Consider the following 56368-nt stretch of genomic DNA (forward strand, 5'->3'; position numbering starts at 1 on the left):
CGCTGCGGCCACTCACCTGCCACAGGCCGGTCAGCCCCGGCTTCACGAGCATCCGGCGCGCGTCGTCGATCTGGTACTGCGCCACCTCGGCAGGAAGCGGCGGCCGCGGGCCGACCAGTGACATGTCCCCCCGGAGCACGTTCACCAGCTGCGGCAGTTCGTCGATCGAGAACCGGCGCAGGTACTTGCCGACCTTCGTGATCCGCGGGTCGTCGCGGAGCTTGAACAGGATCCCGTTGCCCTCGTTCAGCGAGTGCAGCTCGGCCTTGCGTTCCTCGGCGTCGACCACCATCGTGCGGAACTTCAGCATCCGGAACTGCTCGCCGCCACGGCCGACCCGGGTCTGCTTGAACAGCACCGGTCCACGGCTGGTGAGCTTCACGACGACCGCCGTGGCCAGCAGCAACGGCGTCAGCGCCAGCAGCATCAGGCAGCCGACGATCCGGTCGAAGATGTTCTTCAGCACGTGCGGCCCGCCGCTCACCGACGGCCGCTCCAGGTGCAGCAGCGACAGCCCGGCGACCGGGCGGATCGAGATCCGCGGCCCGGCCACCTCGACGATGCCCGGCGAGACGATCAGGTCCACGCCGCGCTGTTCCAGCGCCCAGGAGAGCTTGCGCAGCGAATGCCCGCTGAGCTCCGGGTCGGCCGCCACCGCGACGACCTCGACGTCCCATTCGTCGACGGCCTTCAGGATGTCCATCTCGCCCCGGCCCAGCAGCTCCGGTTCCGGCTCCTCGAACGCGTCGCCGCGCGGCAGGCAGCTCGCCACCACGACGTACCCGTCGGTCTTCCGCTCCTCCAGGTGCCGGCGCAGCGTGGTCACCTGGTCGTTGCGGCCGACAACGAGTACCCGGCGCATGCAGCGGTTCAGGAACCGGCGCTTGGAGATCTGCCGGTGCAGCAGCCAGCGGGCGAACATCGCCGCCAGACAGGTCATCGGTACCGCGAGGACGACGAAGCCACGCGCAACCTGGCTCTTCGTCGCGTACGACGTCACGGCGACCACCGCGGTCAGCGCGACGGCCGCCCGGATGATCGAGCGGAACTCCTCCGGCCCGGTGCCGAAGTAGCGGGACTCGTAGCCCCGCTCCAGCGCCACACAGACCAGCCAGGCGACCGGCAACGCGGCCCCCAGCAGCACGTAGCCGAGGTTGATCTGGGCCCCGAACCGGACCACCAGTGCCAGCGACACCCCGAACAGCGCGGCCGCCAAGTCACCGGCGAGCGCTGCCCACCGGTACTTCGCGACCCAGCGCGGCTCGGTGAACCGCGCTGCGCGCGGCACGATCGCCGGTACTTCGTCCGGTACCACCCAGACCGGCCGACGACGCTCCCCCGACGGCGCCGGCCGTAAGTCAGCCGGATCGGCCAACCCCTCGGACATGACGAACTCAGTCACGCACAGTCACCCCCCACAGGTGAAAAAGCGAAACCCGCGACCAACCCACTCCCCGTCACGGACCTCGTCCAACGTCGCCCCCACAACGACGTGAACCAGAGAGTACTACGTGGCCGCAGCGGAAAACAGCACCCGCGGCGAGTGTTTACCCCCAAGCAACCCGACTCCCAGGTTCCGGAATACAAAGACCCCCGGGAACCCGTTTCCGGATTCCCAGGGGCCTCAAACGACTACTTCAAGTGATCAGTTGCCGGGTCGGGGCAAGGATCGCCAAGTGTCAGTCGGCGCTGCGTCAGCCGGCGATCAGCCCGTCGCCGCTGATCAGTTCGCGCATCTCCGCCAGCGAGCTGTCCGACGGGGGCAGGATCGCGTCGGAGTCGTGCAGCTCGTCGTCCGGCACCTTCTCGCCGGAACGGACGAAGTCCAGCAGGGCCGCGAACGCGGACTGGTACGCCGCCTCGTCGCCGGACGACACGGCCTTCTCCAGGTCGCCGTCGACCGCGTTGAGCGCGTCCAGCTTCTCGTCGGCCAGTCGCCACTGGCCTTCACCCATGATGCGAACGATCACCGAACATCTCCGTCCTGAGGTCGCGCCGGCTCCGAGACTGGTTGGGTGGCCGGCTGCTGCACTGGCTGGGCGGGCTGGGCGGCCTGCTGTCCCTCACCGGAGAGCTCCTTCGGCGCACTGCCGCCGGCCAGCTGGGCCTTCATCGCGGCCAGCTCGTTCTCCACGTCGGAGCCGGACGACATCCGGTCCAGCTCCAGGGTGATGTTGTCCTTGACCGTGCCGCTGGCGTCGTCGAGCGCGCCGGAGGCGAGCAGCTCGTCGATCGCGCCGGCCCGGGCCTGCATCTGCTGGGTCTTGTCCTCGGCCCGCTGGACCGCGAGACCGACGTCGCTCATCTCCTCGGAGATGCCGGAGAAGGCCTCGTTGATCCGGGTCTGCGCCTCGGCCGCGGTGTAGGTGGCCTTGATGGTCTCCTTGCGGGTCCGGAAGGACTCGACCTTGGCCTGCAGCCGCTGGGAGGCGAGCGTGAGCTTCTCTTCCTCACCCTGCAGCTGCGCGTGCTGGGTCTGCAGGTCGTCGATCTGGCCCTGCAACCCGGACTTGCGGGTCAGGGCCTCCCGGGCCAGGTCCTCGCGGCCCATCGAGAGCGCCTTCTGCGCCTGCTCCTGCAGCTTCGCCGACTGCGACTGCAGCTGGGACGCCTGCAGCTCCACCCGCTTGCGGCTGGTGGCCACGTCGGCGACGCCGCGGCGGACCTTCTGGAGCAGCTCGAGCTGCTTCTGATACGAGTAGTCAAGGGTTTCGCGAGGATCCTCGGCCTTGTCCAGGGCGGAGTTCGCCTTGGCCTTGAAGATCGTCGACATCCGCTTGAAGATGCTCATCGATATCCGTACCCCTTCTGTGCCGGACTGACGACCCGGCGTGCGTGTCATCCACCCTATGTCCCTATGGGTCACCAGACCATCAGGACCGGCCCGGATAAAGTAGTCGTGAGGTCCGGGGACCACCCCGAGTCGCGACCTGCCCTGCGAATGAGGTTCTGACCCCGTGTTCCGTCGTACCAAGTCTGAGACAGCTACCACCGTACCTGCCGAGCCCCAGGGCAAGCCGGGCGGCAAGGGCCGTCCCACGCCGAGCCGCAAGGAAGCAGAGGCGGCCCGCAAGCAGGCCTTCAAGAAGCCGCGCAACCGCAAGGAGGCCTCGGCGATCCGGCGGGACAAGATGCGCACCGAGCGGGCCAAGATGCAGGCGGCCATGCAGACCGGCGACGACCGGTACCTGCCGGCCGCCGACAAGGGCCCCGTCCGGCGCTTCGCCCGGGACTACGTGGACGCGCGCTACTCGGTGATGGAGTTCGCGCTGCCGATCCTGCTGGTGGTGTCGCTGGTCGGCGTGGTGTTCTCGCCGCAGTTCCCGTGGCTGGCCGGGATGGTCAACCTGCTGTTCCTGTTCATGATCCTGCTGATCGCGGCGGACTGGTTCCTGCTCACGCAGGGACTGAAGAAGCAGCTGCGGATCAAGTTCCCGAAGGAGTCCACCAAGGGCATCGGCTTCTACGCGGTCCGGCGGACCATGCAGATGCGCCGCTGGCGGCTGCCCAAGCCGATGGTGAAGCGCGGCGAGAAGCCGTCCTGAGCCCTGGCAAGTAGGGTTTCGCTATGGACTTCCGCTATCTGGGCAACAGTGGTCTCAAGGTCAGCGAGATCTCGTACGGCAACTGGCTGACGCACGGCTCGCAGGTGGAGAACGAGCAGGCGAAGGCCTGCGTCCGGGCGGCCCTGGAGGCCGGCATCACGACGTTCGACACCGCCGACACCTACGCCAACACCAAGGCCGAGTCGGTGCTCGGCGAGGCGCTGGCCGGCGAGCGCCGCGAATCGCTGGAGATCTTCACCAAGGTGTACTGGCCGACCGGTCCCGGCGGACCGAACGACACCGGCCTGTCCCGCAAGCACATCCACGAGTCGGTCAACGGTTCGCTGCGGCGGCTCGGCACCGACTACGTCGACCTCTACCAGGCGCACCGGTACGACACCGAGACGCCGCTCGAGGAGACGATGGAGGCCTTCGCCGACGTCGTCCGGCAGGGCAAGGCGCTCTACATCGGCGTCTCGGAGTGGACCGCGGAGCAGCTCCAGGAGGGCCACCGGCTGGCCCGCGAGCTGCGGATCCCGTTCGTCTCGAACCAGCCGCAGTACAGCATGCTCTGGCGGGTGATCGAGGGTGAGGTCGTCCCGGCGTCGGAGGAGCTGGGCATCAGCCAGGTGGTCTTCTCGCCGATCGCGCAGGGCGTGCTCACCGGCAAGTACCTGCCCGGTCAGCAGCCGCCGGAGGGTTCCCGGGCCACCGACGCGAACGGGTCGAACTTCATCAAGCGGTTCCTCACCGACGACGTGCTGACCCGGGTCCAGGAGCTCAAGCCGCTGGCCGCCGAGGTGGACCTGTCGCTGTCGCAGCTGGCGATCGCCTGGGTGCTGCAGAACCCGAACGTCGCCTCCGCGATCATCGGCGCCTCCCGGCCCGAGCAGGTCACCGAGAACGTCAAGGCTTCCGGCGTCAAGCTGGACGACGACCTGCTGAAGCGGATCGACGAGGTGCTCGGCCACATCGTCGAGAGCGACCCGGCGAAGACCGCGCAGAACTCCCCGCAGAAGCGGCCGAACTCGTGAGCTGGAGCTGGCGGTTCGAGACCGCTACCGGTGCGCTGGTCGACCCCGGTGAGGTCGGCGGCGCCGACTTCTCCGCCCAGGGCGACGCGGAGAGCTGGCTGGGCGAGGTCTGGCGGGACCTGGCCGACCGCGGGGTCGGGCAGGTCTACCTGCTGGAGGACGGCCGTGAGGTGTACGGCCCGATGAGCCTCTCCTCTGCAGAGTAAGCTTCGGTCGAACCACAACGCCTGCGTCACAGGGAAGCCGGTCCGAGTCCGGCGCTGACCCGCAACCGTAGGTCACCAGATTGGTGACGAGCCGGAACACTGGGACGCAGGCAGTCAGGCTCAACTACCCGCCGTGGCCCGCGGGTGGAGCCCCTACCCTGCCGGTGCAGGCGGGACCTCCTCCATCGGGCTGCGGCCCGACCGAGGAACGACAATGACTGCACCATTTCGAACTGGCCGGACCGTACGCCTGGTCCTCAGCCTGCTGGCGGGTCTCCTGCTGGCTGGGACCGTTGCCACCTCAGCCCGCGCGGAGGACGGCTACCGCTTCTGGGGCTACTACCAGTGGACGAACGGCCAGTGGGCGTTCTCCCAGAAGGGCTCCGACGCCTACGTCCCGCCGGACGGAGCCGTGGAGGGCTGGCGGTTCGCCCTCGGTGGCGCGAAGCCGCGCGTACCGCGGGCCGCCGGCGACTTCGCCGCGATCTGCGGCAAGACCCCCGCGGAGAACGGCAAGAAGCGGGTGGCGCTGGTCGTCGACCCCGGTACGCCGGAGGACGCTCTGACTGGTGAAAAGCCCAGTCCGGCCACCGGTACCTGTGTCGTGACCGCGACAGCCTCGACCGGCGCGCAGGTGCTCGCCGCGACCGGGCCGGTACGGATCGAGAAGGGCCTGACCTGTGGGATCGCCGGGTACCCGGCGAAGGGCTGCGGCGACCAGGTGAAGGACATCAAGGTCCCGGCCACCGACCCTCCCGTGACGCTGGAGATCAAGTCCGCGGTGGGTTCGGCCGCGCCCGCTCCGGCCGCCTCGGACAGCAGCGGTACGCCGTGGACGGGCATCATCATCGCGATCGTGGTGGTCGTACTCCTGGCCGGTGGCGGCCTGTTCCTGAACCGTCGGCGTACCGCAAGCAAGTAGATGCGTGCCGTCCACAACCTCACACTCCCCCGGGCACTCCACCCGGGGGCTTGGTGGTTGTGGGCGCTCTGCATGGCGGTCGCAGCCAGCAGGACGCGGAACCCGGTCCTGCTGGTCCTCATCCTCGCCGTGACCGGCTTTGTCGTTGCCGCGCGCCGGAGCGACGCACCGTGGGCGCACAGCTTCACGGCGTTCTTGAAGCTCGGTCTGCTGGTCATCGGGATCCGTGTGGTCCTGCAGGCATTGCTCTCGACCCGCTCGCAGGGCAACACAGTGCTGTTCACCCTGCCGCAGATCCCGTTACCTGACTGGGCCGCCGGCGTGAAGCTCGGCGGTCAGGTCACGGCAGAGGCCCTGGTGACCGCTCTGTACGACGGTGGCCAGCTGGCGGTGATGCTGTGCTGCGTTGGTGCGGCCAACGCGCTGGCGAGCCCGCGGCGGTTGCTGAAGTCGTTACCGGGGGCCCTGTACGAGATGGGCGTCGCCTGCGTCGTTGCGCTGACCTTCGCGCCACAGCTGGTCACGGACGGCCGCCGGATCCGTGCAGCCCGTCGTCTACGCGGCCGTACTCGCGCCGGCTTCCGTACGACGGCCATGCCGGTTCTCGAAGGTGCACTGGACAGGTCGGTGGAGCTGGCCGCTGCGATGGATTCCCGCGGGTACGGGCGTACTGCACAGGCTCCTCGTGGTCAGCGCCGGCTCACGGCGTTGTGCGTACTACTTGGCCTGCTGGGGATTCTGCTCGGTGTCTACGCGTTGCTGACCGACTCCATGGCGTTCCCGCTCGCAGCCGGCGCGCTGGCGGTCGGCGTAGTACTGGCAGTCGCTGCGATGGCCGTAGGACGCCAGCGGGTCAGCCGTACGCGCTACCGGCCCGACCCGTGGGCCCTGCCCGAGTGGCTCGTCGTAGCGGCCGGTGCGATCGCCGCCGGAGCCATGGTGACCGCAGCCGTCCGCGGCGTGAACGGTCTACTACTGGCGGGACCGTTGGTCGTCCCACCGGTCCCAGTACTGCCGGTCCTCGGCGTACTGGTCGGCCTGGTGCCCGCGCTGGCCGCCCCACCGCTCAAGAAGGGCGCCGCATGATCGAGTTCGACCAGGTGACGGTGACGTACGACGGTGCGCGCGAGCCTGCCCTGCGGGAGGTGAGCTTCACCGTGCCGGAGGGTGAGCTTGCGCTGGTCATCGGCCGGACCGGCTCCGGTAAGTCCACGTTGCTCCGGGCAATCAACGGGCTGGTGCCGCACTTCACCGGCGGTACGCTCGCCGGACGGGTGCTGGTGGCCGGGCGGGACACCCGGGAGTACCGGCCGCGGGACCTTGCGGACGTGGTCGGGATGGTCGGGCAGGACCCGATGGCCGGGTTCGTCACCGACACGGTCGAGGACGAGCTCGCGTACAGCATGGAGTCGCTCGGCGTGGCGCCGGACGTGATGCGGCGGCGCGTGGAGGAGACGCTCGACCTGCTCGGGCTGGCCGACGTACGTGACCGGGCGCTGACGTCGTTGTCGGGCGGCCAGCGGCAACGGACCGCGATCGGTGCGGCGCTGACGTCGCATCCTGCCGTACTCGTACTGGACGAGCCCACGTCGGCGCTCGACCCACAAGCGGCCGAGGAAGTGCTGGCGGCGCTGCAGCGGCTGGTGCACGATCTTGGCGTCACGGTGGTCATGGCTGAGCACCGGCTGGAGCGGGTGATCCAGTACGCAGACAGGGTGATCGAAGTACCGGGTGGGGCCGCCGCCGTGTCGACCGGGCTGCCTGCTGAACGGATGGTCACAGCACCCGTTGCACCACCTGTCGTAGAGCTAGGACGGCTCGCTGGCTGGTCACCACTTCCGCTTTCTGTACGGGACGCACGGCGCGCTGCAACAACCCTGCGCTCTCATCTCACCCCTCCTCCCTCGCGGCGTGCGAGACCACTAGGACCGGAGCTTGCCCACTGCAAGGACCTGGTAGTCAGCTACGGCACTGTCACCGCGCTGCGCGGTGTCTCCGTCAGCATCAAGGCCGGCGAGGTGGTCGCGCTGATGGGCCGCAACGGCGCAGGCAAGTCCACACTCCTCAACGCATTGGTAGGCATCGTGCCGGTGCGCGCTGGCAGCGCAGTCTCGGCCGGGACAGACCCGCGTCGAACCAAACCCAAGCAGCTCGTCAAGGCGGTCGGCCTGGTACCGCAGGAGCCCGCTGACCTGTTGTACGCCGCCACTGTCGCCGACGAGTGCGCCAGCGCGGACTCCGACTTCAAGGTGCCTGCCGGTAGCTGCAGGCGCTTGCTGGAGCGGCTCGCGCCGGACGTGGCATTGGACGTACACCCGCGTGATCTGTCCGAGGGACAACGGCTGTGCCTCGCGCTGGCCGTCGTACTGTGCGGTGCGCCGCCGTTGCTGCTGCTGGACGAGCCCACGCGTGGACTGGACTACGGCGCCAAGCGACGCCTGGTGGCGATCCTGCGCGAACTGGCGGCTGCCGGACACGCGGTGGTGCTGTCGACGCACGACGTGGAGATGGTGGCCGAGGTCGCCACCCGGGTACTCGTGCTCGCGGAGGGCGAACTGGTCAGCGACGGCCCGACGGCCGAGGTGATCGCCGGGTCGCCGGCGTTCGCACCCCAGGTCGCGAAGATCTTGGCACCGCTGCCGTTCCTGACGGTCGGACAAGTCGCCGAAGCTCTGGACCGAGCCTCATGAATCTGATCCGCCTGAAGCCTCGCAGCACCGTCGCGTTACTCGTCGCGTCACTCGTCGGCGTGCTCGCCTTCGCGTGGCCGCTGTTCTTCCAGACCTCGCAGGTCGGCGAGTCGGCGATCGGTCACACGACCGACGCCCCCTGGCTCTTCGTGTTGCTGCTCCCGCTGCTGGTGGCCGTCGTACTCGCGGAGCTCTCCGAGTCCGGCATCGACGCCAAGGTGATCTCGCTCGTCGGCATGCTCGCCGCGGTCGGCGCCGCGCTGCGGGCGTTGGGGCCCGGCACCGCGGGGCTCGAGCCCGGATTCTTCCTGCTGGTGCTGGCCGGGCGGGCGTTCGGCGCCGGGTTCGGGTTCGTCCTGGGGGCGGTGTCGCTGCTCGGCGGGGCGCTGATCAGCGGTGGGGTCGGGCCGTGGATGCCGTTCCAGATGTTCGCGTGCGCGTGGGTCGGGTGCCTGGCCGGGCTGCTGCCGCGGGTCGGCGGGCGGCTGGAGTTGCTGGTGCTGGCGGCGTACTCGCTGGTGTCCGGGGTGCTCTACGGGATCGTCATGAACCTCTGGTTCTGGCCGTACGCGACGTTCGGCAGCGACTTCTCGTTCGTGCCCGGTGATTCGCTGGCGGAGAACCTGCACCGGTACTTCCTGTTCGTGGTCGCGACCTCGCTCGGGTGGGACATTCCCCGTGGGATCCTCTGCGCGGTGCTGGTGCTGGTGCTCGGGCGGCCGATCCTGAACGCGTTCCGGCGGACCGCACGCAAGGCGGCGTTCGAAGCGCCGGTGGTCTTCGAACCTGGGAGGACAGATGCCTGACCGTACGTTGGTACTCGGCGGCGCGCGCTCCGGCAAGTCGATCGCGGCCGAGCGGCTGCTGGCCGGCGTACCGGACGTCCTGTACGTCGCCACCGGCGGCGACGACGCCGGCAACCCCGAGTGGGCCGGCCGCGTCGCCAAACACCGCGCCCGCCGCCCCGCAACCTGGGGCCTCGCCGAAACCGTCGACCTGGTCCCATTGCTGGAAGCCGACGGCCCACCGCTGCTGATCGACTGCCTGACCCTCTGGCTGTCCCGCACCATGGATGCCCTGAACGTCTGGGACGACCTCGCGCGCACCGACCTCGGCGCAGCGCATCCCACCCGCATCGAGCTCGTCGAGCAGCAGATCAGCCGCCTGGCCGACGCCTGGCGGTCCACCCCGCGCCGTGTAGTTGCCGTCAGCAACGACGTCGGCTCCGGCATCGTCCCCGCCGACCCCGGCACCCGGCTCTTCCGCGACCTGATGGGCCGCCTCAACACCACCATCTCGCTGTCCTCCACCCAAGCTCTCTGGACCATCGCCGGCCGAACCATCCCCCTCACATGAGTAGCTGGGGTGATGGCTTCCGGCTCTCGTTCGGGACTCTGACCGTGCTGCCTAGTGGTGTTCCCCGGCGGGTGGATCGGGTGGTTGGTGGGCGCGCGATGGTGCTGGCGCCTCTGGTCGGCGTCTTGGTCGGTGCGGTTGCGGCCGCCGTGGTTGCGCTGGCTCAGCTTCTGCGGCCGGAGGCCGACCTGCTGGCGGCTGTGCTCGGGGTGCTGGTGGTCGCGGGGTTGTCGGGTGGTTTGCACCTGGACGGGCTGGCGGATTTCGCGGATGCGCTCGGGTCCCGGCGGGATCGGGAGACGATGCTGCGGATCATGAAGCAGAGCGACATCGGGCCGTTCGGAGTGGTCGCGATCGTCGGCGTACTGCTGGTCGACGTCGCCGCGCTGACGGCTTGCCTGCAGGCCGGCTTCGGCTGGCAGGCAGTGCTGATCGCCACCGTCGCAAGCCGCCTCACCCTCCCCTGGTCCTGCCGTACGACAATCCCCGCCGCCCGCCCCGACGGCCTCGGCACCGTAGTAGCCACCACCGTCCGCCCGCTCACCGCCGATTTCGCAACAGCCCTCGTCCTCGCACCAGCCATCGGCCTCACGTGGCTGTCCCACCCCGCCCTCACCCAGCAGCACGCGACAACCTGGCTTCGCCTCTGCGGTGTCGCAGCCGCCGTGCTGACGGCCGTCGCAACCAGCTTCATCACCAGCCGTCAGGCGACCAAGAAGCTGGGGGGAACCACCGGCGACGTGCTCGGTGCAACCGTCGAACTCGCCTTCCCGGTTGCACTCCTGACCCTCGCCCTGACCGTGTGAGCGCTCACCTCCACCACCCCGTCCCCACGGTGGTCTACTGTCGCCGGTGGAACGATCAAGTGGGGTAGTGACGGTGAGGTTGCGGATGATGTTTGTGGCTCACGACGAGTGGACGGCCGGGTACGCCCCGCGATCCGTTATCTTTATGTAATGAACGCAACTCGCCCGGCGCCGGGCTCGCAGGCTTCGCTGCGCGAAGCCAACCGTGCGCGCGTTCTCGGCGTCGTCCGTCAGCACGGCCCGCTCACCCAGGTCGAGATCGCCGCCGCGTCCGGCCTCTCCGCGGCCACCGTGTCGAACATGGTGAAGGAGCTCGACCAGGCCGGCATGGTCGGTCTATCCCGGAGCATCCGCAACGGCCGCCGCGCGGTCCTGGTGTCCCTCGCCTCCGGCGGCGGCCTGCTCGCAGGCGTCGCGTTCGGCGAGCGCGACGTCCGGGTCGCGGTCGCCAACGGGTCCCGCGAGATCCTCGCCCAGCAACTGATGCCGCTGCAGGCCGACCACGTCGCCGACGAGGGCATGGAACGTGCCGCCCGGCTGCTCGCCGACCTGGCCGAGACGGTCAGCTCCGGCGTCGAGGACATCTCCGCGATCGGCTTCGGCCTGCCGATGCCGGTGGACGCGATCAGCGGCGAGGCCGGGTCGGACGCCGTACTGCCCGGCTGGCGCGGCGTCAACGTCACCGAGGCGATGTCGGCGTACCTGCGGGCCCCGGTCGCGCTCGACAACACCGCCAACCTGGCCGCCCTCGGCGAACTGCGGACCGGCGCGCTCCGCGGCGTCCGGAACGGCTGCTACCTGAAGTTCTCGTACGGCGTCGGCGCGGGGATCGTGATCGACGGCGAGGTGTTCCGCGGCTCGGCCGGTACGGCGGGCGAGATCGGCCACGTCACGATCGACGAGAACGGCCCGATCTGCCGCTGCGGCAACCGCGGCTGCCTGGACACGTTCGTCGGTTCGCGAGCGCTGATCAACAGCCTGGCCGCCTCGCACGGACCGCTGCGGCTGAAGGACATCGTCACCCGCGCCCTGGCCGGCGACACCGGCTGCCGCCGGGTGATCGAGGACGCCGGCCGCCGGGTCGGCGTTGCCGTGGCCGGGGTGGTGAACCTGCTGAACCCGGAGGCGATCGTGGTCGGCGGCCTGATGGCCGAGGCCGGTGAACTCATCCTCGGCCCGCTCCGCGAGGCGCTCGACCGGTGCGCGATCCCGAGTGCGGCCGCGACCGTCGAACTGCGCCCGGCCGAACTCGGCGACGAGGCCGACATCGTCGGCGCGATCCACCGTGCGTCGGTGCTGAGCCACACCAATATCTCCATTTCTTGAATTCAAGTCTTGACGACAAGACCGCGGAGGGCTTGACTTCGGGCAGGCCAATCGGGGCCTGCGTCGTCAAGGAGCCGCCATATGTCCGTCCGTGTTCCCCGTCTCGTCGGTCTCGGCCTCGTCGTGTCGGCTCTCGCCGTCTCGCTGGTGGCCTGTGGCTCGAACGACTCCGGCAGCGGCTCAGGCAGCGCGAAGAAGATCGCGCTGTTGCTGCCCGAGTCCAAGACCACCCGGTACGAGGCGCTCGACCGTCCGTTGTTCACCGAGGCGCTGAAGGCCGCCTGCGCGAAGTGCGAGCTGATCTACAGCAACGCCGACCAGGACGCGTCGAAGCAACAGCAGCAGGCCGAGGCCGCACTCACCCAGGGCGCGAACGTGCTCGTCCTGGACCCGGTCGACGGCAAGGCCGCCGCCGCGATCGCCGCCTCCGCGAAGGGGCAGAACGTACCGGTGGTCGCGTACGACCGGTTCATCGAGAACGCCGACTACTACGTGTCGTTCGAGAACGAGGCGGTCGGCAAGCTGCAGGCGCAGACGCTGGTCGACACGCTCAAGGCGGCCGGCAAGACGTCCGGCAACATCGCGATGATCAACGGCTCGCCCACCGACCCGAACGCCGCGGACTTCAAGAAGGGCGCGCACAGCGTGCTCGACTCCAGCGGCTTCAAGATCGCCGCCGAGTTCGACACCCCGGACTGGAGCCCGGACAAGGCGCAGGCCTGGATGGAAGGCCAGCTGAGCGCGATCAAGAACGGTCTGGTCGGGGTGTACGCCGCCAACGACGGCACCGCGGGTGGTGCGATCGCCGCGCTCAAGGGCGGTGGCGTCAAGCCGCTCCCGCCGGTCACCGGCCAGGACTCCGAACTCGCCGCGATTCAGCGGATCGTGTCCGGCGACCAGGCGATGACGATCTACAAGGCGGTCAAACCGCAGGCCGAGGCCGCCGCCAAGGGCGCGGTGGCGCTGGCGAACGGCGGCAAGCCGGAATCCACCACCGACAAGAACGGCGTCCCGTCGACGATCCTCGACCCGGTCGCGGTGACCAAGGCGAACATCAAGGACACCGTGGTCAAGGACAACATCTACAAGATCTCGGACATCTGTACTGCGGCGTTCGCCGCGGCCTGCGCCGCAGCCGGACTGTCGAACAACTGACCGCCCCGTGAGCTTGCCCCCGTAGTGAGGTGCGGGGGCAAGCTTGGGTCTACGTATCGGTTCAGGAGGCTGATCGCGTGACTGTTACCCCGGCTCCCCCCGACGTCGGCGCCGGTACGGTGCTGACGCTGCAGGGAATCTCCAAGCGGTTCGGCGCCGTCCAGGCCCTGAAGAACATCGAACTGGACGTCCGGGCCGGCGAAGTACTCGCCCTGGTCGGCGACAACGGCGCCGGCAAGTCCACGCTGGTGAAGACCATCGCCGGCGTCTACACCGCCGACGACGGGACAATGGTCTTCGACGGCCGCCCGGTCCGGGTCGGCAGCCCGGCCGAGGCGCAGCAGCTCGGCATCGCCACCGTGTTCCAGGACCTGGCGCTGTGCGACAACCTCGACGTGGTCGCGAACCTGTACCTCGGCCGCGAACTCGAGAAGGCCGGCGCCCTGGACGAGGTCGAGATGGAACGCCAGTCCTGGGAACTGCTCCGGCAGCTGTCGGCGAAGATCCCGTCGGTCCGGATCCCGGTCGCCAGCTTGTCCGGCGGCCAGCGGCAGACCGTCGCGATCGCCCGCAGCCTGCTCGGCAAGCCCAAGGTCGTGATGCTGGACGAACCGACCGCGGCCCTCGGCGTCGCTCAGACCGCCGAGGTCCTGAACCTGGTCGAGCGGCTGCGCGAACGCGGCCTGGCCGTGATCCTGATCAGCCACAACATGGCCGACGTGATGGCGGTCGCCGACCGGGTCGCGGTGCTGCGGCTCGGCCGGAACAACGGCGTCTTCGTGGTCAGCGAGACGCGGACCCAGGACATCATCGCCGCCATCACCGGCGCGGTCGACAACGCGGTCTCCGAGCGCGCCGCGCGGCGGAACCCAGAGGAGCCATCATGACCCTGCAGGACTCGGCCCAGGATTCGGCCCAGGATTCGGCGCAGCTGCCCGCGGATCTCCAGGACGAGCGGCTGATCGCGAGCCGCGGACTGAGCGGCGCGGTCGGGGCGTTCGGTGCGCGGTTGCGGTCCGGCGACCTCGGCTCGGTACCGGTGGTGATCGGGCTGATCATCATCTGGGCGGTGTTCCAGGTCGCGAACAGCTCGTTCCTGTCCAGCCGCAACCTGGTCAACCTGACGCTGCAGACCACGTCGGTCGGAGTGATTGCCCTCGGCATCGTCCTGGTGCTGCTGCTGGGCGAGATCGACCTGTCGGTCGGTTCGGTCAGCGGCTTCGCGGGCGCGGTCGTCGGCGTCACGTTCGTCAACAAGGGCTGGCCGGTCGTGCTGTCGTTACTGGTCGGCATCGCGCTGGGCATCGCGGTCGGCCTGTTCTACGGCCTGCTCTACACGCGGTTCGGCGTACCGAGCTTCGTGATCACACTGGCCGGGCTGCTCGGGTTCCTCGGACTGCAGTTGCTGGTGCTCGGCAAGGACGGCACGATCAACCTGCCGTACGACTCGCCGCTGGTCGGCTTCGCGACCCGCAGCTTCCTCTCCCCCGCGATCGCGTACGCCCTGGTCGCCCTCGTCGTCGTGGTCTACGCGCTGACCAGGCTGCAGGGCCGGAACGCCCGCGCCGCGGCCGGGCTGTCCGCCGCGCCGACGTCGTTCATCGCGGTGAAGGCGACCGGGCTCGCGGTCGTACTGCTGGTCCCGGTCCTCGTCCTGAATGGCGACCGCGGCGTCTCGTCGATGTTCCTGCTGTTCCTCGCGCTGGTCGTGGTCACGGATCTCGCGGTCCGCCGGACCCGCTGGGGCCGCTCGGTCTTCGCCGTCGGCGGCAACGTCGAGGCGGCCCGCCGCGCCGGTATCAACGTCCGGATGATCTACCTGTCGGTGTTCGCGGCCTGTACGACGTTCGCCGCGGTCGGTGGCATCCTCGCCGCGGCCCGGCTGGTCGCGGTCAGCCAGTCGAGCGGCGGTACGGACACCAACCTGAACGCGATCGCGTCCGCGGTGATCGGCGGTACCAGCCTGTTCGGCGGCCGCGGTTCGGCGTCCTCCGCACTGCTCGGCGCGCTGGTGATCACGTCGATCTCCAACGGGCTCGCCCTGCTCAGCCTGGACTCGAACGTGCGCTACATCGTCACCGCCGGCGTCCTGCTCGTCGCCGTCACGATCGACTCCCTCAGCCGCCGAAGCCGCCAGGCCCACGGGCGCGCGTAAAGAGCCCGCCGCGGATGCATCATGTCCGCTATGGCAGGAAGCAGGCGAGGCAGGACGGTCGGGACCGGCGCGGACCAGTCGGTGACGACGCTGGAGTTGTTCTTCGATCTGGTGTTCGTGTTCGCGTTGACCCAGATCACCGAGCTGATGGCGCACGACCTGACCTGGCACGGCGTCGTCCGCGGCCTGTTCCTGCTCGGTCTGCTGTGGTGGAGCTGGGCGGCGTACTCGTGGGTCTGCAACATCGCCAAGGCCGACGAGGGCGCCGTCCGCGCCGTCCTGCTGGGCGCGATGGCGGCGATGTTCGTGATCGCGCTCGCGGTCCCCGAGGCGTTCGACGACCTGCCCGGCGGGCTGTCCGGCCCGGTCGTGATCGCGATCGCGTACTTCGTCCTCCGCGCGATGCACCTGGCCCTGCTGTGGACGATCGCCCGCGGCGACCGGGTGCTGCGCCGTACGGTCGCGTACTACGCCGTCGGCAAGGTCGTCGCGACCGCGCTGCTGCTGGTCGCCTCGCAGTACCACGGGATCACGCAGACGCTGCTCTGGGCCGGTGCGCTGGCCGCGGACTACGTGTCGACGTATCTCGTCGACGCCCGCGGCTGGCGGTTCAACTCCCCCGCGCACTGGGCCGAGCGGCACGGGCTGGTCATCATCATCGCGCTCGGTGAGTCGATCGTGGAGATCGGCGTCGGCGTGACCGGCCTGCCGATCTCCTGGCCGATCCTGGTGGCGTCGCTGCTCGGTCTCGCGGTCTGCGCGGCGCTGTGGTGGCTGTACTTCGGTTCCGCCGTGCACTATGGCGAACGGGCGCTGACCGCCGAGCCGGCCGAGACCCGCCCCTGGCTGGCGCGGGACGCATACACCTACCTGCACGTCCCGATGGTCGCGGGCATCGTCCTGCTCGCCCTCGGCCTCAAGAAGGTCCTCGAGTACGTCGGGGACGACCTGAGCCGTCCGCTGCACGGCATCGGCCTGTTCGCGCTGTACGCCGGTACGGCCCTCTACCTCGCCGGACTCGTGGGCTTCAAACGCCGCACGATCCACCGCTGGACCCTACCCCGGCTGATCACGGCCGCCCTGCTACTGGTCGCCGTACCGCTAGTACACGCCCTGCCGGCGCTAGCACAACTCGTCGTACTCACCGCCCTCCTCACCGCCCTGGCCACCCTCGAAACCCGTGAGTCTTCTCAGCCACGGCAAGCCCACGACCCCGCGGCGAACTAGCGTCCTGACCGGGCTAGTTGCCTGAAGCATCTATTTCCATCAGGATCGAAAGGCTTGACAACGATGAAGTGGAAGATTCCGGGGAGCCGCCGGGCTCGGGCGCTCGGGGGCGGCGCGATAGTGACCACGGCCGCGCTGGTCGCGGGTGGTGTCGCCGTCGCGAACGGCGCCAATGCGGCCGAGACCTCGACCACCGCCGTGCCGTACAAGACGCAGCTGATCGAGATGCGGACCGCCGGGGCGAAGGGTTACTTCTACACCGCGAACCAGGCCGAGTTCGTGCGCGCGGAGAAGCTCGGGTTCAGGTTCACCGGCCAGGTGCCCGGGTACGTCGCGAACACCGCGATCCGCGGCACCGTGCCGGTGTACCGGCTGCGGCTCAAGCGGGCGTCGTCGTACCTGCTGTCGATCTCGACCGCCGAGCGGAACTCGCTGGTCGCGAACGGCCAGTGGGTGTACGAGGGCGTCGTCGGCCGGATCCCGCTCGCGCCGGCCGCGGACCGGACCAAGGTGTACCGGGTCTCGAAGAACGGCATCGGCTGGCGGGTGATGCGCAGCGCGCAGGCAGCCGCGTACGTGAAGGCCGGCTGGCACCTGGACGGCTTCATGGGCTACGTCTGGACGCACAAGTAGAGCAAGCATGAGAAAGCCCCCGTCGTCGTTGACGGGGGCCCTCTCCGCGGGTTACGCGGTGGCGGCGGTCAGGTCGACCTTCGGCTCCGCGAAGTGGCAGGCGGCCGTGTGGCCCGGCGTCGACTGCGGCTTGATCTCCAGCAGCGGTTCCTGGGTGGCGCAGATGTCCTCCGCCTTCCAGCAGCGGGTCCGGAACCGGCAGCCGCTCGGCGGGTCGATCGGCGACGGTACGTCCCCGACCAGCCGGATCCGCTCCTTCGGCGGGACGCCGCGGATCGTGCCGAGGTCCGGCGCCGCGGACAGCAGCGCCTGGGTGTACGGGTGCTGCGGCGCGTTGTAGATCTGGTCCCGGCTGCCCTGCTCGACGATCTTGCCGAGGTACATCACCGCGACCTCGTCACAGAAGTGCCGGACCACGCCGAGGTCGTGCGCGATGAACACGAACGCGATGCCGAGGTCCTTGCGCAGGTCCTCGAGCAGGTTCATCACCTGTGCCTGGATCGACACGTCGAGCGCCGACACCGGCTCGTCCGCGATGATCACCTCGGGCTCGACCGCGAGCGCCCGGGCGATCCCGATCCGCTGACGCTGGCCGCCGGAGAACTCGTTCGGGTACCGGTTGTGGTGCTCCGGGTTCAGGCCGACCCGCTCGAGCAGCTCCTGGACGCGGGCGAGCTCACCGCCCCGCTTCACCAGGTTGTGCACCCGCAGCGGCGTACTGATGATGTTGCTGACCGTCTGCCGCGGGTTCAGCGAGCTGTACGGGTCCTGGAACACGATCTGCAGCTGCCGGCGGAACGGGCGCAGGTCCCGCTCCTTCAGCTTCGCGATGTCCGTGCCCTTGAACCGGATCTCGCCGGACGTCGGGGTGAGCAGCCGGGTGATCATCCGGCCGGTGGTCGACTTGCCACAGCCGGACTCGCCGACCAGGCCCATGCTGGCGCCGGCCTTCAGGTCGAACGAGACGCCGTCGACGGCCTGCACGACCTTCTTGGTCCGGCCGAGGCCGGCCGCTTCCTTGATCGGGAAGTGCATCTTGAGGTCACGGACCTCGAGCAGAGATTCAGTCATGGTTCCTCAGTCCCCTCGTCAGCCCAGTCTCGGCGCGACCTCGGTCTCGTACACCGAGACCTTGTCGTGCAGGTGACAACGGGACGTGTGCGCACCGGCGCCGTCCACCGGCAGCAGTTCCGGCAGTTGCGTCGTACAGAGCTCGCCGTTCACGCGGTCCTTGTACGGACAGCGTGGGCTGAACGAGCAGCCGTCGGGCAGGCTCAGCAGGCTCGGCGGCAGGCCCTTGATCGGGCGCAGCCGCTCGTTCGCGGCGGAGACGGTCGGGATCGACTCGAGCAGACCCCAGGTGTACGGCATCCGCGGGTTCGCCAGCACGTCCTCGGCGGTGCCGTACTCGACGCAACGCCCGGCGTACATCACCAGGACGTCGTCGGCCATCTCGGCGACCACACCCAGGTCGTGGGTGATCAGCACGATCGCGGAGCCGAACTCCTTCTGCAGGTTGTTCAGCAGGTCCAGGATCTGCGCCTGAACGGTGACGTCGAGCGCGGTGGTCGGCTCGTCGGCGATCACCAGCTTCGGGTCGTTGATCAGGCTCATCGCGATCATCGCGCGCTGCCGCATACCGCCGGAGAACTCGTGCGGGTACTGCGCGAACCGGCGCGGCGGGTTCGGGATGCCGACCAGGTCGAGCATCTCCAGCGCACGCTTCTTCGCGGCGTCCTTGGACACCTTGTGGTGCACCCGGTACGCCTCGGTCAACTGGTTGCCGATCGTGTACAGCGGGTGCAGCGACGACTGCGGGTCCTGGAACACCATCGACACCGCGTCGCCGCGGATCTTCATCAGGTCGTTCTCGCTCAGGCCGACGATCTCGTCGCCGCCGAGCCGGATCGACCCGGTGATCCGGGTCCGCTTGCGGTCGTGCAGGCCCATCACGGCCATACTCGACACCGACTTGCCGGAACCGGACTCGCCGACGATCGCCAGCGTCCGGCCGAGCGGGACCGAGTAGCTCAGCCCGTTCACGGCGCTGACGAGGCCGTCCGCGGTCGGGAACTTGACGGCCAGGTCCTCGACCACCAGGTACGGGGTCTCGCCGCTGGGGTTGATCGAACCCTGGCGGCGCTCCCGGGTGGCGACCGACGGGCCCCGCTTGGCGGGCGCGGCGTCCTGCGGCGCGGCGGCGGCATCGCTCTCGGCCATGCTGTCCTTCCGGTCTTCGGTGCCTCGATCTTCGGGGGCAGGAGTGCTCATGCCAGCCTCACCCGCGGGTCGATCACGCTGTAGCCGATGTCCACCAGCAGGTTCATCACCACGATGAGCACGGAAGCAACCAGTACGGTGCCCATGATCACCGGCAGGTCGTAGTTGTTCAAGCTGTCCAGCACCAGCTGACCGAGGCCGGGCAGGTCGAAGATCCGCTCGGTGAAGATCGCGCCGCCGAGGCTGCCGGCGACGTCCAGGCCGAAGATCGTGACCACCGGGATCAAGCCGGAGCGGAGCGCGTGCTTGTAGGTGACCACCCGGTCGGACAGGCCCTTGGCCCGCGCGGTCCGGATGAAGTCCTCACTCAGTGTCTCGACCATGGAGCCACGGGCGTAGCGCGCATAGGAGACGCAGTTGTAGATGCCGAGCACCAGCCAGGGTGTCAGCAGGCCGGCGATCCATTTGCCGGGATTCTCCGAGGGTGGTGTCCACTCACCTCTGGGAAGGATCGGATACAGCACGGTCAGGTACAGCGCGACCATCAGCGCGACGATGTAGTAGGGCACCGAACTGATCACCAGCGTGCTGGTCATCAGTGCCCGGTCGCCCAGGGTCCCGCGTCTCTTGGCCGCCATCGATCCGACGAACACACCGATGGTGAGCACCAGGACCGCGTACCCGAGCACCAGTGACAACGTCACCGGGAACCGGGTCTTGATCATGTCGGTGACCGGCCGGTCGTTCTTGAACGAGAAGCCGAGGCAGGGCGCCGCGCAGTGCTGCTTGACGCCTGAGGTCGTGAAGTCACGACCGGTGAAGATTCCCGCGGTGTACTCGGCGAACTGCTGCACCTTCGGCCGGTCCAGGTGCAGGTTGGTCTTGATCTCCTGGTACCGCTGCTGGGTGCAGTTGCGGTCACCACAGATCGCACCGGCCGGGTCGGTCGGCGCGACGAAGAACAACGCGAAGGTCGCGATCAACGTCGCGAGCACGACACTCAGCGCGCTGACCAGGCGGCGCGCCACGAAATAGAGCACGGGATTGTCTCCTCACCGACCGGTCTGGTGCCCGGGCTTGTGGCCCGGGCACCAGACAGGCGTTCAGTGGATCACTACTGCTTCAGAACTGGCGTGGATCAGGGCTGCTTCAGGTACAGCGAAGTGAACTCGGGCAGACCCTGTGTCGGGTCGTTGATCGCGTGCCCGATGTTCTTGCCGACCGGGAAGTTGCTCTCGCTGTAGTACAGCGGCAGCACCGGGAGGTACTTCTCCAGGATGTCCTTGTCGACGTTCTTCCATTCCTTGACCTGGTCGTTGGGGTCCTTCGCGGAGACCGCGTCGATCTCGGCGTCCAGTGCCTTGTCCTGCAGCTGCCCGACGCTGTTGCCCAGGCCGATCGCGTCCGACTTGAACAGCACCGGGAACCAGCTGGTGCCGCTCGGCCAGTCGGAGCACCAACCGGTCGGGGTCTTGCCGATGTTCACCGGAGCGTTCTGGTCACCGGTGAAGGTACGGATCTTCGCCTTCGGGACACCGATCGCGTGGACCGTGAAGCCCGCCTTCTGGAACATCTGCGTACGGAACTGCGTGACCTGCGTCGAGATCTTGTCGTCGATCGAGTAGTACCAGCTCAGCTGGAAGCCCGACTTGCCGATCTTGGCCAGCTCGGACTTGACCTCGGCGGCCACCGCGTCGTCCTCGGCACCCTTACCGGTACCGGTCAGACCCGGCAGCTCGTACTTCTCGAAGCCCGGGACGGCCGGCGGCAGGATCGTCGAGGCCGGCGGGTCGTCGGTCGGGTTCAGGCCGGCCACCTTGCGCCAACCGTCGTACGGGTGCGCCTTGGCGATCAGCTTGCGGACCTCCAACGGGATCTTCCGGGTGTCCATCGTGTACATGATCGTGCACGGGGACTCGCCCTTGATCAGCTGCGACTGGTCCTTGACCTCAGGAAGCAGCGAGACGTCGAGGTTGCTGTAGTTCAGCGCGTCGGCGTCGGGCCCGGAGCTCGCCAGCACCTGGCGCTGGACCTTGATCAGGTCCTGGCTGAACTTGAAGTCGAAGCCGTCGACGTACTGGTGCCGGACCGGGTCGGTGTTCGGGTCCCAGTTCGGGTTCTTCGTCAGCTTCAGCTCGCTACCCGGCTGGTACGACGACAGCTGGTACGGGCCGGTCGCCATCGGGTGCTGCTCGTAGTTCTTCTGCGTGTCCTTCGCCTGCGGGATCGGCGTGAACATGGGGAACGCAGCGTAGTACGGCAGGTCGTCGAACTTCTTCGCCAGGTGGATGACCAGGGTGTGGTCGTCCGGCGTCTCGACGCCCTTGTACTGCGCACCGCCGGCGGCGTACGGGCCCTTGTACTTGTCGCCGTCCAGGAAGAACTGCATCTGGTACGTCGGTCCGGCGTCGTACAGGTCGTGCGCGAAGGAGCGCTTGATCGCGTACGCGTAGTCCGCGGCCTTGACCGGCGTGCCGTCCTGGTACTTGATGCCCTGCTTCAGCTTGAAGGTCCAGGTCAGACCGTCGGCCGACTTGGTGCCCAGGTCCTCGGCCAGGTCCGGAACCAGGACCGGCTTGTGGTCGGGGCCGTCCAGCCGGTACTGGGTCAGCGACCGGAACATCAGCTTCGCGATCTGGTTACCGTCGGTGTAGTAGATCGCGGTCGGGTCGAAGGTGTCCGGCGTCACGTCCGAGAGGACCGTGATCGTGCCGCCCTTCTTCGCGCCGTCGACGTCCGCGGCCGGGCCCTTCGCAGTGGGGTCGGTCGCCTTGACCTGAGCACCACCCAAGTTGCCGCTGTCGCCCTTGTTACCGCTGTTCGAGGACGGGCTGCCACAGGCCACGGCGGCCAGCATGACCGTCGCCGCGACCGCGGTTATCCGTTTCCACTGCATGGTCGGGTTTCTCCTTTTCTGCCGCTGGGGCAATCGCCGAACTACCGGCGAGTCTTGGGGTCGAAGGCGTCCCGGACCGCGTCTCCGAGCAGGGCCAGCGCGAGCACCAACGCGGTGATGCCGACCACTGGCAGCCAGAGGTAGAGCGGGTCTGCCTTGAACCAGTTCGTGGCGACGGCGATCGTCTGACCCCACGAGGGGATCGGTTCGACCAGTCCGACACCGAGGAAGGAAAGACCGGCCTCCGCGGTCACGTACGACGGGACCGCCAGCGAGGCCGAGATGACGATCGGCGCGACCAGGTTGGGCAGCAGCTCCTTGAACAGGACCTGCCGGGTCGGCACACCGATCGCCCTGGCGGCGAGCACGAACTCGCGCTCGCGAAGCGACAGCACCTCACCCCGGATGATCCGGGCCAGGCCGGCCCAGCCGAAGAACGACAACACGAAGATCAGTACGTAGAACCTGATCGACGCCTGCTGGTTCGGGGTCAGGTTGAACGAGCCGCCGCGCATCGATTCCACGATCGGCACCAGCGCGATCGCGAACAGCAGGAACGGCAGGCTCAGGACGAAGTCGATGATCCAGGAGATGACCCGGTCGGTCCAGCCGCCGAGGAAGCCGGCCAGCAGGCCCATCACGACGCCGATCGCGGTACCGACCACGGTCGCCAGGAACGCGATGATCAGCGACGGGCGGGCGCCGTACACCCAGCGGGCGAAGTTGTCCCGGCCGGTCTTCGGCTCGACGCCGAGCCAGTGCGCGCCGTTGACGCCGATCGTCGGGTAGCCGTACTCGTCGACCAGGTCGGTGTGGAAGGTGCTGTAGTTCTGGCCTTCGAGCTTGGCCAGCAGCGGCGCCAGAATCGCGACCAGGATGAAGAACAGCACGACCGACGCGCAGATCATCGCGACGCGGTCCTTGCGCAGCCGGTCGAACGCGATCCGGCTCGGCGACTTGCCGTGCGGAGTGGCGGCCGTGCGGGCCGGCTCCGCCGACGCCGGGTGGTCCTCGACTCCTACGGTCGAGTCTGGCGACCCAATACTCATTCGCACTCCGTCAGTTCGTCGGCCGGATTTCGGTCCGTTGATCCGGCACTCATCGGTGGATAGCGTGCCGAGCCTTTGCTTTCCGGTGCGGTGGCGTCAAATCCCCTTGACAGGGCGCTTCCCCCACAACCGCGCGCTAGCCTGCCTGACACTGTGACACCAAACCAGCGGTGCCTGGCACCAGTGCACAAATCGTTACCGGAACGCGTACTCGAACGGAATATTTGCCCCAAATCGTCACTCTGGGCAGTCAAATCTTCGCAATCCGCGTCGGCACAGCACCGACAGTGGCCATTTTGTGCCAAGATATTACGGAATGTAACGAAAAGACGCATTCGGTGGCTGAGTGCTCATACCAGCCCGAGCAGCCGTTGTTGGTGCCTCAGCTCGCGTCTGGTGAAGGCCGAGGACCCGGCCCTGCCGACCGCCGTCGCGAGAGTCCGCCGCGCCTCGTCCGGCCGCCCGGCGGCCACCTGCAGACGCGCCCATCCGATCGCGTTCGCGCCCTCCCCGCTTTCGTCCGGCCGACGGCTCAGCACCTCCGCCGAGCGCCGCAGCAGCACCTCCGCCTCGGCCGGCCGCCCGGTCAGCACCAGGAGCTGCGCCTCGGTGTTGTCGACGTGTGCCGATCCCAACTCGTCCCCGATCCGCTCGATGATCGCGCGCGCGTCGGCGAGCACGACGGCCAGCTCGGCGACGTGGGCGGCACCCAGGTCGTCGTCGGCCAGCAGTGTCTCGGCGAGCAGCACCAGCCTGATCGCCCGCAGCCTGGTGCCGGGCTCGTCCAGCCTGCACACCTCGCGACGGAAGACCAGGGATTCGGGCACTCGTCCGAGCAGCAGCAACGCGCCGCCGATCTGGTCGAGCGCACGAGACCGCAAGGCCTCCGCCTCGGGATCGGAGTCGACGATCGCCAGCATCTCTTCGCCGACCCGGAGCTTGCCTTCGAAGTCGCCGGCCGCGGCGGCCAGCCAGCCGAGCTGGTTGCGGGCGCCGACGCGGAGCGCCACGACACCGGATCGGTCCGCCGCCGTCCGCGCGCGTTCGGCCACCGGACGGAGTTCTTCAGGTGGGGCTCCGGCCTGGGCGAGCGCGGCGAACAGGCAACGGCCCAGCTCGGCCTCGAGATCCACCTCCCCCGCCGTTTCCGCGACCTGACGTGCGTCCTCGAGGACGGAACGCCGTACCTCTCGATCGTCCCGGACCGCCAGGTAGCCGGTGAACCGGAGCGCCAGCATCGCGCCGAGCCGCGGCCACCGTACGAGCGCTCGTTCGACAGCGGCCCGTACCACCGGGCCCTCGACGTCCAGCCAGGCCGCGCCGGCCTCCGCCCGCAGCTCGGCGTCCGGCAGCTCGAAGTCGCCGCCCCGGTCGAGCTCCAGGATCACCGCACCGTGGTCGATGTGCTCGTCGGCGATCGTGACCAGGCGGAGCACCGTGTCCAGGTAGCGCCGTTCCAGCGCGGGCTCGCCGGCCGGGCCGAACAACTCGACGGCGTACCCGCGGACGAGTCCGTGCAGGCCGTAGCGGGGTGGGTCGATGCGGCGCTGCTGGACCAGGCCGAGCGCGACAAGGTTCTCGAGGACGGCCGCCGCGGAGGCTTCGTCCTGATCGAGCAGTGGCGCGGCGACCCAGGGCGCGAACTCGTCCGCGCCGACCACGGCCAGGCGGGCGAACAGCTCGCGCGCGATGCCGCTCGCGACGCTCAACGACAGATCGAGGCTGGCGCGGACCGCCCGGTCGCCGGCGACCAGGTAGTCGAGGCGCCGGGACTCGTCGTCGAGGATCCGGACCACGTCCGCGACGTCCTCCCGGATCAGCGCGAGCCGCGCGCCGACGATGCGCAGCGCCAGCGGCAGCCCCGCACAGTACGGGACGACGTCCCCGACGGCCGCCCCGCCGAGACCGGACAGCGCCCCGAGCAGCTCGGCGCTCGTCCCGTCGGGCAGCGGCAGGAGTTCGCGATGGGTGGCGTCCTCCAGGCCGAGCATCGGACGGCGTGAGGTGACGACAACCCCACAGCCGTCGTCGGCCGGCAGCAGCGGCCGGAGCTGGCCGGCATCCAGCGCGTCGTCGAACACCAACAGGACGTTCTGTCCGGCGAGGCGGGTTCTGAGCAGACCGGACCGAGCCTCCAGCCCATCCGGAATCTCGTCCACGTCGAGCGAGCGCAGCAACCGGCCGAGGATCGTGCTGGGCGGAATCGCTTGACCGTCGACGTCCTGCAGCCGCACGAACAGCTGGCCGTCCGGGTAGCTGTCCGCCAGTTGGTGCCCGAGGCGGACGGCGGCGGCAGACTTGCCGGTGCCGGCGGCGCCGTACAGACAGACGACTGCCGGTACTCCGGATCGCCTGCCGGAACGGAGCAGTACGTCGGCAGCTTCCTCCAGTACATCGTCGCGCCCGAGTAGGAGGCCGATGTCGGCCGGCAGCTCCCGTGGTACGGCAGACGCGGCCGTGAGGTCCAGCGACGAGTCCTGGCGCAGGATCGCCACCTGCAGGTCCCTGAGGTCGGCGCCCGGTTCGACACCGAGTTCATCGTCCAGGTGCCGTACGACGTCGGCGTACGCGGCCAGAGCGTCTGCCTGACGGCCGGAGCGATAGAGGGCGAGCATGCGGGCCGCGGCGAACGTTTCCCGGGACGGCTCGGCTGCCGTCAGGTCAGCCAGTTCGGCCAGCAGTTCCTGGTGGTGGCCGAGGGCAAGCTCGGTGGTCAGGCGAAGCTCCTGCGCCGCCAGCTTCGCCTCGTCGAGTCCGCGGCACAGACGGCGGCGTACGTCGTCTGTCGTGACGTCAGCCAGCGCCGGACCGCGCCACAGAGCCAGGGCGTCTGCCAGCAGCTTGCTGCGTTGCTCCAGGTCGTCCTGACGGCGTGCTTGCTCGACGACAGACCTGAACTGTTCCACGTCGGTCTGTCCTGGCCGGGAACGGATCGCGTAGCCGTCACGCCCGCTTGTCAGCTCAACGTCCAGTACAGAGCGCAGCCGGGACACGTACACCTGCAGAGCACGCCGGGGGTTCGCAGGTAGCGCGTCCGGCCACAGCAGCTCGATCAGACGCTCGGCTGGCACAGGCCTGCCGGGTTCCAGGAGCAGTACGGCGAGCAGCAGGCGTTCCTGCCTGCGCTTCAGGTCGACGAGGCCGGTGCCTGACCAGATCTGAACCGGACCCAGCAGGCGGAACTCCATGGCCTGATCATATGGCTGCGGATGGTAAGCGCCTGGTAACAGCCCCAGGCGAACCTGCTGCCCTCACCCCTCGAGGAAGGACAGCAGATGGCGCGCGCCTGGGACTGGGGTTAAGCCCTACCGCACGTGGACGGTGACGAAGGGCGGCTTGACCACGTCGAAGAGTTCCTGGCGGCCGCGGATGTCCACGGTCACCTGGTCGCCCTCCTTCACCGCCGCGTCCAGCAGTGCCAGCGCGACCCCCTTCTTGAGGGTCGGCGAGAACGTTCCCGAGGTCACCTCGCCGATGGTGGTGCCGGACTGGTCGGCGACGGTCATGTGCGGCCGGGGAATGCCGCGACCGGCCGCGCGGAGACCGCGGAGGATCCGGGCCGGGCCGGCCTCCTTCTCGGCGCGCAGCGCGGCGTCGCCCCAGAAGTGCTCCTTCTTCCAGCCGACCGCCCAGCCGGAACGCGCCTGGACCGGCGTGATGTCCGGCGAGATGTCCTGGCCGTGCAGCGGGTAGCCCATCTCGGTCCGCAGCGTGTCGCGGGCGCCGAGCCCGGCCGGAACGATGCCGTACTGCTCGCCGGCCTTCAGCAAGGCGTCGAACACCGGCAGCGCGGCCGCGTTCGGTACGACCAGCTCGTACCCGCGCTCGCCCGTGTACCCGGTCCGGCACACCACTACCGGCGTACCGCCGAAGTCGGCCGTGGCGAAGGCCATGTAGTCGTGCCCGATGGGCAGACCGATCGCGGCGACCACCTCGTCGCTGTTGGCGCCCTGGACCGCGAGGATCGCGTAGTCGTCGTGCACGTTGGTGACCTCGACGCCGTCCGGTGCCTGCGCCTGCAGCAGCCGGACCACCTCGGCGGTGTTGGCGGCGTTCGGGATCAGGAACACGTCGTCGTCGGCGTGCAGGTACGCGATCAGGTCGTCGACGACGCCCCCGCGCTCGTTGCAGCACAGCGTGTACTGCGCCTGCCCGGGAGCGATCTTGCCGAGGTCGTTGGTCAGGCACGCGTTCACGTACGCCGCGGCGCCGGGCCCCTTGACGGTGGCCTTGCCGAGGTGGCTGACGTCGAAGACGCCGACCGACGTACGCACCGCGGTGTGCTCGGCCACGACGCCGCTGTACTCCAGGGGCATCTCCCAGCCGCCGAACTCGGCGAACTTCGCACCGAGGGCCAGATGGCGCTCGTGCAACGGGGACTTCTTCAAATCGGTCGACTCGGTCATGGAGCGCAAACTACCTGACGCGTAGCATGCGGAGGCAGCTTGCACGTACCGTCACGACCGGCCATCTGAGTGCCTGGTCAAGGAGGACTGAGGATTTCGTGACCACCATCACCCTGAGCAAGTCCGATGCCGCCGGCGTCAAGACCGACGCCGTGGTCATCGGCGTGGTCAAACTCGGCGGCGGCGTCACCCTGCCGGCCGGCACCGAGTCGCTGAACGCCGCGTACGGCGGGAAGCTGGTGGAGGTGCTGTCCGGGCTCGGCGCCACCGGGAAGACCGGTGAGGTGACCAAGGTGCCGGGGCCCACTTTGAGCAAGCCCGGCAAGTCGGCGACGCTGATCGCGGTCGGGCTGGGTGCCGCTCCCGACGGTTCGCTGAAGACCGAGGACCTGCGCGCCGCGGCCGGCACCGGGGTGCGCGCCGCCAAGACGGCGCAGTCGGTCGCCTTCGCCCTGCCGACGCCCGACGCCGAATGCGTCCGCGCGGTGGCCGAGGGCGCGTTGATGGGCCGTTACGCGTTCACGGCGTACAAGTCCGCCGACAACTCCGAGGTTCCGGGCAACCTGACCGTGCTGACCGACCTCGCCCGGAACAAGGACGCCAAGGCCGCGCTGGAACGCGCCCAGGTGACCGCCGAGGCCGTCGCCCAGGTGCGCGACTGGGTGAACACCCCGCCGTCGGACCTGCACCCGGTCGAGTTCGCCGCCGACGCGGTCAAGCTCGCCAAGGAGTACGGCGTCAAGGTCGAGGTGCTCGACGAGAAGGCGCTCGCCAAGGGCGGGTACGGCGGCATCCTGGGCGTCGGCCAGGGCTCGACGAACCCGCCGCGCCTGGTCCGCCTGACGTACACGCCGCGCAAGCCGGTGACGCACCTGGCCTTCGTCGGCAAGGGCATCACGTTCGACTCCGGCGGCCTGTCGCTGAAGACGTCGACGGGCATGGTCAGCATGAAGTCGGACATGGCCGGTGCGGCCGCGGTGATCGGCGCGACGCTCGCGATCGCACGGCTCGGCCTGCCGGTGCAGGTGACGACGTACGCCGCGATGGCCGAGAACATGCCGTCCGGTTCGGCGGCCCGCCCGTCGGACGTCCTGACGATGTACGGCGGCAAGACCGTCGAGGTACTGAACACCGACGCCGAGGGCCGACTGGTGCTCGGCGACGCGCTGGTCCGGGCGTCGGAGGACGGGCCCGACCTGATCGTCGACGTCGCCACCCTGACCGGCGCGTGTGTCGTTGCCCTGGGCACCAAGGTGGCCGGTGCCTTCGGCAACACCGACGGCGCCCGCGACCGGGTCGTCGACGCCGCGGTCGCGGCCGGTGAGTCGATGTGGCCGCTGCCGATCCCGTCGGAGATGCTGGACAAGCTGAAGTCGCACTCGAAGGTCGCGGACCTCGCGAACATCACCGGCGAGCCGTGGGGCGGCGCGCTCGCCGCGGCCGCGTTCCTCGGCGATTTCGTTGCCGAGGGCATCGACTGGGTGCACCTGGACGTGGCAGGTCCGGCCTTCAACGCCGGCGCCGCGTCCGGCTACATCCCGAACGGCGGCACCGGGTACGCCGTCCGGACCCTGATCGAGCTGGCCGCCTCAGCCGGCTGAGTAACGGATCTCCAGAATCACGCAGCCGGTCTCCGTGGTGTACGGGCCGTGCGGCATCCCCGGCGGCCGGCAGGCGTAGTCGCCGGGGCGGAACGTCCGCTGGAGGGTGAGATCGGTCAGCTCTCCCTCCAGCAGGTAAACCTCTTCCACATACTCGTGCCGGATCACGCCGTCGCTCGTGGTCGTCCCCGGCGCCCACCTGGCCAGTCTGGTCAGCATCCCGTCGGCGCCCCGGCTGAGCACCCGCTCCAGGATCCCGCCGCCGGCATCCGCCCACTCGACCTGACCGCTCGGGAAGAACTCCCGCTCCGCTTTCATCGGTCAGTCCCAGGCCGGCGCTAGCTCTTCGACGGTGTAGCTGATCCGGCTGCTCACTCCGCGCGGATCCGTCAGCTCCACCCGCCACCCGTCGCCGAACTGGTCCACCCCCGCGATCATCGGGATCGTCCCGCTCAGCAACACCGTGCCGGGGACCAGCCGCTCCCCCAGTTCCTTGATCCAGTACGCCGGCGGCAACAGCTGCCCGAGCGTCCCGTCCTGGATCAGCTCTTCGCGCTCCTCACGCCGGACCCAGGCCCGCAGCGTGAACCCGTCGAGCTCGTCCTCGATCTCCGCCAGCCGCCAGGCCAGGTCGCCCAGCACGTCCGGTGCCGACTGCTTGCTCCAGGCAACACCGTGTACCTCGAGCGCCCGATCGGTGTGGTCGCAGGCGACCGTCAGCAGGTAGTCGTCCGGCGTGACGACGAGCGCCCACTCCGCCTCCCCGGAGGTTTGCCCGTGCCCGACCTGCACGGTCCCGGGCCGGCCGACCAGCGACGCGGACAGCGGGTAGAGGGCCGGCACCCGGCTCGGCGCCGGTACCCCGAGAGCCGCGAGTTCGTCGACGTGCCGCCGGACCTCCGCGGTGTCACGGCCGGCATACCCGGCGTTCAACGCATAGCGCACCGCCACCTCCCGTGCGCTCCCATCCGGCAGCTCGAATCGCATCGATACCTCCTCCGGCCTTGCGTGAACACGTCGTATACAACGAGTATGTAGCAATCCCACCCGGAGGTCCACCCAATGCCAACCCCAGACCCCGCCGCTGACTCTGGCGCTGACTCTGCCGCTGACTCTGCCGCTGACTCTGGCGCTGACTCTGGCCGCCGCGGGCTCGTGAAGGCGCCGCGAGCCTGTCCGGCACCTCGCTGGAGTTGTACGACTTCGCCGCCTACCTCCGGCCGCCGCGCTCGTCTTCGGCGACCTATTTCTTCGGGGCAGCGACGCACTCACCTGCACGCTGCAGGCGTTCGCGACGTACGCCGTCGGCTACGTCACCCGCCCACTCGGCGCACCTTCTTCGGGCGGCGCGGTGCTGCTGAGCAGTGAGTTCAGCAGCCCGGACCAGCGTGGCTTCTGGGCGTCGGCCGCACAGGTCGGGCCGCCTCGGAACACTGCCCTCCAACGGAGTACGTCTTCGTGTCGGAGCAGTTCACAGCACGGCTGCGCTACACGGGCAGCTCAATGGCGGCTCCGGCTACGCAATCGCGTCAGCCGTGCATGAGAAGAGCGCCGGTGGAGTCCAGGTGGCTGAGGATCGCCTTCTCGGCCGCGTGGGGCTTGCCGGCCGCAAGACCGTCGACGATCGCCTGATGCTCGGCGACGACCTCTTGTCTTCTGGTCGCACTTCGTTGCAGGGCGACAAGTCCGAGTACGACGTGTTTGGCGCGCAGGTTGTCGTACAGCCGACCGAGCACCGAGTTGCCGGCCGCCGCGACCAGCAGCGCATGGAACTGGCTGTCCAGCTCGATGAACTGCTTCGCGTCGCCGTCGCCGACGATCCCGCGCTGCTGGTCGAGTACTGCGGACATCGCGTCGACCGGGGCGTTCCCGGCGGCCAGGGCGGTAGTCGCCGCCCAGCACTCGATCACGCCGCGGGCCTGCATCATCTCCGCGATCTCCCGCCCCGGCACCGGCGCCACGAACGCACCCCGGTGCGGAACCAGCTGCACCAGGTCCTCGGCGGCGAGCATCAGCAACGCCTCCCGGACCGGCGTCCGCGAGATCCCCACTTCGGTCGCGACCGCCTGCTCGTTGATGAACGTCCCCGACACGGCCGGGTCACTCAGCACAACCGCCCGCAGGTGCTGGTACGCGCGGTCCCGGCCGGAATCCCCACTCAGTTGCATACCTCATGTATACAGTCCTGGAGGTCCTCATGGCAGTCCTACACGTGGCCGCGGCCCAGCTCACCGCCGGTCCCGACCCAGTCGCCAACCTTGCCACGGCGACCGACGCGGTACGCCGTGCGGCTGCCGACGGAGCCGAGCTGGTCGCGCTCCCCGAGGCCACGTCGGCCTGCTTCGGCACCGATCTCGCGACCGTGGCCGAGCCGCTCGACGGCCCGTTCGCGACCGGGCTGCGGAAGGTGGCCGCGGACCTCGGGATCGTCGTCGTCGCAGGCCTGTTCGAGCCGTCGCCGGACGGGCGCGTGCACAACACCTTGCTCGCCACCGGCCCGGGCGTCGAGGCGGCGTACCGGAAGATCCATCTGTACGACGCGTTCGGATCCCGCGAGTCCGATACCGTTGCTCCGGGCAACAGCTTGGTCAGCTTCGGATACCGCGGGCTGACCGTCGGGCTGGCGACCTGCTACGACCTGCGGTTCGCCGGCCAGTTCGCGGAGCTCGGGCGGCTCGGGGCGGAACTGGTCGTCGTACCGGCGTCCTGGGGTGCCGGGCCGGGCAAGGAAGAACAGTGGGACCTGCTCACCCGGGCACGGGCCGCGGACGCGCAGGCGTACCTGCTGGCGTGCGATCAGGCGTACGTGCGGCCGACGGGGACCGACCCGCTCGGGATCGGGCGGAGCAGCCTCACCGGCCCGCTCGGGCAGACCCACGCGCGGCTGGACGGCGCACCCGGGATCCTGCACGCGACGGTCGACACGGACGTCGTCACGTCGGTCCGAGCCAGGGTGCCGATCCTCTAGCGTCCGTTCCTCTTCATCCGGGCGTTGTACTCGCGCATCCGGGGCGGGTAGCCGACCACAGCCGCGTCGTACGACGGAATGCCGAGCCGGTTCGCGAAGTCGTGGGCCCACTTCACCGACGGCACGCGCCGACGGGTCCACTCACCGTCGATCGCGACCAGCAGCAAGGTGTAGTCGGTGACGGCCGTCTTGGGCTCGACGAACCCCTCGACGCCCTGACGGCTCTGGGCGAAATCCCGCAGGTGCGCCTGATCCGGACTGTCCGACCGGCGCATCGTTCCGGCTTTCCGCCGGCGACCGAACCACTTCATGACGTAAGTGTCCACTATCTGTGCAAGTCGGGTCCGGAGTCCTGGATAACGGTTGCGGCCGATCGGCACGGGCACGCCGGGAGCGGCCCGGGGGTGGATCCGGGCCGGATCGGTGAAAGGATGACGCCGGGCCGGACCCGCGATCCGGGACCGCCTGCTTCGGACCAGACCCACGGAGGAACCTGTGACTGACAGTGGTACGACGTACGACCTGGTGATTCTCGGCGGCGGCAGCGGTGGTTACGCCGCCGGACTGCGGGCCGCGACGCTCGGCCTGTCCGTGGCGCTGATCGAGAAGGACAAGGTCGGCGGGACCTGTCTGCATCGCGGCTGCATCCCGACCAAGGCGCTGCTGCACGCGGCCGAGGTCGCGGACTCGGCCCGCGAGGGTGAGCAGTTCGGTGTCCGGACGACGCTCGAGGGCGTCGACATGGGCGGCGTGAACAAGTACAAGGACGGCGTCGTCGACCGGCTGTTCAAGGGTCTGCAGGGTCAGCTGAAGGCGCGCGGCATCACCGTGATCGAGGGCGAGGGGCGGCTCACCTCCCCGACCACGGTCCAGGTCGGCGACACGACGTACACCGGCCGCAACGTCATCCTTGCCTCCGGCTCCTACTCGCGTTCGCTGCCCGGTCTGGAGATCGACGGGCACCGGGTGATCGCGAGCGAGCACGCGCTGACCCTCGACCGCGTCCCGGAGTCGGCGGTCGTACTGGGCGGCGGCGTGATCGGGGTCGAGTTCGCGTCCGCGTGGACCTCGTTCGGTACCCGGGTGACGATCGTCGAGGCGCTGCCGCGGCTCGTCCCGGCCGAGGACGCGGACTGCTCGAAGACGCTCGAGCGGGCGTTCCGGAAGCGCAAGATCGCGTTCAAGACGGGCACTCCGTTCGAGTCGGTGTCCGTGACCGACTCCGGGGTGCAGGTCCGCGTCGCGGGCGGTGAGGTCATCGAGGCCGAGGTACTGCTGGTCGCGGTCGGCCGTGGACCCAAGACCGCCGGCCTCGGGTACGAGGAGGTCGGCGTCGCGCTGGACCGCGGGTTCGTCACCGTCGACGCGACGCTGCAGACCAGCGTCCCCGGCGTGTACGCGGTCGGCGACATCGTGCCGGGCCTGCAGCTCGCGCACCGCGGGTTCCAGCAGGGCATCTTCGTCGCCGAGCACATCGCCGGGCTGGCCCCGACCCCGATCGACGAGGCCGGCATCCCGCGGGTGACGTACTCCGAGCCCGAGGTCGCGTCGGTCGGTCTGACCGAGGAGCAGGCGCGGGCGAAGTACGGCGACGTCGAGATCCTCAACTACAACCTGGGCGGCAACGGCAAGTCGCAGATCCTGAAGACCGCCGGCTTCGTGAAGCTCGTCCGGGCCCGCGACGGCGCCGTCGTCGGACTGCACATGGTCGGCTCGCGCGTCGGCGAGCTGATCGGCGAAGCGCAGCTGATCTACAACTGGGAGGCGTATCCGGCCGACGTCGCGCCGCTCGTGCACGCCCACCCGACCCAGAACGAAGCCCTCGGCGAGGCGCACCTCGCGCTGGCCGGGAAACCTTTGCACTTCCATGACTGACCCTGCTGGTCGACCCCAGTAGGTTTGAGCTTGCCGGAGCGTGATCAGGACGCCGTGACCCGGATCCTGTCCGCTCCGGCGGCACCGTAGGCTGACACTCGACCGATCAGACGAAGGAGCAACGACCGTCATGCCGACCTCTGTATCCCTGCCGGCCCTCGGGGAGAGCGTCACCGAAGGAACCGTCACCCGCTGGCTCAAGCAGGTCGGTGACACGGTTGCCGTCGACGAGCCCCTGCTGGAGGTGTCGACCGACAAGGTGGACACCGAGATCCCGAGCCCCGTCGCCGGCACCCTGCTGGAGATCAAGGCCGCCGAAGACGAGACCGTCGAGGTCGGCGCCGAACTAGCCGTAATCGGCGACGCCGGCGAAGCCCCCACCCCAGCCGCTCCCACCGCCGAAGCCCCGACCACCGAGGCACCCGCGGCCGAAGCCCCGGCCCCCCAGGCCACCCCCGCCGCCGCGCAGGCCGCCCCAGCCGCCGCCCCCGCCGCCGCCTCGGCTCCTGCAGCCGCCCCGGCCGCGGCCCCCGCCCAGGCCGCCCCCCAGCCCGCCACCGACACTCCCCCCACTCCTTCTTCGGCCGCCGCCAACTCGCCCCAGGCTGAGTCCTCGGCCGCCGAAGCAAACGCACCCCAGGCATCCTCCGGTACCTCCGTAACCCTCCCGGCCCTCGGCGAGAGCGTCACCGAAGGAACAGTCACCCGCTGGCTGAAGCAGGTAGGCGACGACGTCGCCGTCGACGAGCCCCTCCTCGAGGTATCGACCGACAAGGTCGACACCGAAATCCCGAGCCCTGTCGCCGGCAAGCTCCTGGAGATCAAGGTCGCCGAGGACGAAACCGTAGAGGTCGGCGCCGAACTAGCCATCGTCGGCTCCGCGAACGCAGCCCCCGCGGCCGCCCCCGCCGCCGCCCCCGAGACCCCCGCCGCCGCTCCGGCCCCCGCTGCTCCCGCCGCCGCCCCGGCCCCCGCACAGGCGCCTGCTCCGGCCCCCGCCCCCGCCCCGGCCCCGGTTGCCGCTCCCGCCTCGGCCGCGGCTCCCGCACCTGCTCCCGCCCCAGTCGCGACTGCTCCGGCCCCGGCGGCCGCTCCATCCGCCGCCCCCGCCGCCCCGGCCGCTTCGCCGAACGGCGCAGCCTCCGACGGCCCGAACTACGTCACCCCGCTGGTCCGCAAGCTCGCCGCGGAGCACGACGTCGACCTGAACGCCGTACAGGGCACCGGTGTAGGTGGCCGCATCCGCAAGCAGGACGTGATCACCGCCGCCGAGGCGAAGAAGGCTGCTGCCGCTGCCGCACCGGCCCCAGCCGCTGCCCCGGCGCCCGCCGCCGCGGCCGCGACGGCTCCGGCGATCAGCCCGCTGCGCGGTACCACCGAGAAGATGAGCCGGATCCGCAAGGCGATCGCCGCGCACATGGTGAACAGCCTCAAGGTCTCGGCCCAGCTGACCACGGTCGTCGAGGTCGACGTCACCGAGATCGCCAAGCTGCGGAACAAGAAGAAGGCCGAGTTCGAGGCCCGCGAGGGCGTCAAGCTGTCCTTCCTGCCGTTCTTCGCCCTCGCCGCGGTCGACGCGCTGAAGCAGTACCCGAAGCTCAACGCCTCGATCGACGAGGAGAAGGGCGAGATCACGTACCACGCCGCCGAGCACCTCGGCATCGCCGTGGACGTCGAGCGCGGCCTGATGGTCCCGGTCGTGCACAACGCCGGCGACCTGAACATCGCCGGCCTGGCGAAGAAGATCGCCGACCTCGCCGACCGCACCCGCAACAACAAGGTGCTGCCGGACGAGATGGCGGGCGGCACGTTCACCATTACCAACACCGGCAGCCGGGGTGCGCTGTTCGACACCCCGATCCTGAACCAGCCGCAGGTCGGCATGCTCGGGACCGGTGCCGTGGTGAAGCGCCCGGTCGTCATCACCCACCCGGAACTCGGCGAGACGATCGCGATCCGGCAGATGGTGTACCTGGCGCTGACCTACGACCACCGTCTGGTCGACGGCGCCGACGCGGCCCGCTACCTGACGGCCGTGAAGCAGCGCCTCGAAGAGGCCCAGTTCGACGTCTGATCCGATCGGCGTCTGATCCGGTCGGCCAACGGCGCCGGTGTCTGTCTCCCCCGCGGGACGGGCGCCGGCGCCTTTCGCTTTCTCGACAAGGAGTTCCTGCGGGATGAAATACGTACTGGCCGGCGCATCCGGCTTCCTCGGCAAAGCCCTCACCCGCGACTTGGTTGCCGAAGGCCACCAAGTGGTCCGGCTGGTACGCCGGACACCGTCGACGCCCGGCGAGATCCGCTGGGATCCGGCGAGCGGCGACCTGGACCCGTCCGCGCTCGGCGACCCCGACGTACTGGTAAACCTGGCCGGCGCGAACATCGGGCGCCCCTGGACACCGACGTACCGCCTGAAGATCCGGGAGAGTCGCGTCAGCACCACGGCAACGCTCGCAGCCGCCGCGACCCAACTCGACCGGCGCCCGGTACTCATCACGCAGAGCGGCATCGGCGGGTACGGCACGGATCTCGGCGACCGCATCCTCACCGAGGACTCCGAGCTCGGCGACGGATTCCTGGCTGAAGTAGTCCGCCTGTGGGAGGGCGCACTGGAGCCGGCGCGCGCCGCAGGCAGCCGGGTCGCCGCACTCCGTACAGGCGTAGTACTGGGTCGCGCCGCCCCCGCCTTCCAACTCCTCTCCCTCCCCTTCCGACTGGGCCTCGGTGGCCGCCTCGGCTCCGGCACCCAGTACTTCCCGGTCGTCTCCCTCACCGACTGGACCCGAGCCGTCCGCCACGTGGCCGAAACCGAGGCGGTGCGCGGCCCGGTCAACGTCGCGCTCCCCACGCCGGCAACCAACACCGAATTCACCGAAGCCCTCGCCACCGCATTACATCGCCCCTCCGCAGTTCCGGTCCCCGCGCCCGCGATGAAGCTCGCGCTAGGTGAATTCGCGTGGGAACTACTCGGCAGCAAGCGAGCCCTGCCAACCCGCCTCCAGTCCACCGGCTTCACCTTCCACCACCCCACGGTCGCCACCGCCCTCTCCGCCGCTCTCGGCGGTTGATTTGGATTCAATCGAACACGTGTTCTAATATACACGCATGACAGCGGTGGTGACCAATCCGGCTCCCGGCGTACCCACGCCCGGCGAGTCGTCCCTGCCTCCCGACGACTGGTACGACGTGTGGGACCCGGACCGGCACGACGAACTGCCGCCGATGTCGCGCGTTGATGCGTTGGAGTGGGAGGAGTGGGCCGGCGTCGACCAGGACGAGGCCGAACGCTTCATGCTGCGCCTGAAGGCACCGGCCTGGGTGTTCCTGCCGCCAGGCGCCGAACTGGCCGCGGCGCTGGAGGAGCTGCGCCCGCAGTGCGAGTCACCGATCGCGTCGCTCGAGGCAATGAAGGCCGCGGCCCGGATGGAGTCCTGGGCCGCAGCGATCAAGAGCGCCGCCATGGCCTCGTTCGTCCGCCAGCGCAAGGCCCAGGCGAGCGAGATCCCGCGCCCTACCCAACTCGACTCGTCCGGCCGACCCATCGACCCCGAACGATCCTGGGCCGCCGAAATCGCCGCCGCACTCCACCTGGCACCCTCCACCGCGAGCCGTCACATCGACACCGCGTTGCACCTGACCGACACCCTGGCCGCCACCCACACCGCACTGCGCTGCGGCGCCCTGACCCCGTCCAAAGCCCTGGCGATCTCCGAAGCCACCCGTGCACTACCCGAGCACGCGGCCCGCGCCGTCGAAGCCCACGTCCTGCGCCGCGCCCCAGGCCAGACCCACAAAAACCTGAACGCCTCACTCCGCCGCCAGATCGCCAAACACACCACCCGCGAAGACGCAGACGCCCACCGCGCCGCCATCGCCGACCGCACCTGCAAGATCGTCCCCCTCGCGGACGGCATGGCCGGCCTCTGGGTCGTCCACACCGCCGACAAGATCCAGCAAATGTGGGTAGTCATCCAAGCCATGGCCGACCTAGCCAAACGCCCCACCCCACCCGAAACACCCCAGCACAACCCACCGACCGACCAAGCGAGCTACCGGTACGCCAGTCCGGGCGCACACCCCGAGTCGACGACGCACACCAGTCCAGGCGAACACGCCGACCCCCGCGAACACGTCAGTCCGACCTCCCAGGCCTGTCCGGGTGAGCACGCCGGTTCCACCACGCGCCCCTGTCCGGGCAAGCCCGCCAGCCTGAGTGAGCGCACCCGTCCGGGTGAGCACGCCGGTTCCACCGCACACACCTGTCCCGGCGGGCACGCCGGTCCGACCGGAGGCGCCTGCCTGGGTGAGCACGTCGACCTGTGTCAGAGCGCCGGTTCGCGTGAACACGCCAGCTCGCTTGAGCACGCCGAACGGTTGGCCGCGGCTGAGGAGGCTCGATCTGCTGAGCCGGTCGAACCGGGTGAACCGGCACGGGACGGGCGCCTGGCGCCACAGCGGCGTGCGGACGCGATGGCGGACCTGTTCGCGCACATGCTCCACAACGGACTCGACTGGCTCGGTCGCCGGCTCCCAGACCAACACCGCCGACGCCCCCACATCGAAGTCCTCACCCCGATCACCACGCTGCTCGGGATGAACGACGACCCCTGCGAACTCACCGGCTACGGCCCCATCCCCGCGGAGATGGCCCGCCGCATCGCCACCGACGGTACCTGGCGCCGAATCCTCACCGACCCCACGAACGGCGTCGTCCTCGAAGCATCCACCACCCGCCACGACCCTGGCGCACCCGTCACCGAAACGCTCCTCGCCCGCCACCCCGTCTGCGCCTGGCCAGGCTGCAACCGCACCTCCCGCGAGTGCGACCTCGACCACGCAACCCCCTTCGCAAAATCGGGCCGCACCAGCCTCACCGGCATGGTCCCGTACTGCGAGTACCACCACGTCATCAAAGACACGCCCGCCTGGGGCTGGCGCGCCACGGCTCACCCCGACGGTTCAGTCACCCTCACAACACCGACAGGCCACCGCTACACCACAGTCCCACCCGCCCGCGGCCCAATCGCCCACGCCCCAACACCTGCCCGAACCGCCCATCCCCCAACCCTGAAAGCCGATCCAGCCCAAACAACTCCACCCGCCAACCCACAGAACCAGCCGCAGTACACCCCTGCCCAACCGCAACCATCCGAACCATCCGAGCGACAAACCGTCGCTCCCCAACCACGACTGTTCCCGCACCGATCCCCGTCATCACCCAAGCAAGAGACCACACCGCAGCCGGTACTCGGCCCACCACCGTTCTGAACAAAACCATCGCCCCCGACACCACCCACCACCAGCAGCAGCAGCAGCGCCATGCTTGCTGGCACGCGCGTCCGAGAAGCCGTACGCGGCAACGGCCCAGACACGCTCGTAGGTAAACACCGGAGCCTGCACACACCAACCTCGCACTCTCGCCAGCCCGCGAACCTAACCGCTCCACTGTCTGTATTCCGCCCGTGCACCCCGCGGACTCAAACCCTCCGAGTTGACACCACGCAAGTGGACACGACCCCAGCCGAGACAAACGAAGCCGGCGCCACTATGCCGGCGCCACTATGCCGGCGCCACTATGCCGTCGCGACCAGGCCGACATCGGACAAGCCGACGCCCTCCGACCCGACGCTCTCCCACCCGACGACCGTCGGACCAGAGACCGAATGCTGTCGAGTGCTCCTTTTCTCAAGCCCGCTCACCGTCGCACCTAGTCGCGGATCGTTCTGTGGTCTGGGCTACCCGGTGCGCGCGACCGAGTGCCCAACGGCCGAGTCGTCGCCACTGTCCGCGGCGATCCCCCACTCGTGCCGCTCCCCGCGTCGGGAGGCTCCCCGCCCGCCGCCGGCTGCCGGCTGCCGGCTGCCGGCTGCCTGGCTTGCACAGCACCACATCCATTTGTCTGCGCGGCAACCCGCACCTACAGATCAGCTGTGTTTGCGGTGCCCGTTTGCGCTGCGGTTCAGGCTGACCTCGGTGTGAGCGGTCAGGCTTGAGTGATGGTGCTGATGCGCCATGCGGTGGGTGAGCCGGGTGCGGTGGTGGCGGGATTGCTGGTCAGGGTGATCAGGCGGGTGGTTGGTTTGCCCCGTGGGAGTGGGGTTCTGGCGCCGGTATGGTCGACGGCCTCGCCGCCGGTCAGGTGGTCGGTGGTGCGCAGGGTGATGGTGGTGGGCGTACGACGGGTGATGCTGGTGCTGTCGATCGTGACTCGGAGGCCTTGTACGCGGACGTTCTGGCTTCGGTACTGCGACAGCAGCGCGCGATCGGCGGTCCACGGCGCGCTGCCCGGTACGTAGATGTTGTTGAGGGCATCTACATCCAGAGTCCAGAACGCCTGCGCACGTTGGGCATCCAGTGCCCGCAGAGTCCGAACCCAAGGTGCCGCATTCGCAGATGTGCTTGCCGGCTCGCCAGGCGGCCGCACACCTACGGTCGACGAGCGCGTCGGCTGGGACGGCTGGGTCTGCGTGGCGGTCGGACTCGCGGATTGGGCTCGCGGGGTCCGCCTGGCTGCCGTTCGCTCTGCCTGCTCCGGGGCGGAAGCTGTTGCAGATGACGACTGCGTCGAACTGCCTGCGGACGGCGGCGCCGACGTGGGCCGTGCTGAACGCGTGACAGTCTCAACTGTTGGTTGCGGGTACGTCGGCTCTGATTGGGCGGTCGGCGTGGCGTCGATGGTGTGGATCGTCGCGATCCCGAACGCCAGCACGATGATCGCTCCGACGGCAACTGCGGCGAGGATTCCGTAGGCCGGATGCGCGAGGCGACGGGACTGCGAATGAGCGGAGCGCCCGAACGCCGGACGCCCGAATCGACCGAAAGTCCAGCCACCAACGACAGTCCGCCCTCGCCGACCGAAGTCACCAGCTCGTCGCAGACCAGTCCGCCTTCCGCGCCGACCGCGTCTGGTGGACCAGTCGTTGCGAAGTCGACGTCGGCGGCGACGAGGCCGGCCAGAGCATTGCCCGTCCTGCTGGCGGTGCGCGAGTTTGCCCAGGTGCCGCCCGCCAAAACGGTCCTCGTCATCCCGGATAACGCCAGACTGGTCCTCGCCGTCGCGGAGCCAGCCGGTGTTTCGCCCGTCCTGCTGGAGTTCGCGCGGACCGAGTCCGCCGGAACGGTCCTCGCCATCGCGGAGCCCGCCAGAGCGGTCCTTTGCATCGCGGATCCCGCCAGACTGGTCCTCGCCGTCGCGGAGCCAGCCGATGCGTTGCCCGTCCTGCTGGAGTTCGCGCGGACCGAGTCCGCCGGAACCGTCCTCGCCATGGCGTAGCCCGCCGGAGCGGTCCTTTGCATCGCGGAGCCCGCCAGACTGGTCCTCGCCGTCGCGGAGCCAGCCGATGCGTTGCCCGTCCTGCTGGAGTTCGCGCGGACCGAGTCCGCCGGAACCGTCATCGTCATCGCGCAGCCAGCCAGAGCGGTCCTCGGCGTCGCGGAGGCTCCGGCGGAGGTCGCTGGAGGCGTCCTGGTCGTGCCAGGTCCTGCGGGGCCGTGCGTCGCGACGTCCTGGATCTTTGTCTCGGCGTTCAGCACGGCGATTCAGGACCGCGTCACGGAGACGGGCGACCGGACGGCGCAGGTCCCAGAGGGCACGGCCGCTCGGTGTGAGCGAGTCTGCGGCAGCGAGATCTCGGCCGGTATCGCCTGGATGCTTGAGCGATGCGTTGGGCTGCGGTTCGGGCGCGGTGGTGGAACCAGATCCTGACGGCGGTTCCTGGCCTGGAGGGCGTGAACCGGCGAACGGGGTCGTAGCAATGTGGACGTCGCGACGATCGCGTTCGCCATCGGTTCTGGACGCGGCCGCAGGTCGGGCGTCATCGCTGGGAGCTTCCGGGCTCGTGGATACCGCCTTGTTTGCTTGGGGTGCTTGCCTGGCCGCGGGAGGCTCCGTAGTCGCAGGACTCTGCGTGTTCGCGGGAGGCCGCGTACTGGCGGGGGGCTCCGCTATCGCGGGAGGCTCCGTAGTCGCGGGAGTCTGTGCGTCCGTTGCAGACAGTTGTCTGCTCGCGGGAGGGTTCTTGGTTGTGGGGGTCTTTTTGGTTCCTGGGCCTTGGGTGGTGTGGGTGCCTCGAGCGGTTTGGACTGTGCGGATTGTGGTGCCCGATGGGGATTTTGTGTGGCGGGTGGCTCGGGGGCGAGTGGATGGGCATTTGGCGGACGGGGCGGGTTGTGAGGTCGGGCGTTCCGGGTGGGGTGGTTGGGTTTGGGGGGAACTTGGTGGCGGGGGCGTTAGCGGGGTTCGCGCGGTTGCCGGCGGTTCGTCGTCGTCTTGGGTGGGGTTTGGCTTGGTTGGGGGACGGATGTCGTTGGTCGTGGAGCTTCCTTCGGGCTGACCGGTCAGGTTGTCGACGGGCTGGTCGTCGGGACTGCCGGCTGGGTGCGCCGTGGGAGGAGCGGAGCTGCCAATCTCGGCATTTGGCTCAGATGGAGCGGTGGGAAGCCGAGAGCGGCCGGCGTTGGTTGGAGGCTCGGAAGTGCCTGCGGGCGCGACGCGGTTGTCGCTCGCGACGCGGTTGTCGGGCGCGTCACGGTTGTCGGGCGCGTCACGGTTGCCGGGCGCGTCACGGTTGCCGGGCGCGTCACGGTTGCCGGGCGCGACGCGGTTGCCGGGCGCGACGCGGTTGCCGGGCGCGTCACCGTTGTCGGACGCGTCAGTGTCGGTCGCCTCGGAGATGTCCGGCGCGTCGGGGTTGTCCGGTGCGTCGGGGTTGTCCGGTGCGTCGGGGTTGTCCGCGTCGGGGTTGTGCGGGGGGAGGCTGTTGTCGGGCGCGTCGTGGCGGGCGACATCGTGGTCGCGTGGCGCAGGGCGGTACCACGGCGCAGGGCGGTCATTTTGTGCGTCGTGGTCGTGGGCTGCGTTGTGGTTGTTGGGCGTGGGGCGGTTGTGGGGTGGGTCGGGATGGTGGGGCTTGGGTAGCCAGGCCGCGGGGATCGTCGGGGTTGCGGCGGGGTGGGGTGGGGTCGGTAGCCAGCCGAGGCGAATGAGCGAGGAGTCGGGGGCGGGAGACGCGGGGCTCGAGGTGGTCGGCTGTGGCGAGAGGACTGGGCGCGCAGTTGTCGGGCTGGACGGCGCGGGCGCGCTCTTAGCTGCAGCGTGTCGCTCCGCGGTTGTGGCGGCGGGGGGCGGGGGTTCGGTTGTGGCCGCGGAGAGTGAGCGTTCGGCCGTGGTCGTTGCAGGTGGCGGTGGGGCGCTCGTGGTGGCGGGGCTTTGGCGCTCAGGTGTGGCGGAAGGTGAGGGCTTGGTGGGTGTGGCGGCCGACTGCGGCGGTTCGTTTGTGACTGCGGAATGTGATTGCTCGGTCGGGGCGGAGGGTGGGGGCTGAGTCGTGGGAACAGAGGTTGTGGCGTCAGTCGTGGGGGCGGAGGTTGTGGAGTCGGTCGTGGGGACGGTGGTTGGGGTGGTGGTGGTTGGGGTGGCCGTGGTGGTTGGGGTGGCCGTGGTGGTTGGGGTGGTGGTGGTTGGGGTGGTGGTGGTTGGGGTGGCGGTGGTTGGGGTGGCCGTGGTGGTTGGGGTGGCCGTGGTGGTTGGGGTGGCGGTGGTTGGGGTGGCGGTGGTTGGGGTGGCGGTGGTCGGTGGGGTGGGGGTTGGGGGCCAGGTTGGTGGTAGTAGGCCTTCGGGTGGGATGGCTAGTTCTATGGGGGCGGGTGGGGAGATGGTCAGGAGGCGGGTGGGTAGTACGTGGAGTGGGGTTGAGGTGAAGAGCTGTTGGGGGAAGGAGTCGGGGTGGGTGGCTGAGTGATGGGCGATGGTCGTCAGGGCGTTTGCGTCGGCTGTGGGGGTGCTGGGGTGTAGTGCCGGGTCGGTCAGGATGGGGCGGCCGTCGGCGTCGAACATGATGTTGTCGGGGGTGATTCCGCCGTGGGTGAGGCCTGAGTTGTGGAGGTGGGAGAGGGCTTCGGCGAGGGGGATCAGGAGGGTTACTGCTTCGCCTTGGGTGAGTTTTCCGCGGCGGGTCAGGAGGGCGGCTAGGGTGCCCGCTACCAAGTGCTGGGTGATGAGGGTCCAGCCGGTTTCGGTTTCGCGGTAGTCGATGAGGCGGGCTATGTGCGGGTGGCGGAGGCGGGCCAGCATGCTGAGGTCTTCGCGGACGCGGCGGCGGTCGGGGAGGGCGCTGATCGGGATGTGTTTCAGCACGGCGTTGCGGCCGGTTGCGCGGTCCCGGACCTGCCAGACGGTGCCGGTCGGTCCGGACGCGAGCTGCCGGCGCAGGCTGTAGCCGTCGAGGTCTGCGAGGTCCATGTCCAAGAGGATGCACTGATCGCAGTTGCCGCCGTGGAAGTTATCCACAGCCTCATCTCCGCGCTCCGGGGCGGGCTGGGTGCTCTGGGGGTGGATGGGGAGCGGGGAGTCCGGGGGTGAGGAGGTGGTGCTTACACTCGGGGGTGTGAGTGCTATCGAGTATGTGGATGCCGGCGTTGTGGATTATGAGACTGCGTGGGCTGAGCAGCGGCGGTTGCATGGGGCGGTTGTGGGGGGTGCGGGGGCGGATACGGTGATCTTGCTGGAGCATCCGCCGGTTTATACGGCGGGGAAGCGGACCGAGCCTCATGAGCGGCCGGTGGACGGTACTCCGGTGGTGGATGTGGATCGGGGCGGGAAGATCACCTGGCACGGGCCGGGGCAGTTGGTCGGGTATCCGATCGTGAAGCTGGCGTCGCATGTGTACGTCGTGGACTACGTGCGGCGGCTCGAGGAAGCGTTGATCGGGGTTTGCGCGGAGCTCGGGGTGAAGACGGGCCGGGTGAAGGGGCGCAGCGGGGTGTGGGTCGCGGCCGATGATCGTGGGCGGGAGCGCAAGATCGCGGCGATCGGGATCCGGGTCGCGCAGGGCGTGACGATGCATGGGTTCGCGTTGAACTGCAACAACGATCTGGCCTGGTTCGATCGGATCGTTCCGTGCGGTATTTCCGACGCCGACGTCACCACGCTGACCAAGGAGCTGGGGCGTGAGGTGACGGTCGCGGACGTGCTCGAGCCGGTTCGCCGGCATCTCGACGAGCTCCTCGCGTGGAACGAGTACGAGCGCAGCCCGGACATCGACCACCACGAGGAGCCGCCGACCGCGATCACTTACGGGTTGACGGTCTGAGGGTCCAGGCCTACTTCAGCGCGCCACGACGCGTGCAGGGAGCGTAGGCGCGCGGCGATTTCTGGCTGCGTCGCGAGTTCGTTGCTGGACTCACCTACGTCGTCGGCCAGGTTCGCCAGGAACCAGCCCTCCCCCATCGGTGCGTGTTCGTAGTCGCGCAGGTGGCGGGTGCTTTCGTTGTCGTCGACCCAGCTGAGCTTCCAGTCGCCTGACCGTACGGCCCATTGGAATCCGCAGTCCCAGTGCAGGTCCTGGTGCGCGGCGTCGGTGGTTCCGGCCAGTACCGGCAGGATGTCGATGCCGTCAGCGCCGTCCACGGTTGCGCCCGCGGCAGTAGCCAGCGTGGGTACTAGGTCCATCGTGCTGATGAGTGCGTTCGTACGGCCACCAGCCGGCAGCCGACCGGGCCAGCGCCAGAGCATCGGGATGCGGATGCCGCCGTCCCAGAGGGTGTACTTCGTACCGCGCAGCGGGGTGTTGTCGCCGAAGTTGCAGGTGGATCCGCCGTTGTCGGTCACGTACACGACGATCGTGTCGTCGCCGGCCGTGTCGAGCAGGCGGCCGATCTCGGCGTCCATCAGCTCCAGCTGGGCCAGGTAGTACTCGCGGCCGTGTGGGAGGTTCGGCACGATCACGTCGTCGTACCACTCCGTGAACGGGCCGTCGGCGTCCGGCGACCAGTCGCGGAACGTCGGTAGTCCGCGCTTCTTCAGCTCCTCCTCCGGTAGTTGCCAGCAGAAGTTGTGTACGGCGTTGAAGGCAACCATGCAGAAGTACGGCCGCTCGTCCTCCGTGAGCATGAACTCAGCTGCCCGTCGGCCGAACTCTGCCGTCAGGAATCCCTCGTGCTCGACCGGCTCGTCTCCCGAGAGAAGAGGTTGCACAGCCATGTGGTGTGCGGCCGGCTGGCCGTAGGACTGCATTGCGTCCTCTGAGTGGTGCAGGTAGTTCAGTCGGCCAAAGGACTGCCCTGCCAACCCGTAGAGCGTCTCCTGGAAGCCGTGGTGCGGTGGACATGCCCTGTCCCCCACGGTCTCCTTGCCGTAGTGCACTTTGCCGAAGTACCCGGTGCGGTAGCCCTGGTCACGTAGGAGCTCTGCCAGGGTTGGTACGTCGTCCGGCGGGAACGCGGCCGAGTCGAACCATTGGCCGCCCCATCGTTGCTGGTACCGCCCGGAGATGATCGATGCGCGGGACGGGCTGCAGATCGGAGCCGTCACGTACGCGTCGGTGCAGGTCACCCCTTCCGCGGCCAGCCGGTCCAGGGACGGGGTCAGTACGTCGGGGTGTACGCCGAGGCCGCCGCGATCGGCGTACCCGTGGTCGTCGGAAACGATCAGGAGGATGTTCGGAGGACGGTCCATGACAACACCCTAGGCAAGCGATTGCCTATCTGTACGGTGCCGAAGTGTCTGCGAGGTGTCGCGGCAGTTCGTCGCTACCTTGGGGGTGTGTCCAAATTTCTCGGGTTCTTGCTCGGCGTAGCCGTTGCTCTGGCCGGACCGGCCGTTTTCGGGGTCCTCGCGGCTCCGGGTGGTATCGAGCTGAACGCCAAGGGGATGGCGCTCGCCTTCGGCATCGGCGCGCTCGTCTTCTGGGCCGTCGTGTCGTACTTCTCCGGCGCCGGTGCGCTCGGGGCGTTCGTGGCCTTCGGCACCCTGGTCTACTGCTGGCTCTGGATCCCGAACCGGACCACGAACTTCCTGAACGACGTCCCCGGCGTCACCAACGGGATGATCGACGGGACGAAGCAGTACACGCTGAACGGGGTCGTGCCGATCCTCGGGGTGATCTCGCTGGTGTACGCGGTCCAGCTGATCGTCCGCGGGGTGCAGCGCCGGCGGCGGGAGCGGGTCGAGGCCGAGCGGGTGCAGCGCGAGCAGGAGGCGGCGCAGGCGCAGCAGGAGGCGGACGTCGCTGCGGTGTATCCGATTGCTGGGGGCACCTATCAGGCGCCGGCGGCTTATCAGAGTCACAGTTCGTACGACGATCTGTTCGACGAGCCGGAGCCGGTGCAGCCGCGGAACCAGGCGGACGAGCAGACGCGGCAGTTCTCGGTGGGTGGGGACGAGGAGTTCGATCACACGCGGCCGTTCCCGGCGCCGGGTGCCGAGAGCAACTACTCCGAGGACACCGTCGCCACACCGGCGCCTGTCGCGGCGGAGCAGGAGGAGCGGCAGGAGCAGCCGGTCCAGCAGGAGCCGGTAGCCGAGAAGCCCGCTGCTCCGGTACAAGAGCCCGCGGCACCAGTGGACGAGCCCGCGGCCAAGCAGGAGCCTGCGGCGTCGATGGAGGAGCCCACAGCGCCGGTAGAGGAGCCTGTGGCGGCGGTCGAGGAGCCTGCGGCAAAGCAGGAGTCGGTTGCTGCGACTGAGCCTGTGGTGGAGGAGCCTGAGGAAGAGCCGGTAGCTCCTGTGGCCAAGGAAGAGCCAGTAGCGGCGCCCGCGCCGGTGGTTGCGGAGCAGGAGGCTGTGGTGGAGGAGCCGACTGTTCCTGTTGCAAAGCAGGAGGCGGTTGTCGAGCCGGAGGAGACCAAGCCGATCGAGACCAAGCCGATCGAGACCAAGCCGGACGAGACCAGGCCGTCCAAGGCCGAGGCTGTTGAGGGGCCTAAGGTTTCGCCGAAGGAGCAGGTGGGGTCTCAGTATCGGGAGCGGATGGAGGATCCCGAGGACACCGGGGAGTTCTTCCTGGCGTTTGAGAACCCGGCCGTCAAGCCGGCCTAGAAACTCACGCGACGTGCATGCGCTGCTGGTGAGCCCCCCGCCGCGCATGCTCGGTAATAGCCTCGTCGTACGCCGCCGTGGCCATCGCCAGCACCTCCCGCGCCATCTGCGCGCGCGGTGAGTCAGTACTCCACGCCAGCACCAGCTTGCGGTGAATCGGATCCCCCGCCAACGTCCGCGTGGTCACGTCCGACGAGAGCATCCGGTACGACGTAGGCGAGATCAACGCCACGCCTTGTCCACTCGTCACAAACCCCATCTGTACGGACGTATCGACCGAGTGGTGCTCCACCCGAGGCTGGAACCCTGCCGCCTCACAGGCGGCCCGGAACAGTACGTGGAACCCGCTGTCGTCCGGTGGCTCCCCGATCCACTCCTCGTTGCACAGCGCAGCCAACTCGATCTCACCGCGGGTACGTGCCGCCACCGGGTGGTCGGCGGACAAGGCAACGTACGCCGACTCCGACTCGACCACCGTGGTCGACTCGACGCCCGACGGCAGCCGCAGCTCGAACCCAGGAAACTCACGCAGCAAAGCAAAATCCAGCCGCCCGCTCTCGAGCTGCTGCAGCAACACGCTGGAGGACCATTCGACCTCGACGCTGACCTGCTCGATCTCCCCGTGGTCCCGCAACCGGGAGGCGATCCCGGACATCGGCGCGGTCGGGAACCCACCCAGCCGGACCGCCGACGACTCGACCGCGGTCATCGCGGACACGGTCGCCGCCAGATGGTCGACGTCGACCAGGATCGCCCGCGCGCGGTCGACGGCGTACCGCCCCAACGGGGTCGGGGTGACGCCGGTCCGCGAGCGTTCGAAGAGCTCTCCCCCGAACGCGGCCTCGATGCGCTTCAGCTGCGCCGTCAGGCTCGGCTGGCTGACCTTGAGCCAGCGGGCGGCCCGTCCGACCGACCCGGCTTCTGCCACCAGGACGACCACTCGTAGGTGGCGCAGCTCGACGTTCATGCGTTGAGACCGTAGTCGAGGTCCCGACACAGCTCACAGGCGCCCTTCATTGCGGTTTCGTCACAGCCAGGCCCTCCCCTGTAACGCCAGGCCTGGCTGTAACGATGTGCTACGAAGCCTTGAGTGCCAGCGCCTCCCGGTAACCGAGCCGGCGGCCGGTCTGCAACAGGGTGCGCTCGTACAGCCGGGCGCCCAGCCGGACGATCAGTACCGTCGTCGCCAGCAACAACGCGATCGCGACCAACGGCTGCCAGACCGGTACGTCCTCGGTCAGCATCCGCCCCGGCATCGACATCGACGACGCGATCGGGACGAACGACGCCACCGTCTTCGCCGACGACCCGGCGAACACCGAGAGGAAGAACGGGATCATCAGGATCATCTGCCCCGGCAGCGTGGTCGAGCCGAGGTCCTCCTGACGGGTGGCCAGCGAACCGGCGACCGCCCACAACCCGGCCAGCGCCACGAACCCGAGGACGAAGAACACCACGAACCACCCGGCGACCGGTGCCACCACCTCGAGGATGGCGGCCTGATCCGTTGCCAGCAGCCCGATCAGCGATGCCCCCGCGATCACCACGATCTGCGCGAGGGCGAGCGCCGTGTTGCCGAGCACCTTGCCCCACAGCAGCGACCGGATCGGTACCGCCGCCGCGAGGATCTCGACGACCCGGCTCTCCTTCTCCTGTACGACGCTCTGCGCGATCATCATGCCGAACCCGAGCGCGGTCATGTAGAACACCAGCGCCAGCCCGACATTGACGAACTGCGACACCATGTCCGGCAACGGACCGGGCTTCAGCAGACTGACCTGAACCTTCGTACCGACGTGCAACTCCGCCGGGGTCAGCCCAGCCTTCGCCGCGTTCGCCTCCGTACCGACTGCCGCCGCGGCCTCCCGCAGCGCGCCCTCGATGCTGCTGTCGAGGTGGTCCTTGCCGAGTACGACGTACCCGTCGTCGCCGGGCAGCAGTGCTGCCTTCACATCGCCGTCGGTGACGGCCTTCTCGGCGGCAGGGCGATCCGCCAGCCGTACGACGTCGTAGCCCTTGCCACCGACCGTGGCAGACGCCTTCTGCACCACCTGAGCACCCGCATCGTCGACCACGCCGATCTTCGAAGCGCCGCTCTTGCCCACCAGCACCGCCGGCAGGATCGTTGCGGCCATCACGATCAACAACATCACGACGGTCGAGCCGAGGAAGGTCTTGTCCCGCAGCTTCGTACTGATCTCGCGCTCGGCGATCAGCACCCACGGCCTGTCCAGAGTGTTCATCGGGTCGCCTCCCGGAAGACGTCGCTCAGCGCCACCCGCTCCGGCCCGAACTCGAGCACCGGCCCGCGGCTGATCGCCTCCTGCAGGATCTTCTGCTCCATCGCGGTGTCGAGTACGTCGAACAGGGCCGTACCGCCGGCCACGTCCCGCACCTCGATCCCGCGCAGGTCGCGCAACCAGCCCGCATCGCCGTCGAGCACCAGCCGGTACGTCGACGCCGCGCCGGCCGACAGCTCTGCGACGGAGCCGGCCGCGACCACCTTGCCGCGGGACAGTACGACGAGGTCGTCGCAGAGCCGCTCCACCAGGTCGAGCTGGTGGCTGGAGAACAGCACCGGCACCTCCGGCGTGACCTCCTCGCGGAGCAGGTCGACCATCGCGTCGACGGCCAGCGGGTCGAGGCCGCTGAACGGTTCGTCGAGCACCAGTGCGATCGGCCGGTGTACCAGCGCGGCCGCGATCTGGACGCGCTGCTGGTTGCCCAGCGAAAGGGTCTCGAGGACGTCGGTGGCGCGCTCGGCCAGCCCGAGCCGCTCGAGCAGCCGGTCCGTCCGCTCCAACGCCTGCTCCGGGCCCAGCCCGTGCAGCCGGCCGAAGAACACCAGCTGGTCGCGGATCTTCATCTTCGGGTACAGCCCGCGTTCCTCCGGCATGTAGCCGAAGTCCCGGCGGACCTCCTGGGTCAGCGGAGCGCCCTGCCAGCGCACCTCGCCGGCGGTCGCGGCCAGGACGCCGAGGACGATCCGCATCGTCGTCGTCTTCCCGGCACCGTTGGCCCCGACGAACCCGGTCATCCGTCCCGGTACGACGTCGAAGGTCACGTCGTCCAGCGCGAGCTGATCACCGAAGCGCCGGGTGAGCCCAGCCACCGTCAGCATGTGTCACCGTTCCTATCCGCCGGACGCCTGTCGCCCGACCCTCCCCAAGTTAGTCAGCCGACGCGTACGGACACGTCGGCCGTGAGGGTGATCGCCGGGGTCATCCGCGGGACGGACGGGGTCAGCTGGAGGTGTCGTCTCCGGGGGTGACGAGGCCGCACTCGTACGCGAACACGACGGCCTGGACGCGGTCGCGAAGACCGAGCTTGAGCAGCACCCGGGACACGTGGGTCTTGACCGTGGCCTCGCCGACGAACAGCTGGGTGGCGATCTCGGTGTTGGTGAGGCCGCGGGCGATCAGGCTGAGCACCTCGCGCTCGCGGTCGGTCAGGTCGGCCAGCAGGTCCGGCCGGTAGACGCGTTCGCCGCCGCCGGCGAAGCGCTTGATGACACGGCGCGTCACCTCGGGCGCCAGCAGCGCGTGGCCCGAGTGCACGATCTGGATCGCCTCGACCAGGTCCTCGGGTGCGGTGTTCTTCAGCAGGAACCCGCTCGCCCCGGCGCCGAGCGACTCGAACAGGTAGTCGTCGCGGTCGAACGTGGTCAGGATCACGACCTTCCCGGCGTCCTCGGCGACGATCCGCTGGGTCGCGGAGATCCCGTCCATCCCGGGCATCTGGACGTCCATCAGTACGACGTCGGGCCGCAACGCGAGCGCCAGCTCGATCGCCTTCTCGCCGTCGGCCGCCTCGCCGACCACCTCGATCTCCGGCTCCACCGACAGGATCATCCGGAACCCGGCCCGGACCAGATCCTGGTCGTCGACCAACAGCACCCGCATCGGGTCAGTCACCTGCTACTCCAATTGGACTCTTCAACGGGATCCGCACCCGGACCCGGAATCCTCCCACGGGCCGCGGGCCGATCTCGCTCTCGCCGCCGAGCAGCGCGACCCGTTCGCGGATCCCGACGTGACCGAGCCGGCTGCCGACCGGCGCATGCTTCGGACGGCCGTCGTCGAGCACCTCCAGCTCCACCGCGTCACCGAGATAACGCAGCGTGAGGTGGGCGCTGCGGGCCGTCGAGTGCTTACGTACGTTCGACAGCGCCTCCTGGGCGATCCGGTAGACCGACACCGACACGGTCTTGGGCAGTTCGGCCGGGGACCCGATCTGGTGGAAGCCGACCTCCAGGCCGAGCGCGTTCGCCTCCGCGATCAGCGCGGGCAGCCGGTCGGCCCCGGCCTGCGGCTCCTTCGGGTCCGGCGCACCGACGTCGAGGTCGGGGTCGGCGGCGCGGAGCATGCCGAGCAGCTGGCGCATCTCGTTCACCGCGCTCCGGCTGGAGTCCTCGATCACGTTGAGCGCGTTCTTCGCCGCGTCCGGGTCGCTGTCCATCACCCGCCGCGCTCCCCCGGCCTGGATGCCGATGCTGCTGATGTGGTGCGCGACCACGTCGTGCAGCTCGCGGGAGATCCGCAGCCGCTCGTCGATCACCGCGCGCCGGGCGTTCGCCTGTTGCTGGGCGGCGAGTTCGGTCGCCTGCTGCTCCAGTTCGTACCGCTGGCGTGCGGTCGCCCACGCCGTACGGCCCCAGAAGTACGCGCCGAAGAAGTACAGGGCGTTCAGCGCGACGGTGATGATCACGTTCGAGACGTACGGCGAGAACAGCCCGTGGTTCGGGCCTTCGATCGCGTTCGCCTGCAGGGCCTTGACGAAGTTGATCGTCAGCCAGCCGAACATCCCGATGAAGACCAGCGCGACCGCGGCCTTCATCAGCCGGCGGTCCCGCGACCACGCCACCGCCGCGTAGATCGACATGAACAGCGCCGACTGGGTGACGAGATTGCCCGAGAACGCGAAGACCGACCGCTCACCGATCACCACGAACAGCACCGCGACCATGAGCATCACCGGGACCGGCCACCGCCGCCGGAAGCACAGCGGCAGCGCGATCGCGGCGCTCAGGACGTACGGCTCGACGCCGCCGATGCCCAGGCTGACGTGCTGCGGCGCTCCACCCCGGGCGAGTTCGGTCCCGAACACCCCGGCAACCGCCATCCCGAGTCCGAGCAGTAGGTCGTAGCGCCGCTCGCGCGGAGTCGGCGCCGGACGTGTCCACATTCTCATCAGCCTACGGGTGAAACGCTGCTGATTCGTGGCGCGTACCCTTGGAGTCGTGACCATCGCCCCAGAAGGACGGAAGCTGCTCAGGCTCGAGGTGCGCAACGCGGAGACCCCGATCGAGCGTAAACCCGAGTGGATCAAGACCCGCGCGAAGATGGGCCCGGAGTACCAGGCGCTGCAGAAACTGGTGAAGTCCGAAGGACTGCACACGGTGTGCCAGGAAGCCGGCTGCCCGAACATCTTCGAGTGCTGGGAGGACCGCGAGGCGACCTTCCTGATCGGCGGTGACCAGTGCACCCGGCGCTGTGACTTCTGCCAGATCGACACCGGCAAGCCCGAGGCCCTCGACCGCGACGAGCCGCGCCGGGTCGCCGAGTCGGTCCGGTCCATGGGCCTGCGGTACGCGACCGTGACCGGTGTCGCCCGCGACGACCTGGACGACGGCGGCGCCTGGCTGTACGCGGAGACGATCCGCCAGATCCACGAGCTCAACCCGGGCACCGGCGTGGAGATGCTCGCGCCGGACTTCAACGCCGTCCCCGAACAGCTCGCCGAGGTGTTCTCGTCGCGGCCGGAGGTGTTCGCGCACAACGTCGAGACGGTGCCGCGGATCTTCCGCCGGATCCGCCCCGGCTTCCGCTACGAACGGTCGCTGGACGTCATCACCCAGGCCCGCGACTACGGCCTGGTCACCAAGTCCAACCTGATCCTCGGCATGGGCGAGACCCGCGACGAGGTCAGCCAGGCGCTCAAGGACCTGCACGCCGCCGGCTGCGAGATCATCACGATCACGCAGTACCTGCGTCCCTCGGTGCGGCACCACCCGGTCGAGCGCTGGGTGAAGCCGGAGGAGTTCGTCGAGCTGGACGCCGAGGCGCAGGAGATCGGCTTCGCCGGAGTCATGTCCGGTCCGCTGGTACGGTCCTCCTACCGCGCCGGTCGGCTGTACCGTCAGGCGGTCGAGTCACGTATGAACGCCACGCAGGCATAAAACAGGACAGGGTAGAGATGGCCAAGAACGACGCCCCCGCGGAGAAGACCGGCAGGCTGAAGCAGATTCTGCAGGCCTACCAGATGACCAGGAAGTCCGACCCCAAGGTCGGGCTGGTGCTGGCCGGGATGTTCCTCGGCATCGTCGCGGTGTTCGTCGTGCTCGCGCTGCTGGTCGGGCCGCTGCTGGTCTGGCTGCCGCTGGGCGTGGCGATCGCGTTCCTGGCCACCACGATCGTCTTCGGCCGCAAGGTCGAGAAGGCGGCGTACAGCCAGATCGAGGGCCAGGCCGGCGCCGCCGCGTCCGCGCTGCAGACGCTGCGCCGCGGCTGGAGCGTCGCCCCGGCGGTCGCGGTCACCAAGAACTCCGACATCGTGCACCGCGTGGTCGGCCGGCCGGGCATCGTCCTGGTCGGCGAGGGCCAGCCGAGCCGGGTGAAGAACCTGCTCGCCGCCGAGGCGAAGAAGCACACCCGGGTCGCCGGCGGCGCGCCGGTCACGCAGATCATCGCCGGTCAGGGCGAGGGCGAGGTCGACATCCGGAAGCTGACCAAGCACGTGATGAAGCTGCCGGCGGTCCTGCAGCCGTCCGAGATCACCGACCTGCTGCAGCGGCTGAAGGCGCTGGACGCGGTCCGCCCGCAGGTGCCGATGCCCAAGGGCCCGGTGCCGACGAGCCTGAAGGGCGCGCGCCAGGCCATGCGCGGCCGGTGATCAAACTGTAACCAAGAGGCATGTTCGGCAGTTGAACTGTTCCGACATGCGCCGTGGGGAGGCTGGTTGCCCATAGAGTGCGACCAGGACGGGATTACAGGGGAACAGACGACATGACGGACCTCATGCCGGCGGTCCATCAGCCGGAAGCCGAGACGTGGCCGACGCTGGCCCGCCCGCGTTCCAATCCGGTACGCCGCTACGGAGCCGCCACCGCGATCAAGCTGATCGCGAAGGACCTGCCCGCGACGATCCACCTGGACAGCAACCGCTCGTACGGGCTGGGTGGTCCGGCGATGCGCGTGCACCGTACGTCGGCGTTCCTCGACCGGCTCGGCGCCGACGCGGGATCCGGGTTCGGCGAGGCGTACCTGGCCGGCGACTGGGACCCGGAGCCGGGCACCGACCTGGCCGATCTGCTGGTCCCGTTCGCGGAACGCTTCAGCAACGACGAGACCCGGCACCTGCTGCCCAAGTGGGCCCAGTCGCTGCGCTGGCTGGTGACCAGGTCCCAGCCGGGCGAGCAGGAGAACGACCGGGCCGGTGCGCGGGAGAACATCAGCCGGCACTACGACCTGAGCAACGCGATGTTCGCGGAGTTCCTCGACCCCACGCTGACGTACTCCGCGGCCTACTTCGGTGCCGACGCGGGCCTCGACCTGGCCTCGGCGTCGTACGACGAACTCACCGCTGCGCAGCTCCGCAAACTCGACTCGATCCTCGACGCGGCCAAGGTGCAGTCCGGGTCGCGGGTGCTCGACATCGGCTGCGGCTGGGCCAGCCTGGCGATCCGGGCCGCCCAGCGCGGCGCGTGGGTGACCGCGATCACGATCGCCTCGCAGCAGGCCCTGCTCGCGCAGCGGCGGATCGCGGAGGCCGGCGTCGGCGACCGGGTGCAGGTCGCGCTGCGCGACTACCGGGACCAGATCGGCGAGTTCGACGCGGTGCTGAGCGTGGAGATGATCGAGGCGGTCGGCGAGAAGTACTGGCCGGTCTACTTCGACGCGATCGAGCGGCGGCTGGCGCCCGGCGGGATCGGCGTCGTGCAGGCGATCGTGATGCCGCACGAACGGATGCTCGCCACCCGGAACACCTTCACCTGGGTGCAGAAGTACATCTTCCCGGGCGGCCTGATCCCGTCGATCAAGGTGATCGAGGACGTCACCGCCCAGCACACCGGCCTGCGCGCCGAGGTGCTCCGGCACCTGGGCGCCGACTACGCACGCACACTGCGGATCTGGCGGAACCGGTTCATCGAGCACTGGCCGGCGATCGCGGCGCTCGGGTTCGACGACACGTTCCGGCGGATGTGGGAGTTCTACCTCGCGTACTCCGAGGCCGGCTTCCGCACCGGGTACCTCGACGACGTCCAGCTGGTGCTGACGCGGCGTTAGCGGCGTACGACGATCGTCTTCGCGGCCAGGTCGTGCAGGCCGCGGCGCTCGCGGTCGAACACGACGGCCGGGATCACCAGGCAGATCAGCACGGTCCGGATGATGCCCGCGAGCAGTCCCGGCGGGCCGTCGTACGCCTTGCTGCCGCGCACCGGTGCGACCCGCAGACCACACAGCCGATGGCCGATGCTGCTGCC

General features: G+C 69.2%; 51 protein-coding genes, 1 pseudogene and 1 riboswitch (2 of these 53 cut by a window edge). Of the genes and pseudogenes, 29 read left to right on the forward strand and 23 right to left on the reverse strand.

The window, feature by feature from the left end:
• The 3 genes from ACFYRU_RS37245 to ACFYRU_RS37255 form a co-directional block, all read right to left on the reverse strand.
• A protein-coding gene (locus ACFYRU_RS37245; RefSeq protein WP_387668052.1) for a sugar transferase crosses the window boundary here: on the reverse strand, positions 1-1402 show its 5' portion. The gene continues 125 nt to the left of window position 1, outside the view; 1402 of the gene's 1527 nt are visible here — the first part of the coding sequence; it begins with the start codon at positions 1400-1402; its stop codon lies beyond the left edge, outside the window.
• 292 nt (positions 1403-1694) lie between these two features.
• Complete coding sequence (locus ACFYRU_RS37250; RefSeq protein WP_387668055.1) at positions 1695-1970, reverse strand: hypothetical protein; 276 nt, start codon at positions 1968-1970, stop codon at positions 1695-1697.
• Entirely contained in the window at positions 1967-2791 is an 825-nt protein-coding gene (locus ACFYRU_RS37255) for a PspA/IM30 family protein (RefSeq protein ID WP_387668058.1), read from the reverse strand. The genes ACFYRU_RS37250 and ACFYRU_RS37255 overlap by 4 nt, the downstream gene beginning before the upstream one ends.
• A gap of 166 nt (positions 2792-2957) precedes the next feature.
• Here ACFYRU_RS37255 and ACFYRU_RS37260 point away from each other — a divergent pair, with 166 nt between their 5' ends.
• The 15 genes from ACFYRU_RS37260 (at position 2958) to ACFYRU_RS37330 (ending at position 17055) form a co-directional block, all read left to right on the forward strand.
• Positions 2958-3545, forward strand: a complete 588-nt coding sequence (locus ACFYRU_RS37260; RefSeq protein ID WP_387668060.1) for a DUF3043 domain-containing protein — start codon at positions 2958-2960, stop codon at positions 3543-3545.
• A gap of 23 nt (positions 3546-3568) precedes the next feature.
• The gene (locus ACFYRU_RS37265; RefSeq protein ID WP_387668063.1) at positions 3569-4579 is read left to right on the forward strand and encodes an aldo/keto reductase family protein; all 1011 of its coding nucleotides are present in this window, start codon (positions 3569-3571) and stop codon (positions 4577-4579) included.
• Entirely contained in the window at positions 4576-4785 is a 210-nt protein-coding gene (locus ACFYRU_RS37270; protein ID WP_133999242.1) for a hypothetical protein, read from the forward strand. Before ACFYRU_RS37265 ends, ACFYRU_RS37270 begins: the two co-directional genes overlap by 4 nt.
• A 32-nt stretch (positions 4786-4817) precedes the next feature.
• A riboswitch (cobalamin riboswitch) is annotated at positions 4818-4885 on the forward strand.
• A 114-nt stretch (positions 4886-4999) separates the two neighbouring features.
• Entirely contained in the window at positions 5000-5707 is a 708-nt protein-coding gene (locus ACFYRU_RS37275; protein WP_387668066.1) for an SCO2322 family protein, read from the forward strand.
• Positions 5708-6793: an energy-coupling factor transporter transmembrane component T gene (locus tag ACFYRU_RS37280; RefSeq protein ID WP_387668069.1), complete on the forward strand. Its 1086-nt coding sequence runs from the start codon at positions 5708-5710 to the stop codon at positions 6791-6793.
• Complete coding sequence (locus ACFYRU_RS37285; protein WP_387668072.1) at positions 6790-8397, forward strand: ABC transporter ATP-binding protein; 1608 nt, start codon at positions 6790-6792, stop codon at positions 8395-8397. The genes ACFYRU_RS37280 and ACFYRU_RS37285 overlap by 4 nt, the downstream gene beginning before the upstream one ends.
• Positions 8394-9203 carry an ECF transporter S component gene (locus ACFYRU_RS37290; RefSeq protein ID WP_387668075.1) on the forward strand — a complete coding sequence of 270 codons (810 nt, stop codon included), beginning with the start codon at positions 8394-8396 and terminating at the stop codon, positions 9201-9203. The genes ACFYRU_RS37285 and ACFYRU_RS37290 overlap by 4 nt, the downstream gene beginning before the upstream one ends.
• The gene (locus ACFYRU_RS37295; protein ID WP_387668078.1) at positions 9196-9753 is read left to right on the forward strand and encodes a bifunctional adenosylcobinamide kinase/adenosylcobinamide-phosphate guanylyltransferase; all 558 of its coding nucleotides are present in this window, start codon (positions 9196-9198) and stop codon (positions 9751-9753) included. The genes ACFYRU_RS37290 and ACFYRU_RS37295 overlap by 8 nt, the downstream gene beginning before the upstream one ends.
• On the forward strand, positions 9750-10559 hold the full coding sequence (cobS, locus tag ACFYRU_RS37300; protein ID WP_387668080.1) for an adenosylcobinamide-GDP ribazoletransferase: 810 nt from the start codon (positions 9750-9752) through the stop codon (positions 10557-10559). Before ACFYRU_RS37295 ends, cobS begins: the two co-directional genes overlap by 4 nt.
• Before the next feature lie 150 nt (positions 10560-10709).
• On the forward strand, positions 10710-11885 hold the full coding sequence (locus tag ACFYRU_RS37305) for an ROK family protein (RefSeq protein ID WP_387668082.1): 1176 nt from the start codon (positions 10710-10712) through the stop codon (positions 11883-11885).
• 81 nt (positions 11886-11966) lie between these two features.
• Positions 11967-13040 carry a sugar ABC transporter substrate-binding protein gene (locus ACFYRU_RS37310; protein ID WP_387668085.1) on the forward strand — a complete coding sequence of 358 codons (1074 nt, stop codon included), beginning with the start codon at positions 11967-11969 and terminating at the stop codon, positions 13038-13040.
• A 77-nt stretch (positions 13041-13117) separates the two neighbouring features.
• Positions 13118-13927 carry an ATP-binding cassette domain-containing protein gene (locus tag ACFYRU_RS37315; RefSeq protein ID WP_387668087.1) on the forward strand — a complete coding sequence of 270 codons (810 nt, stop codon included), beginning with the start codon at positions 13118-13120 and terminating at the stop codon, positions 13925-13927.
• Positions 13924-15195: a sugar ABC transporter permease gene (locus tag ACFYRU_RS37320; RefSeq protein WP_387668090.1), complete on the forward strand. Its 1272-nt coding sequence runs from the start codon at positions 13924-13926 to the stop codon at positions 15193-15195. The genes ACFYRU_RS37315 and ACFYRU_RS37320 overlap by 4 nt, the downstream gene beginning before the upstream one ends.
• A 30-nt stretch (positions 15196-15225) precedes the next feature.
• Positions 15226-16422, forward strand: a complete 1197-nt coding sequence (locus tag ACFYRU_RS37325; protein WP_387668093.1) for a low temperature requirement protein A — start codon at positions 15226-15228, stop codon at positions 16420-16422.
• Between the two features lie 63 nt (positions 16423-16485).
• Entirely contained in the window at positions 16486-17055 is a 570-nt protein-coding gene (locus ACFYRU_RS37330) for a hypothetical protein (RefSeq protein WP_387668096.1), read from the forward strand.
• A gap of 51 nt (positions 17056-17106) precedes the next feature.
• Here ACFYRU_RS37330 and ACFYRU_RS37335 read toward each other — a convergent pair whose 3' ends face one another.
• The 7 genes from ACFYRU_RS37335 to gcvT all read right to left on the reverse strand — a co-directional run bounded on the left by ACFYRU_RS37335 (position 17107) and on the right by gcvT (position 27626).
• Positions 17107-18126, reverse strand: a complete 1020-nt coding sequence (locus tag ACFYRU_RS37335) for an ABC transporter ATP-binding protein (RefSeq protein WP_387668098.1) — start codon at positions 18124-18126, stop codon at positions 17107-17109.
• 18 nt (positions 18127-18144) lie between these two features.
• Complete coding sequence (locus ACFYRU_RS37340) at positions 18145-19326, reverse strand: ABC transporter ATP-binding protein (RefSeq protein ID WP_387668099.1); 1182 nt, start codon at positions 19324-19326, stop codon at positions 18145-18147.
• Positions 19323-20315, reverse strand: a complete 993-nt coding sequence (locus ACFYRU_RS37345; protein WP_387668102.1) for an ABC transporter permease — start codon at positions 20313-20315, stop codon at positions 19323-19325. The genes ACFYRU_RS37340 and ACFYRU_RS37345 overlap by 4 nt, the downstream gene beginning before the upstream one ends.
• Positions 20316-20413: 98 nt before the next feature.
• Entirely contained in the window at positions 20414-22171 is a 1758-nt protein-coding gene (locus tag ACFYRU_RS37350) for an ABC transporter substrate-binding protein (protein ID WP_387668104.1), read from the reverse strand.
• A gap of 41 nt (positions 22172-22212) precedes the next feature.
• Positions 22213-23220, reverse strand: coding sequence for an ABC transporter permease (locus ACFYRU_RS37355; protein ID WP_387668106.1), 1008 nt, complete (start codon positions 23218-23220; stop codon positions 22213-22215).
• 350 nt (positions 23221-23570) lie between these two features.
• On the reverse strand, positions 23571-26408 hold the full coding sequence (locus ACFYRU_RS37360; RefSeq protein ID WP_387668109.1) for a BTAD domain-containing putative transcriptional regulator: 2838 nt from the start codon (positions 26406-26408) through the stop codon (positions 23571-23573).
• Positions 26409-26525: 117 nt separating this feature from the next.
• A complete protein-coding gene (gene gcvT / locus ACFYRU_RS37365; RefSeq protein WP_387668110.1) occupies positions 26526-27626 on the reverse strand; it encodes a glycine cleavage system aminomethyltransferase GcvT in 1101 nt (366 codons plus the stop codon).
• A gap of 98 nt (positions 27627-27724) precedes the next feature.
• Between gcvT and ACFYRU_RS37370 the strand changes: the two genes are divergently transcribed.
• A complete protein-coding gene (locus tag ACFYRU_RS37370) occupies positions 27725-29227 on the forward strand; it encodes a leucyl aminopeptidase (RefSeq protein WP_387668113.1) in 1503 nt (500 codons plus the stop codon).
• Here the strand turns inward: ACFYRU_RS37370 and ACFYRU_RS37375 are convergent.
• The 3 genes from ACFYRU_RS37375 to ACFYRU_RS37385 form a co-directional block, all read right to left on the reverse strand.
• Positions 29216-29545: a cupin domain-containing protein gene (locus tag ACFYRU_RS37375; RefSeq protein ID WP_387668115.1), complete on the reverse strand. Its 330-nt coding sequence runs from the start codon at positions 29543-29545 to the stop codon at positions 29216-29218. The two genes, ACFYRU_RS37370 and ACFYRU_RS37375, sit on opposite strands and share 12 nt — an antisense overlap.
• 3 nt (positions 29546-29548) lie before the next feature.
• A complete protein-coding gene (locus ACFYRU_RS37380) occupies positions 29549-30214 on the reverse strand; it encodes a DUF2848 domain-containing protein (RefSeq protein ID WP_387668118.1) in 666 nt (221 codons plus the stop codon).
• A gap of 542 nt (positions 30215-30756) precedes the next feature.
• Positions 30757-31395 carry a GntR family transcriptional regulator gene (locus tag ACFYRU_RS37385; RefSeq protein WP_387668121.1) on the reverse strand — a complete coding sequence of 213 codons (639 nt, stop codon included), beginning with the start codon at positions 31393-31395 and terminating at the stop codon, positions 30757-30759.
• Positions 31396-31424: 29 nt separating this feature from the next.
• Between ACFYRU_RS37385 and ACFYRU_RS37390 the strand changes: the two genes are divergently transcribed.
• Positions 31425-32195, forward strand: a complete 771-nt coding sequence (locus ACFYRU_RS37390) for a carbon-nitrogen hydrolase family protein (protein ID WP_387668123.1) — start codon at positions 31425-31427, stop codon at positions 32193-32195.
• Here the strand turns inward: ACFYRU_RS37390 and ACFYRU_RS37395 are convergent.
• A complete protein-coding gene (locus ACFYRU_RS37395) occupies positions 32192-32506 on the reverse strand; it encodes a hypothetical protein (RefSeq protein WP_387668126.1) in 315 nt (104 codons plus the stop codon). The genes ACFYRU_RS37390 and ACFYRU_RS37395 overlap by 4 nt on opposite strands.
• Positions 32507-32690: 184 nt before the next feature.
• On the opposite strand from ACFYRU_RS37395, the gene lpdA reads away from it, so the two are divergent.
• The 4 genes from lpdA to ACFYRU_RS37415 all read left to right on the forward strand — a co-directional run bounded on the left by lpdA (position 32691) and on the right by ACFYRU_RS37415 (position 39338).
• Positions 32691-34070: a dihydrolipoyl dehydrogenase gene (gene lpdA / locus ACFYRU_RS37400; RefSeq protein WP_387668128.1), complete on the forward strand. Its 1380-nt coding sequence runs from the start codon at positions 32691-32693 to the stop codon at positions 34068-34070.
• Between the two features lie 130 nt (positions 34071-34200).
• Positions 34201-36144 (forward strand): 2-oxoglutarate dehydrogenase, E2 component, dihydrolipoamide succinyltransferase, encoded by a 1944-nt coding sequence (sucB, locus tag ACFYRU_RS37405; protein ID WP_387668131.1) that lies wholly within the window; start codon positions 34201-34203, stop codon positions 36142-36144.
• Positions 36145-36247: 103 nt separating this feature from the next.
• Positions 36248-37138, forward strand: a complete 891-nt coding sequence (locus ACFYRU_RS37410; protein WP_387668134.1) for a TIGR01777 family oxidoreductase — start codon at positions 36248-36250, stop codon at positions 37136-37138.
• Between the two features lie 37 nt (positions 37139-37175).
• Positions 37176-39338 (forward strand): DUF222 domain-containing protein, encoded by a 2163-nt coding sequence (locus tag ACFYRU_RS37415; protein ID WP_387668136.1) that lies wholly within the window; start codon positions 37176-37178, stop codon positions 39336-39338.
• 715 nt (positions 39339-40053) lie between these two features.
• Here ACFYRU_RS37415 and ACFYRU_RS37420 read toward each other — a convergent pair.
• Positions 40054-40494: a hypothetical protein gene (locus ACFYRU_RS37420; RefSeq protein WP_387668527.1), complete on the reverse strand. Its 441-nt coding sequence runs from the start codon at positions 40492-40494 to the stop codon at positions 40054-40056.
• Positions 40495-40681: 187 nt separating this feature from the next.
• On the opposite strand from ACFYRU_RS37420, the gene ACFYRU_RS37425 reads away from it, so the two are divergent.
• From ACFYRU_RS37425 to ACFYRU_RS37435, 3 genes are all read left to right on the forward strand, one after another.
• Entirely contained in the window at positions 40682-40819 is a 138-nt protein-coding gene (locus ACFYRU_RS37425) for a hypothetical protein (protein WP_387668529.1), read from the forward strand.
• A gap of 5 nt (positions 40820-40824) precedes the next feature.
• Positions 40825-41343: a hypothetical protein gene (locus tag ACFYRU_RS37430; protein WP_387668531.1), complete on the forward strand. Its 519-nt coding sequence runs from the start codon at positions 40825-40827 to the stop codon at positions 41341-41343.
• A 2053-nt stretch (positions 41344-43396) separates the two neighbouring features.
• Entirely contained in the window at positions 43397-43810 is a 414-nt protein-coding gene (locus ACFYRU_RS37435) for a hypothetical protein (protein WP_387668534.1), read from the forward strand.
• 98 nt (positions 43811-43908) lie between these two features.
• Here the strand turns inward: ACFYRU_RS37435 and ACFYRU_RS37440 are convergent.
• A pseudogene (locus ACFYRU_RS37440) lies at positions 43909-44310 on the reverse strand (protein kinase); the annotation flags it as partial.
• Between the two features lie 145 nt (positions 44311-44455).
• Here ACFYRU_RS37440 and lipB point away from each other — a divergent pair.
• Positions 44456-45160: a lipoyl(octanoyl) transferase LipB gene (gene lipB / locus ACFYRU_RS37445; RefSeq protein WP_387668139.1), complete on the forward strand. Its 705-nt coding sequence runs from the start codon at positions 44456-44458 to the stop codon at positions 45158-45160.
• Here the strand turns inward: lipB and ACFYRU_RS37450 are convergent.
• Positions 45142-46524 carry a sulfatase gene (locus tag ACFYRU_RS37450; RefSeq protein WP_387668140.1) on the reverse strand — a complete coding sequence of 461 codons (1383 nt, stop codon included), beginning with the start codon at positions 46522-46524 and terminating at the stop codon, positions 45142-45144. The genes lipB and ACFYRU_RS37450 overlap by 19 nt on opposite strands.
• An 87-nt stretch (positions 46525-46611) precedes the next feature.
• On the opposite strand from ACFYRU_RS37450, the gene ACFYRU_RS37455 reads away from it, so the two are divergent.
• A complete protein-coding gene (locus ACFYRU_RS37455; RefSeq protein WP_387668143.1) occupies positions 46612-47886 on the forward strand; it encodes a hypothetical protein in 1275 nt (424 codons plus the stop codon).
• 4 nt (positions 47887-47890) lie between these two features.
• On the opposite strand, the gene ACFYRU_RS37460 is transcribed toward ACFYRU_RS37455, so the two are convergent.
• The 5 genes from ACFYRU_RS37460 to ACFYRU_RS37480 all read right to left on the reverse strand — a co-directional run bounded on the left by ACFYRU_RS37460 (position 47891) and on the right by ACFYRU_RS37480 (position 53070).
• Positions 47891-48853, reverse strand: a complete 963-nt coding sequence (locus ACFYRU_RS37460; RefSeq protein ID WP_387668145.1) for a LysR family transcriptional regulator — start codon at positions 48851-48853, stop codon at positions 47891-47893.
• 109 nt (positions 48854-48962) lie between these two features.
• Positions 48963-50129, reverse strand: a complete 1167-nt coding sequence (locus ACFYRU_RS37465; RefSeq protein WP_387668148.1) for an ABC transporter permease — start codon at positions 50127-50129, stop codon at positions 48963-48965.
• Positions 50126-51007, reverse strand: a complete 882-nt coding sequence (locus ACFYRU_RS37470; RefSeq protein WP_387668151.1) for an ABC transporter ATP-binding protein — start codon at positions 51005-51007, stop codon at positions 50126-50128. Before ACFYRU_RS37470 ends, ACFYRU_RS37465 begins: the two co-directional genes overlap by 4 nt.
• A gap of 121 nt (positions 51008-51128) precedes the next feature.
• Positions 51129-51788, reverse strand: coding sequence for a response regulator (locus ACFYRU_RS37475; protein ID WP_387668516.1), 660 nt, complete (start codon positions 51786-51788; stop codon positions 51129-51131).
• A gap of 4 nt (positions 51789-51792) precedes the next feature.
• On the reverse strand, positions 51793-53070 hold the full coding sequence (locus ACFYRU_RS37480) for a sensor histidine kinase (RefSeq protein WP_387668154.1): 1278 nt from the start codon (positions 53068-53070) through the stop codon (positions 51793-51795).
• 55 nt (positions 53071-53125) lie between these two features.
• Here ACFYRU_RS37480 and lipA point away from each other — a divergent pair, with 55 nt between their 5' ends.
• From lipA to ACFYRU_RS37495, 3 genes are all read left to right on the forward strand, one after another.
• A complete protein-coding gene (gene lipA, locus ACFYRU_RS37485; RefSeq protein ID WP_185759585.1) occupies positions 53126-54064 on the forward strand; it encodes a lipoyl synthase in 939 nt (312 codons plus the stop codon).
• A 17-nt stretch (positions 54065-54081) separates the two neighbouring features.
• Positions 54082-54777 (forward strand): DUF4191 domain-containing protein, encoded by a 696-nt coding sequence (locus tag ACFYRU_RS37490; protein ID WP_387668157.1) that lies wholly within the window; start codon positions 54082-54084, stop codon positions 54775-54777.
• Positions 54778-54890: 113 nt separating this feature from the next.
• Positions 54891-56171, forward strand: coding sequence for a class I SAM-dependent methyltransferase (locus ACFYRU_RS37495; protein WP_387668159.1), 1281 nt, complete (start codon positions 54891-54893; stop codon positions 56169-56171).
• Here the strand turns inward: ACFYRU_RS37495 and ACFYRU_RS37500 are convergent.
• A protein-coding gene (locus ACFYRU_RS37500) for an RDD family protein (protein ID WP_387668162.1) crosses the window boundary here: on the reverse strand, positions 56168-56368 show its end. 261 nt of this gene lie beyond the right edge of the window; only the last 201 of its 462 coding nucleotides appear in the window; its start codon lies beyond the right edge, outside the window — the gene reads right to left on this strand; the stop codon is at positions 56168-56170. The genes ACFYRU_RS37495 and ACFYRU_RS37500 overlap by 4 nt on opposite strands.

The sequence above is a fragment of the Kribbella sp. NPDC004536 genome (genome assembly GCF_042873835.1).
Taxonomy (GTDB): Bacteria; Actinomycetota; Actinomycetes; order Propionibacteriales; family Kribbellaceae; genus Kribbella.

Excerpts from the sequence above, each read along its gene's own strand:
- ACFYRU_RS37255 (WP_387668058.1), bottom strand. The coding sequence starts at position 2,791 with ATGAGCATCTTCAAGCGGATGTCGACGATCTTCAAGGCCAAGGCGAAC.
- ACFYRU_RS37265 (WP_387668063.1), top strand. The coding sequence starts at position 3,569 with ATGGACTTCCGCTATCTGGGCAACAGTGGTCTCAAGGTCAGCGAGATC.
- ACFYRU_RS37275 (WP_387668066.1), top strand. The coding sequence starts at position 5,000 with ATGACTGCACCATTTCGAACTGGCCGGACCGTACGCCTGGTCCTCAGC.
- ACFYRU_RS37280 (WP_387668069.1), top strand. The coding sequence starts at position 5,708 with ATGCGTGCCGTCCACAACCTCACACTCCCCCGGGCACTCCACCCGGGG.
- ACFYRU_RS37285 (WP_387668072.1), top strand. The coding sequence starts at position 6,790 with ATGATCGAGTTCGACCAGGTGACGGTGACGTACGACGGTGCGCGCGAG.
- ACFYRU_RS37290 (WP_387668075.1), top strand. The coding sequence starts at position 8,394 with ATGAATCTGATCCGCCTGAAGCCTCGCAGCACCGTCGCGTTACTCGTC.
- ACFYRU_RS37295 (WP_387668078.1), top strand. The coding sequence starts at position 9,196 with ATGCCTGACCGTACGTTGGTACTCGGCGGCGCGCGCTCCGGCAAGTCG.
- cobS (WP_387668080.1), top strand. The coding sequence starts at position 9,750 with ATGAGTAGCTGGGGTGATGGCTTCCGGCTCTCGTTCGGGACTCTGACC.
- ACFYRU_RS37305 (WP_387668082.1), top strand. The coding sequence starts at position 10,710 with ATGAACGCAACTCGCCCGGCGCCGGGCTCGCAGGCTTCGCTGCGCGAA.
- ACFYRU_RS37310 (WP_387668085.1), top strand. The coding sequence starts at position 11,967 with ATGTCCGTCCGTGTTCCCCGTCTCGTCGGTCTCGGCCTCGTCGTGTCG.
- ACFYRU_RS37320 (WP_387668090.1), top strand. The coding sequence starts at position 13,924 with ATGACCCTGCAGGACTCGGCCCAGGATTCGGCCCAGGATTCGGCGCAG.
- ACFYRU_RS37325 (WP_387668093.1), top strand. The coding sequence starts at position 15,226 with ATGGCAGGAAGCAGGCGAGGCAGGACGGTCGGGACCGGCGCGGACCAG.
- ACFYRU_RS37330 (WP_387668096.1), top strand. The coding sequence starts at position 16,486 with ATGAAGTGGAAGATTCCGGGGAGCCGCCGGGCTCGGGCGCTCGGGGGC.
- ACFYRU_RS37335 (WP_387668098.1), bottom strand. The coding sequence starts at position 18,126 with ATGACTGAATCTCTGCTCGAGGTCCGTGACCTCAAGATGCACTTCCCG.
- ACFYRU_RS37340 (WP_387668099.1), bottom strand. The coding sequence starts at position 19,326 with ATGAGCACTCCTGCCCCCGAAGATCGAGGCACCGAAGACCGGAAGGAC.
- ACFYRU_RS37350 (WP_387668104.1), bottom strand. The coding sequence starts at position 22,171 with ATGCAGTGGAAACGGATAACCGCGGTCGCGGCGACGGTCATGCTGGCC.
- ACFYRU_RS37355 (WP_387668106.1), bottom strand. The coding sequence starts at position 23,220 with ATGAGTATTGGGTCGCCAGACTCGACCGTAGGAGTCGAGGACCACCCG.
- ACFYRU_RS37360 (WP_387668109.1), bottom strand. The coding sequence starts at position 26,408 with ATGGAGTTCCGCCTGCTGGGTCCGGTTCAGATCTGGTCAGGCACCGGC.
- gcvT (WP_387668110.1), bottom strand. The coding sequence starts at position 27,626 with ATGACCGAGTCGACCGATTTGAAGAAGTCCCCGTTGCACGAGCGCCAT.
- ACFYRU_RS37375 (WP_387668115.1), bottom strand. The coding sequence starts at position 29,545 with ATGAAAGCGGAGCGGGAGTTCTTCCCGAGCGGTCAGGTCGAGTGGGCG.
- ACFYRU_RS37380 (WP_387668118.1), bottom strand. The coding sequence starts at position 30,214 with ATGCGATTCGAGCTGCCGGATGGGAGCGCACGGGAGGTGGCGGTGCGC.
- ACFYRU_RS37385 (WP_387668121.1), bottom strand. The coding sequence starts at position 31,395 with ATGCAACTGAGTGGGGATTCCGGCCGGGACCGCGCGTACCAGCACCTG.
- ACFYRU_RS37390 (WP_387668123.1), top strand. The coding sequence starts at position 31,425 with ATGGCAGTCCTACACGTGGCCGCGGCCCAGCTCACCGCCGGTCCCGAC.
- ACFYRU_RS37395 (WP_387668126.1), bottom strand. The coding sequence starts at position 32,506 with ATGAAGTGGTTCGGTCGCCGGCGGAAAGCCGGAACGATGCGCCGGTCG.
- sucB (WP_387668131.1), top strand. The coding sequence starts at position 34,201 with ATGCCGACCTCTGTATCCCTGCCGGCCCTCGGGGAGAGCGTCACCGAA.
- ACFYRU_RS37410 (WP_387668134.1), top strand. The coding sequence starts at position 36,248 with ATGAAATACGTACTGGCCGGCGCATCCGGCTTCCTCGGCAAAGCCCTC.
- ACFYRU_RS37415 (WP_387668136.1), top strand. The coding sequence starts at position 37,176 with ATGACAGCGGTGGTGACCAATCCGGCTCCCGGCGTACCCACGCCCGGC.
- ACFYRU_RS37430 (WP_387668531.1), top strand. The coding sequence starts at position 40,825 with ATGCGCGAGGCGACGGGACTGCGAATGAGCGGAGCGCCCGAACGCCGG.
- ACFYRU_RS37450 (WP_387668140.1), bottom strand. The coding sequence starts at position 46,524 with ATGGACCGTCCTCCGAACATCCTCCTGATCGTTTCCGACGACCACGGG.
- ACFYRU_RS37460 (WP_387668145.1), bottom strand. The coding sequence starts at position 48,853 with ATGAACGTCGAGCTGCGCCACCTACGAGTGGTCGTCCTGGTGGCAGAA.
- ACFYRU_RS37465 (WP_387668148.1), bottom strand. The coding sequence starts at position 50,129 with ATGAACACTCTGGACAGGCCGTGGGTGCTGATCGCCGAGCGCGAGATC.
- ACFYRU_RS37470 (WP_387668151.1), bottom strand. The coding sequence starts at position 51,007 with ATGCTGACGGTGGCTGGGCTCACCCGGCGCTTCGGTGATCAGCTCGCG.
- ACFYRU_RS37475 (WP_387668516.1), bottom strand. The coding sequence starts at position 51,788 with ATGCGGGTGCTGTTGGTCGACGACCAGGATCTGGTCCGGGCCGGGTTC.
- ACFYRU_RS37480 (WP_387668154.1), bottom strand. The coding sequence starts at position 53,070 with ATGTGGACACGTCCGGCGCCGACTCCGCGCGAGCGGCGCTACGACCTA.
- ACFYRU_RS37490 (WP_387668157.1), top strand. The coding sequence starts at position 54,082 with ATGGCCAAGAACGACGCCCCCGCGGAGAAGACCGGCAGGCTGAAGCAG.
- ACFYRU_RS37495 (WP_387668159.1), top strand. The coding sequence starts at position 54,891 with ATGACGGACCTCATGCCGGCGGTCCATCAGCCGGAAGCCGAGACGTGG.